General features: G+C 69.7%; 57 protein-coding genes (1 of these 57 running past the window's edge). 7 read left to right on the top strand and 50 right to left on the bottom strand.

The window, feature by feature from the left end:
- Positions 1 to 29: 29 nt before the first annotated feature.
- Positions 30 to 953 (bottom strand): NADP-dependent oxidoreductase, encoded by a 924-nt coding sequence (locus ACZ60M_RS01015; protein WP_465413383.1) that lies wholly within the window; start codon positions 951 to 953, stop codon positions 30 to 32.
- A 102-nt stretch (positions 954 to 1055) separates the two neighbouring features.
- On the opposite strand from ACZ60M_RS01015, the gene ACZ60M_RS01010 reads away from it, so the two are divergent.
- Both ACZ60M_RS01010 and ACZ60M_RS01005 read left to right on the top strand, forming a co-directional pair.
- Entirely contained in the window at positions 1056 to 1538 is a 483-nt protein-coding gene (locus ACZ60M_RS01010; protein WP_465413381.1) for a MarR family winged helix-turn-helix transcriptional regulator, read from the top strand.
- Positions 1522 to 2334, top strand: a complete 813-nt coding sequence (locus ACZ60M_RS01005) for an alpha/beta fold hydrolase (protein ID WP_465413379.1) — start codon at positions 1522 to 1524, stop codon at positions 2332 to 2334. The genes ACZ60M_RS01010 and ACZ60M_RS01005 overlap by 17 nt, the downstream gene beginning before the upstream one ends.
- Positions 2335 to 2602: 268 nt before the next feature.
- Here the strand turns inward: ACZ60M_RS01005 and secG are convergent, their stop codons facing one another.
- From secG to metF, 37 genes are all read right to left on the bottom strand, one after another.
- Positions 2603 to 2851, bottom strand: coding sequence for a preprotein translocase subunit SecG (secG, locus tag ACZ60M_RS01000; RefSeq protein WP_465413377.1), 249 nt, complete (start codon positions 2849 to 2851; stop codon positions 2603 to 2605).
- 221 nt (positions 2852 to 3072) lie between these two features.
- Positions 3073 to 3858: a triose-phosphate isomerase gene (gene tpiA / locus ACZ60M_RS00995; protein ID WP_465413375.1), complete on the bottom strand. Its 786-nt coding sequence runs from the start codon at positions 3856 to 3858 to the stop codon at positions 3073 to 3075.
- Positions 3859 to 5055, bottom strand: coding sequence for a phosphoglycerate kinase (locus tag ACZ60M_RS00990; protein ID WP_465413373.1), 1197 nt, complete (start codon positions 5053 to 5055; stop codon positions 3859 to 3861).
- Positions 5056 to 5062: 7 nt separating this feature from the next.
- A complete protein-coding gene (gene gap / locus ACZ60M_RS00985; RefSeq protein WP_465413371.1) occupies positions 5063 to 6058 on the bottom strand; it encodes a type I glyceraldehyde-3-phosphate dehydrogenase in 996 nt (331 codons plus the stop codon).
- Between the two features lie 283 nt (positions 6059 to 6341).
- On the bottom strand, positions 6342 to 7328 hold the full coding sequence (gene whiA, locus ACZ60M_RS00980; RefSeq protein WP_465413370.1) for a DNA-binding protein WhiA: 987 nt from the start codon (positions 7326 to 7328) through the stop codon (positions 6342 to 6344).
- 3 nt (positions 7329 to 7331) lie between these two features.
- Entirely contained in the window at positions 7332 to 8249 is a 918-nt protein-coding gene (locus ACZ60M_RS00975; RefSeq protein ID WP_465413368.1) for a gluconeogenesis factor YvcK family protein, read from the bottom strand.
- A gap of 112 nt (positions 8250 to 8361) precedes the next feature.
- Positions 8362 to 9261: an RNase adapter RapZ gene (rapZ, locus tag ACZ60M_RS00970; protein ID WP_465413366.1), complete on the bottom strand. Its 900-nt coding sequence runs from the start codon at positions 9259 to 9261 to the stop codon at positions 8362 to 8364.
- Positions 9262 to 9354: 93 nt separating this feature from the next.
- On the bottom strand, positions 9355 to 11238 hold the full coding sequence (gene uvrC / locus ACZ60M_RS00965) for an excinuclease ABC subunit UvrC (protein WP_465413364.1): 1884 nt from the start codon (positions 11236 to 11238) through the stop codon (positions 9355 to 9357).
- 37 nt (positions 11239 to 11275) lie between these two features.
- Positions 11276 to 12208 (bottom strand): serine protein kinase RIO, encoded by a 933-nt coding sequence (locus ACZ60M_RS00960; protein WP_465413362.1) that lies wholly within the window; start codon positions 12206 to 12208, stop codon positions 11276 to 11278.
- A gap of 222 nt (positions 12209 to 12430) precedes the next feature.
- Positions 12431 to 13216: an ABC transporter permease gene (locus tag ACZ60M_RS00955; RefSeq protein WP_465413360.1), complete on the bottom strand. Its 786-nt coding sequence runs from the start codon at positions 13214 to 13216 to the stop codon at positions 12431 to 12433.
- A gap of 1 nt (position 13217) precedes the next feature.
- A complete protein-coding gene (locus tag ACZ60M_RS00950) occupies positions 13218 to 14042 on the bottom strand; it encodes an ABC transporter permease (protein WP_465413358.1) in 825 nt (274 codons plus the stop codon).
- 87 nt (positions 14043 to 14129) lie between these two features.
- Positions 14130 to 14936 carry an ABC transporter permease gene (locus tag ACZ60M_RS00945; RefSeq protein WP_465413356.1) on the bottom strand — a complete coding sequence of 269 codons (807 nt, stop codon included), beginning with the start codon at positions 14934 to 14936 and terminating at the stop codon, positions 14130 to 14132.
- Positions 14926 to 15714: an ABC transporter permease gene (locus tag ACZ60M_RS00940; protein WP_465413354.1), complete on the bottom strand. Its 789-nt coding sequence runs from the start codon at positions 15712 to 15714 to the stop codon at positions 14926 to 14928. Before ACZ60M_RS00940 ends, ACZ60M_RS00945 begins: the two co-directional genes overlap by 11 nt.
- A complete protein-coding gene (locus ACZ60M_RS00935; protein WP_465413352.1) occupies positions 15714 to 16532 on the bottom strand; it encodes an ABC transporter permease in 819 nt (272 codons plus the stop codon). Before ACZ60M_RS00935 ends, ACZ60M_RS00940 begins: the two co-directional genes overlap by 1 nt.
- Positions 16525 to 17322, bottom strand: coding sequence for an ABC transporter permease (locus tag ACZ60M_RS00930; protein WP_465413351.1), 798 nt, complete (start codon positions 17320 to 17322; stop codon positions 16525 to 16527). The genes ACZ60M_RS00935 and ACZ60M_RS00930 overlap by 8 nt, the downstream gene beginning before the upstream one ends.
- Positions 17319 to 18317 carry an ABC transporter ATP-binding protein gene (locus tag ACZ60M_RS00925; protein ID WP_465413349.1) on the bottom strand — a complete coding sequence of 333 codons (999 nt, stop codon included), beginning with the start codon at positions 18315 to 18317 and terminating at the stop codon, positions 17319 to 17321. Before ACZ60M_RS00925 ends, ACZ60M_RS00930 begins: the two co-directional genes overlap by 4 nt.
- Before the next feature lie 51 nt (positions 18318 to 18368).
- Complete coding sequence (locus ACZ60M_RS00920) at positions 18369 to 19322, bottom strand: MFS transporter permease (RefSeq protein WP_465413347.1); 954 nt, start codon at positions 19320 to 19322, stop codon at positions 18369 to 18371.
- Positions 19319 to 19780, bottom strand: a complete 462-nt coding sequence (locus ACZ60M_RS00915) for a hypothetical protein (RefSeq protein ID WP_465413345.1) — start codon at positions 19778 to 19780, stop codon at positions 19319 to 19321. Before ACZ60M_RS00915 ends, ACZ60M_RS00920 begins: the two co-directional genes overlap by 4 nt.
- Positions 19781 to 19822: 42 nt before the next feature.
- Positions 19823 to 20737, bottom strand: coding sequence for an MFS transporter permease (locus tag ACZ60M_RS00910; protein ID WP_465413343.1), 915 nt, complete (start codon positions 20735 to 20737; stop codon positions 19823 to 19825).
- Positions 20734 to 21201, bottom strand: coding sequence for a hypothetical protein (locus tag ACZ60M_RS00905; protein WP_465413341.1), 468 nt, complete (start codon positions 21199 to 21201; stop codon positions 20734 to 20736). The genes ACZ60M_RS00910 and ACZ60M_RS00905 overlap by 4 nt, the downstream gene beginning before the upstream one ends.
- Before the next feature lie 45 nt (positions 21202 to 21246).
- Positions 21247 to 21636, bottom strand: a complete 390-nt coding sequence (locus ACZ60M_RS00900; RefSeq protein ID WP_465413339.1) for a thiol-disulfide oxidoreductase DCC family protein — start codon at positions 21634 to 21636, stop codon at positions 21247 to 21249.
- A gap of 19 nt (positions 21637 to 21655) precedes the next feature.
- Positions 21656 to 22474, bottom strand: coding sequence for a shikimate dehydrogenase (locus ACZ60M_RS00895; protein ID WP_465413337.1), 819 nt, complete (start codon positions 22472 to 22474; stop codon positions 21656 to 21658).
- Complete coding sequence (locus ACZ60M_RS00890) at positions 22474 to 23778, bottom strand: endolytic transglycosylase MltG (protein ID WP_465413335.1); 1305 nt, start codon at positions 23776 to 23778, stop codon at positions 22474 to 22476. The genes ACZ60M_RS00895 and ACZ60M_RS00890 overlap by 1 nt, the downstream gene beginning before the upstream one ends.
- Positions 23754 to 24230, bottom strand: a complete 477-nt coding sequence (ruvX, locus tag ACZ60M_RS00885) for a Holliday junction resolvase RuvX (protein WP_465413334.1) — start codon at positions 24228 to 24230, stop codon at positions 23754 to 23756. Before ruvX ends, ACZ60M_RS00890 begins: the two co-directional genes overlap by 25 nt.
- The gene (gene alaS, locus ACZ60M_RS00880) at positions 24231 to 26912 is read right to left on the bottom strand and encodes an alanine--tRNA ligase (protein ID WP_465413332.1); all 2682 of its coding nucleotides are present in this window, start codon (positions 26910 to 26912) and stop codon (positions 24231 to 24233) included.
- A gap of 23 nt (positions 26913 to 26935) precedes the next feature.
- A complete protein-coding gene (locus ACZ60M_RS00875; protein WP_465413330.1) occupies positions 26936 to 27223 on the bottom strand; it encodes a hypothetical protein in 288 nt (95 codons plus the stop codon).
- 33 nt (positions 27224 to 27256) lie between these two features.
- Entirely contained in the window at positions 27257 to 27772 is a 516-nt protein-coding gene (locus ACZ60M_RS00870; protein WP_465413329.1) for a DUF948 domain-containing protein, read from the bottom strand.
- Positions 27773 to 27973: 201 nt separating this feature from the next.
- Positions 27974 to 28534, bottom strand: coding sequence for a hypothetical protein (locus ACZ60M_RS00865; RefSeq protein ID WP_465413327.1), 561 nt, complete (start codon positions 28532 to 28534; stop codon positions 27974 to 27976).
- A complete protein-coding gene (locus ACZ60M_RS00860) occupies positions 28524 to 29903 on the bottom strand; it encodes a replication-associated recombination protein A (RefSeq protein ID WP_465413325.1) in 1380 nt (459 codons plus the stop codon). Before ACZ60M_RS00860 ends, ACZ60M_RS00865 begins: the two co-directional genes overlap by 11 nt.
- A gap of 132 nt (positions 29904 to 30035) precedes the next feature.
- On the bottom strand, positions 30036 to 30902 hold the full coding sequence (locus tag ACZ60M_RS00855) for a hypothetical protein (RefSeq protein ID WP_465413323.1): 867 nt from the start codon (positions 30900 to 30902) through the stop codon (positions 30036 to 30038).
- 147 nt (positions 30903 to 31049) lie between these two features.
- Positions 31050 to 33242 (bottom strand): immunoglobulin-like domain-containing protein, encoded by a 2193-nt coding sequence (locus tag ACZ60M_RS00850; RefSeq protein WP_465413321.1) that lies wholly within the window; start codon positions 33240 to 33242, stop codon positions 31050 to 31052.
- 210 nt (positions 33243 to 33452) lie between these two features.
- Complete coding sequence (locus tag ACZ60M_RS00845; protein WP_465413487.1) at positions 33453 to 34805, bottom strand: serine/threonine-protein kinase; 1353 nt, start codon at positions 34803 to 34805, stop codon at positions 33453 to 33455.
- 201 nt (positions 34806 to 35006) lie between these two features.
- The gene (aspS, locus tag ACZ60M_RS00840; RefSeq protein WP_465413320.1) at positions 35007 to 36794 is read right to left on the bottom strand and encodes an aspartate--tRNA ligase; all 1788 of its coding nucleotides are present in this window, start codon (positions 36792 to 36794) and stop codon (positions 35007 to 35009) included.
- A gap of 251 nt (positions 36795 to 37045) precedes the next feature.
- Positions 37046 to 37564: an SAV_6107 family HEPN domain-containing protein gene (locus ACZ60M_RS00835; RefSeq protein WP_465413318.1), complete on the bottom strand. Its 519-nt coding sequence runs from the start codon at positions 37562 to 37564 to the stop codon at positions 37046 to 37048.
- 256 nt (positions 37565 to 37820) lie between these two features.
- Positions 37821 to 38201, bottom strand: a complete 381-nt coding sequence (locus ACZ60M_RS00830) for a tetratricopeptide repeat protein (protein ID WP_465413316.1) — start codon at positions 38199 to 38201, stop codon at positions 37821 to 37823.
- Between the two features lie 57 nt (positions 38202 to 38258).
- The gene (locus ACZ60M_RS00825) at positions 38259 to 38867 is read right to left on the bottom strand and encodes a hypothetical protein (RefSeq protein WP_465413314.1); all 609 of its coding nucleotides are present in this window, start codon (positions 38865 to 38867) and stop codon (positions 38259 to 38261) included.
- A 121-nt stretch (positions 38868 to 38988) separates the two neighbouring features.
- Positions 38989 to 39894 (bottom strand): methylenetetrahydrofolate reductase [NAD(P)H], encoded by a 906-nt coding sequence (metF, locus tag ACZ60M_RS00820; RefSeq protein WP_465413312.1) that lies wholly within the window; start codon positions 39892 to 39894, stop codon positions 38989 to 38991.
- An 84-nt stretch (positions 39895 to 39978) separates the two neighbouring features.
- Here metF and ACZ60M_RS00815 point away from each other — a divergent pair, with 84 nt between their 5' ends.
- The gene (locus ACZ60M_RS00815) at positions 39979 to 41043 is read left to right on the top strand and encodes a polyprenyl synthetase family protein (RefSeq protein WP_465413310.1); all 1065 of its coding nucleotides are present in this window, start codon (positions 39979 to 39981) and stop codon (positions 41041 to 41043) included.
- A gap of 148 nt (positions 41044 to 41191) precedes the next feature.
- Complete coding sequence (locus tag ACZ60M_RS00810; protein ID WP_465413308.1) at positions 41192 to 41878, top strand: hypothetical protein; 687 nt, start codon at positions 41192 to 41194, stop codon at positions 41876 to 41878.
- A 9-nt stretch (positions 41879 to 41887) separates the two neighbouring features.
- On the opposite strand, the gene ACZ60M_RS00805 is transcribed toward ACZ60M_RS00810, so the two are convergent.
- The 8 genes from ACZ60M_RS00805 to ACZ60M_RS00770 form a co-directional block, all read right to left on the bottom strand.
- Positions 41888 to 43060, bottom strand: coding sequence for a PrsW family intramembrane metalloprotease (locus ACZ60M_RS00805; RefSeq protein ID WP_465413307.1), 1173 nt, complete (start codon positions 43058 to 43060; stop codon positions 41888 to 41890).
- Positions 43057 to 43650 carry a hypothetical protein gene (locus tag ACZ60M_RS00800; protein ID WP_465413305.1) on the bottom strand — a complete coding sequence of 198 codons (594 nt, stop codon included), beginning with the start codon at positions 43648 to 43650 and terminating at the stop codon, positions 43057 to 43059. The genes ACZ60M_RS00805 and ACZ60M_RS00800 overlap by 4 nt, the downstream gene beginning before the upstream one ends.
- 112 nt (positions 43651 to 43762) lie before the next feature.
- The gene (locus ACZ60M_RS00795; RefSeq protein ID WP_465413303.1) at positions 43763 to 44860 is read right to left on the bottom strand and encodes a branched-chain amino acid aminotransferase; all 1098 of its coding nucleotides are present in this window, start codon (positions 44858 to 44860) and stop codon (positions 43763 to 43765) included.
- Positions 44861 to 45042: 182 nt separating this feature from the next.
- Positions 45043 to 46080 (bottom strand): 3-isopropylmalate dehydrogenase, encoded by a 1038-nt coding sequence (locus ACZ60M_RS00790; RefSeq protein WP_465413302.1) that lies wholly within the window; start codon positions 46078 to 46080, stop codon positions 45043 to 45045.
- 204 nt (positions 46081 to 46284) lie between these two features.
- On the bottom strand, positions 46285 to 47883 hold the full coding sequence (serA, locus tag ACZ60M_RS00785; protein WP_465413300.1) for a phosphoglycerate dehydrogenase: 1599 nt from the start codon (positions 47881 to 47883) through the stop codon (positions 46285 to 46287).
- Positions 47884 to 48182: 299 nt separating this feature from the next.
- Positions 48183 to 48719, bottom strand: a complete 537-nt coding sequence (locus ACZ60M_RS00780) for a regulatory protein RecX (protein WP_465413298.1) — start codon at positions 48717 to 48719, stop codon at positions 48183 to 48185.
- Positions 48694 to 49746, bottom strand: a complete 1053-nt coding sequence (gene recA / locus ACZ60M_RS00775; protein WP_465413296.1) for a recombinase RecA — start codon at positions 49744 to 49746, stop codon at positions 48694 to 48696. Before recA ends, ACZ60M_RS00780 begins: the two co-directional genes overlap by 26 nt.
- 151 nt (positions 49747 to 49897) lie before the next feature.
- Positions 49898 to 50101 carry a DUF3046 domain-containing protein gene (locus ACZ60M_RS00770; RefSeq protein WP_465413294.1) on the bottom strand — a complete coding sequence of 68 codons (204 nt, stop codon included), beginning with the start codon at positions 50099 to 50101 and terminating at the stop codon, positions 49898 to 49900.
- A 112-nt stretch (positions 50102 to 50213) separates the two neighbouring features.
- On the opposite strand from ACZ60M_RS00770, the gene ACZ60M_RS00765 reads away from it, so the two are divergent.
- On the top strand, positions 50214 to 50786 hold the full coding sequence (locus ACZ60M_RS00765) for a TetR/AcrR family transcriptional regulator (RefSeq protein ID WP_465413293.1): 573 nt from the start codon (positions 50214 to 50216) through the stop codon (positions 50784 to 50786).
- A gap of 202 nt (positions 50787 to 50988) precedes the next feature.
- The gene (locus tag ACZ60M_RS00760) at positions 50989 to 51444 is read left to right on the top strand and encodes a DoxX family protein (RefSeq protein WP_465413291.1); all 456 of its coding nucleotides are present in this window, start codon (positions 50989 to 50991) and stop codon (positions 51442 to 51444) included.
- Between the two features lie 59 nt (positions 51445 to 51503).
- On the opposite strand, the gene ACZ60M_RS00755 is transcribed toward ACZ60M_RS00760, so the two are convergent.
- Positions 51504 to 52388 (bottom strand): transketolase family protein, encoded by an 885-nt coding sequence (locus ACZ60M_RS00755; RefSeq protein WP_465413485.1) that lies wholly within the window; start codon positions 52386 to 52388, stop codon positions 51504 to 51506.
- A 57-nt stretch (positions 52389 to 52445) separates the two neighbouring features.
- Entirely contained in the window at positions 52446 to 53075 is a 630-nt protein-coding gene (locus ACZ60M_RS00750; RefSeq protein WP_465413483.1) for a transketolase, read from the bottom strand.
- A gap of 104 nt (positions 53076 to 53179) precedes the next feature.
- Here ACZ60M_RS00750 and soxR point away from each other — a divergent pair, with 104 nt between their 5' ends.
- Positions 53180 to 53635: a redox-sensitive transcriptional activator SoxR gene (soxR, locus tag ACZ60M_RS00745; protein WP_465413290.1), complete on the top strand. Its 456-nt coding sequence runs from the start codon at positions 53180 to 53182 to the stop codon at positions 53633 to 53635.
- Between the two features lie 6 nt (positions 53636 to 53641).
- Here the strand turns inward: soxR and ACZ60M_RS00740 are convergent, their stop codons facing one another.
- Together ACZ60M_RS00740 and ACZ60M_RS00735 are read right to left on the bottom strand one after the other, a co-directional pair.
- The gene (locus ACZ60M_RS00740; protein WP_465413288.1) at positions 53642 to 55735 is read right to left on the bottom strand and encodes an Hsp70 family protein; all 2094 of its coding nucleotides are present in this window, start codon (positions 55733 to 55735) and stop codon (positions 53642 to 53644) included.
- A gap of 310 nt (positions 55736 to 56045) precedes the next feature.
- Positions 56046 to 56786, bottom strand: partial view of a DEAD/DEAH box helicase gene (locus tag ACZ60M_RS00735; protein WP_465413286.1) — the end only. The gene runs 1443 nt beyond the window's last position; 741 of the gene's 2184 nt are visible here — the last part of the coding sequence; its start codon lies beyond the right edge, outside the window; its stop codon occupies positions 56046 to 56048.

The following is a 56786-nucleotide window of genomic DNA, read 5'->3' as shown; positions in this document are numbered from 1 at the left end:
GCACGGCCCCTTAACGACTCGCTCCGTCCCTAGGAGATCCGCAGGACGATCTTGCCCCGGGTCCGCCCGGTCTGGCTCGCCCGCCACGCGTCGGCGGCCCGGTCCAGCGGATACGTCTCCGAGATCGGCACGGTCAGCTCGCGGTTCTCGATCAGCCCCGCCAGGTGGTCGAGGTCTTTCGGCGTCACGTTCATGAACACGTAGTGCCCGCCCGCCTCGCGCACTCCGGGGTCCACAACAGACACCACACGCGTCGGATCGGTCCCCGCCTCGATCGACACGTCCACCGCGTCCCCGCCCACGGCGTCGATCGCCGCATCGGGGCCCTCGGGCACGAGCCGCTTCAGGCGCTCCAGCAGCCCCGGACCGTACTCGACCGGCTCGGCCCCGAACGCGAGCAGGTAGTCGTGGTTGCGGGCGCTGGCGGTCCCGATGACGCGCGCGCCGCGGGCCTTGGCGATCTGCACGGCGATAGTGCCGACGCCGCCCGCGGCGGCGTGCACGAGGACCGTGTCGCCCTCCTTGGCCTGCACGGCATCGAGCGCCTGGATCGCGGTCACGCCGACGAGCGAGAGGCCGCCCGCGGAGTCCCAGTCGAGGTTCGCGGGCTTGCGCGCGATCATCCACGGCTCGGCCACGGTGTACTCGGCGTACGTCCCCCACTTGGCGACCGGGCGGCGCACGTACCCGAACACCTCGTCGCCGACCTCGAACCCCTCGACCTCCGGCCCGACCTCGGCCACGACCCCGGCCGCGTCCCACCCGGGGATGAGCGGGAACTCCCCCGGGATCATCGAGTCGAGGTAACCGGCCGCGAGCTTCCAGTCGACCGGGTTGACCGAGGTCGCCTTGAGGTTGACCAGCACCTCCCCCGGCGCGCACTGCGGCCTCGGGACCTCGGCGACTTCGAGCTCATCCGCCCCGCCGTAGCGGGACAACACCACTGCCTTCATGAAGGCATCCCATCACGATTCGCCTGCCGCGACGGCGGGAACGGGCCTACCCGGCGGACCGCGGACTACCGCGCGGCCCGAGAACATGTCAATATTGTTGACATGTTCTCTGACGAGCGCGACATCGCGCTGTTCTTCGGCGGCTGGCGCGGCTTCGTCGACGGCGCCGACTCCCTGCTGGCCTCCCACGGCCTGGGCCGAGTGCACCACCGGGTCCTCTACATCGTCGTGCGCAGGCCCGGCATCGGCGTCGGTGCGCTGGCCCGCGGCCTGGGCGTCTCCCGGCAGGCGCTGCACCGGCCCCTCTCCGAACTGCGCCGCCGCGACCTGGTCCGCTCGGTCCCGGCGGCGCACAGCGCACGCGAACGCGCCCTCGCGGCGACACCCGAAGGCGAGGAACTCGAACGCGCCGCGACCGGTCCCCAACTCGCCCACCTCGAGCGGGTGTTCGCCGCGGCGGGCCCCGAAGCGGTGCAGGGATGGCGCCGGATCATGCACGACCTCGCCGCGGCCGCCCTCGAAGCAGCCCCCGACGGTGTCCGCACACTCCTCGATCCGGAGGATCACGATGCTCGACAGGCTTGACCTGCTCAGCGGCCGCACCGGCTACCGCGCCGACGGACCGCCCGACGCGCCCGTCGTCGTCTTCATACCCGGAGCCACCTTGCCGATGTTCGTATGGGACGAACTCTCAAAACACTTGGTGCCCAGCGGTTTCCGCACGATCAGATACGACCTCCTCGGCCGCGGCGACTCCGCCTCGCCCAGGACCCGGTACGACGCGGACCTGTTCGACCGGCAGCTCACCGAGCTCTTGGACGCGCTCGGCGAGCACCGGCCGGTCCACCTGGTCTCGCTGGCCTTCGGCGCCCTGATCGCGGCCGGGTTCGCCGAACGCCACCCGGAACGGGTGCGGTCCCTGACCTACATGGCCCCCGACGGATTCGGCGTCCAGCTCTCGCCCGCCGCCCGGCTCCTGCTGCGTCCGGTGATCGGCGAGATCCTGATGGGCCTCGCGGGCTCCCGCATCCTGCTGGCACGACTCGACGACTACTCCGACCGAAGCGAAGTCGTGGAGCGGCTGCGCGCACGGTTCCGGCCGCATGTCGGCGCACCGGGCTTCCAGCGCGCGGTGCTCTCCTCGGTCCGGAACATGCCGGTCCATGACGCCGCGACGCTCTACCGCCGCAACCGCGCCGTCCCGACCCTGGTCCTCTGGGGCCGCGACGACCGGGTCACTCCGCTGCCGCAGCCGGAGGTCCTGACCGCAGCGATGCCTGACGCACAGGTACGGGTCATCGACGGCATGGGCCATCTCCCGCAGACGGAGCAGCCCGCCGAGACCGCCCGAACGCTGCGGGAGTTCTGGAGCGGGATTTAGTACACGAAAGCGCGGGGGGGGGGGGGGGGGGGGGGGGGGGGGGGGGGGGGGGGGGGGGGGGGGGGGGGGGGGGGGGGGGGGGGGGGGGGGGTGGGGGGGTGTTGTTGTGTGGGTCGGGTTGGTGGTGGGGGTTTTTTTGTTTGTTGTCTTCCTCTCCATCTTCGTTGGTTGGGGGGGTCCCCCCCCCCCCCCCCCCCCCCCCCCCCACCCCCCCCCCCCCCCCCCCCCCCCCCCCCCCCCCCCCCCCCCGCGGGAAGTCTTGTGCCGCTTAGACGAGCGTGCGCAGGAGGAGACCGAAGGCCACGATGCAGGCGAACCAGATGACGCCCACGCCGATCGTGATGCGGGTGAGGTTCTTCTCCGCGACCGAGGAGCCGGAGGCCACCGAGGACATGCCGCCGCCGAACATGCTCGACAGACCGCCGCCCTTGCCCTTGTGCAGCAGCACCATGAGGATCAGGACCGCGCTCGACAGGAGCAGCAGGATCATCAGGGTGTAACTCAGAACCGTCATCATCGGTGATCGGGTGTCCTCTCAGCAATTGCAGCCCGTTATGGGGCGCGGGCCACCGTCGAGTCTAGCGGTGGAGCCTCAATACCAACTCTTGGGGTTTGCATTTTGCAATCCCAAATCTTGAATTGCAACTCCGCCTGCGCATGAACGCAAAGGAGCCGCCGCACAACGCTGTGCGGCGGCCCTGCATGAAACCGGCGGCGCTTGCGCGCCGCCGGGGAAAACTACGCTCCGACGTGTTCCGGGAAGCGCACGATCTTGGCGAACTCTTCAGCGTCGAGGCTCGCGCCGCCCACGAGGGCGCCGTCGATGTCGGGCTTGGCCATGATCTGGGCGACGTTCGAGGACTTCACCGAACCGCCGTAGAGGATGCGAACCCGCTCCGCCACAGCGCCGAACTTCTCGCCCAGCGCCTGGCGCAGCGCACCGATGACCTCCTGGGCGTCCTCGGCGGAGGCCGTGCGGCCCGTACCGATGGCCCAGACGGGCTCGTAGGCCACGACGACCTTGGCGAGCTCTTCCTCGTTGAGGCCGTCGACCGCCGCGATGAGCTGGCTGACGGAGTGCGCGATGTGGTTGCCCGCCTCGCGCACGTCCAGGGCCTCGCCGACGCAGAGGATCGGGCTGATGCCGTTGTTGAGGGCCTGGCGGACCTTCGCGGCCACCAGCTCGTCGCCCTCTTCGTGGTACTGGCGGCGCTCGGAGTGGCCGACGGCCACGTACGAGCAGCCCAGCTTCGCGAGCATCGAGCCGGCGATCTCGCCGGTGTAGGCACCGGACGGGTGCGCCGACAGGTCCTGGGCGCCGAAGCCGATGGTGAGCTTGTCGCCGTCGACGAGCGTCTGCACGCTGCGGATGTCGACGAACGGCGGCAGGACGACGGTCTCGACCGCTTCGAGCTGCTCGCGGGTGAGGCTGAAGGCCAGCTTCTGCACCAGTGCGATCGCTTCGAGGTGGTTGAGGTTCATCTTCCAGTTGCCGGCGATGAGCGGCTTGCGGGTCTCAGTCATCTATTTCTCCAGTGCGTCCAGGCCGGGCAGGGTCTTGCCCTCGAGGTATTCGAGGGAAGCGCCGCCGCCGGTCGAGATGTGCCCGAAGCCGTCCTCGGGCAGGCCGAGGGTGCGGACCGCGGCGGCGGAGTCGCCGCCGCCGACCACCGAGAACGCCTCGGAGTCCACCAGCGCCTGCGCCACCGTGCGGGTGCCCGCGGCGTAGTCGGGGAACTCGAAGACGCCCATGGGGCCGTTCCAGAACACGGTCTTGGCTCCGGCGATCCGGTCCGCGAAGAGCTTCGCGGACTCGGGGCCGATGTCGAGGCCCATGCGGTCGGCCGGGATCGCGTCCACGCCCACGGTGAGCGGCTCGGCGTCGGCGGCGAACTCGGCGGCCGTGGTCGTGTCGACCGGCAGCAGCAGTTCGACGCCGAGCTTCGCGGCGCGCTCGAGGTAGGACTTGCAGACGTCGATCTGGTCCTTCTCCAGCAGCGACGAACCGACCTCGAAGCCCTGGGCCGCGAGGAACGTGAACATCATGCCGCCGCCGACGATGAGCGTGTCGACCTTGTCGAGCAGGTTGTCGATGACCGCGAGCTTGTCGGAGACCTTCGCGCCGCCGAGGATGACCACGTACGGCTGCTCGGGCTTGCCGGTGAGCTTCGAGAGGACCTCGACCTCTTTGGCGATGAGCCAGCCCGCGTAGTGCGGGAGCAGCTGCGCGACGTCGTACACGGAGGCGTGCTTGCGGTGCACGGCGCCGAAGGCGTCGTCCACGTACACGTCGCCGAACGCGGCCAGCTGGCCGGCGAACTCGGCCCGCTGGGTGTCGTCCTTGCTGGTCTCGCCCTTGTTGAAGCGCAGGTTCTCCAGCAGGAGGACGTCGCCGTCGCCCTGGGCGACGGCCTTGGTCTCGGCGTCCGACCCGACGGTGTCGGTAGCGAACGCGACCTCGCGGCCGAGGACCTCGCCGAGGCGCTGGGCCACGGGGGCCAGCGAGAAGGCGGGGTCGGGCTCGCCCTTGGGGCGGCCCAGGTGCGAGCACACCACGACGCGGGCGCCGGCGTCGGCCAGCGCCTTCACCGTGGGCGCGACGGCGCGGATGCGGCCGTCGTCGGTGATGTTCTTCCCGTCGAGAGGCACGTTGAGGTCGGCGCGTACCAGTACGCGCCGACCCGTGACGCCCTCCTGCAGGAGTTCGTCGAGCGTCTGCATCAGACTGCTAGCCGACCAGCTTGACGAGGTCGACGAGGCGGTTGGAGAAGCCCCACTCGTTGTCGTACCAGCCGAAGACCTTGACCTGGTTGTCGATGACCTTGGTCAGGAGGCCGTCGATGATGCACGAGTGCGGGTCGGTCTCGATGTCCTTGGAGACGATCGGGTCCTCGGTGTAGTACAGGATGCCCTTGAGCGGGCCCTCGGCGGCGGCCTTGAGCGCGGCGTTGACCTCTTCGGCCGTCACGTTGCGCGACGCCTCGAAGGTGAGGTCGGTGATCGAGCCGGTCGGGACCGGGACGCGCAGCGAGTAGCCGTCGAGCTTGCCGTTGAGCTCCGGCAGCACCACGCCGACGGCCTTGGCGGCGCCGGTGGTGGTGGGGACGACGTTGAGGGCGGCGGCGCGGGCGCGGCGCGGGTCCGAGTGCGGGCCGTCCTGCAGCATCTGGTCCTGGGTGTAGGCGTGGATCGTGGTCATCAGACCCTTTTCGATGCCCACGGACTCGTTCAGGACCTTGGCCATCGGGGCCAGGCAGTTGGTGGTGCACGAGGCGTTCGAGATGATGTTGTGCTTCTCGGCGTCGTACTTGTCGTGGTTGACGCCCATCACGATGGTGATGTCCTCGTTCTTCGCCGGAGCGGAGATGATGACCTTCTTGGCGCCGCCTTCGAGGTGGGCCGAGGCCTTCGTGCCGTCGGTGAAGAAGCCGGTGGACTCGATGACGACGTCCGCGCCGACCTCGCCCCAGGGGAGGTTCTTCGGGTCGCGCTCGGAGAACGCCTTGATGGTCTTGCCGTTGACGGTGAGCTCGCCGTCGCCGATCTTGACCTCGTACGGCAGGCGGCCGAGGATCGAGTCGTACTTGAGCAGGTTGGCGATGGTGTTGAGGTCGCCAAGGTCGTTGAAGGCGACGATTTCGATGTCGGCACCAGAGGCGAGAACCGCCCGGAAGAAGTTGCGCCCAATGCGGCCGAAGCCGTTGACGCCCACACGGATGGTCACGTGGCCATCTCCTCGCTTGAACAGGATCGAATATCTGACTGAGACCGGGAGCGGTCTCGTACGCGATCCGTTCAGCCGAATAGCGACGGTGGAACGAATCGCTGTTCGGCCTCGTCGCCGAGCACTTCTTGACCCTACCGCTGCGGTTCCTGAACCTGTCGCGGCCGGTTCCCCCCGATCATGTCACACCCGGAACAGGGGTGTGACATCGCGGTTAAGCGTAGCCGTTGCGTGGCCGCCCGTGCGGGTTTCCGCGCCGGGCGCCGGGCGGGTCGCGCGCGGGTTACGCGACGAGCATTTCCTCTTCGGCCACAACGTCGTCGGGGCCGGGAACGCCGTGCTCCTGGGCCCGTTTGGTGGCCATGTTGATGAGGCGGCGGATGCGCCCGGCGATGGCGTCCTTCGTCAGAGGCGGGTCCGCGAGGGTGCCGAGTTCCTCGAGCGAGGCCTGGCGGTGGTCGAGGCGCAGGCGCCCGGCGGAGGCCAGGTGCTCGGGGACGTCCTCGCCGAGGACTTCGAGGGCGCGGGTGACCTTCGCGGCGGCCGCGACGGCGGCGCGCGCGGAGCGGCGCAGGTTCGCGTCGTCGAAGTTGGCGAGGCGGTTGGCGGTGGCGCGCACTTCGCGGCGGACGCGCCTTTCCTCCCAGGTCAGGACCGAGGAGTGGGCGCCGAGGCGGGTGAGCAGTTCGCCGATGGCGTCGCCGTCGCGGATGACGACGCGGTCGACGCCGCGCACGTCCCGGGACTTGGCGGCGATGCCGAGGCGGCGGGCCGCGCCGACGAGCGCGAGGGCCGACTCGGGGCCGGGGCAGGTGACTTCGAGGGAGGACGAGCGGCCGGGCTCGGTGAGGGAGCCGCGGGCGAGGAAGGCCCCGCGCCAAGCGGCCTCGGCGCAGCACGGATAGGCGCCGACGACGTGGTTGGGCAGGCCCCGGACGGGGTAGCCGCGCTGGTCGGTGAGGCCGATCTGCTTGGAGAAGGCCTGGCCGTCGGCGATGACGCGCAGCAGGTAGTGGTTGTTGCGGCGCAGCCCGGCGGCCACGAGGACGTGGACCTCGGACTCGTAGTTGTACAGCTTGTCGATCATGCGCTTGGCGCGGCGGGCGACGTTCCCGGCGTCGACCTCGGCCTCGACGAGGACGTTGCCCTGGCCGACGAGGTGGAGGCCTCCGGCGAAGCGGAACAGCGCGCCCAGTTCGGCGCGCTGGCAGCAGGACTTCGTCACCTCGATGCGACTGAGTTCGTCCTTGACCTCCGAGGTCATCGCCATTCGTTAACCACCATCTTCGACCAGCAGGTTTCCCAATACGGCAGCCAGCGCGGCGACATCGTGCGTCACGCCGTCGGAGGCGAGGTCCGCCGCCACCAGCTGGGCCTCCAACGATTGTGCCGCACTGTTCAACGATCCGGGATCGGCGAGGGTTCGGGTGTCGCCTGAGACGACGTAGTGAAACCGGACACCTTCGGCGTATCGGCGCAGCGTGTCGACGTGACCGGCGAGGGTGAGGCCGTCGGTTTCCTTCTCTTCGGAGAGGTTGAGCACCACGACCTTCCTCGCTTTGGAGGCGGCGATGGCCTCGCGGAGGTCGGGCAGGAGCAGGTGCGGGATGACGGAGGTGTACCAGGAGCCGGGGCCGAAGACGTGCCAGTCGGCGTCGGCGACGGCCTGGAGGGTCGCGGGGCAGGCGGTGGCTCCGGCGGGGAGGAGGCGCACGTCCTTGACGCTGCCGTCGGCGACGGCGATGTCGTGCTGGCCGACGATCGTGCGGGTGCCGGTGCCCTCGATCAGGTCCGCTTCGATGTCGAGCGGGGTGGTGGACATGGGGAGGACGCGGGCGCGGGAGCCCAGGAGGCTCCCGGCGAAGTCGAGGGCGTCGACGGGGTTCGCGTGGAGTTCGAGGAGGCCGGTGAGGACGACGTTGCCGACGGGGTGGCCGGTGAGGAAGTCCTCGCCGCCGAAGCGGTGGGAGAACAGCCGGGCGGTCTCGGACTTATCCGGGTCGGCGGTGGCGACGAGCGCCTTGCGCAGGTCGCCGGGGGGTAGGACCGGGCGGGTGGCGCGGATGTCGCCGGTGGAGCCGCCGTCGTCGGCCACGGTGACCACGGCGGTGAGGTCGAGGTCGAGCCTGGTGAGGGCGCGGAGCGAGGCGGACAGGCCCCGCCCGCCGCCGAACGCGACGACTCTGGTCATGCACTCACCTCGGAGATACGGCCCTCGGGGGCGGGGCGGCCGGTGCGGAGGAGAGGTGCGCTTGGGGGACCCGCGGGCGCGGCGGCCCGGTCGGGTCCCTCGGGCGCTTCGGTCACTCGTTGCCCCGGTCGCGGTGGTGGGTGTTGGCGGGGAACCCGGCGGCGCTGAGGCGCTTCGCCAGTGACTCGGCGATGGCGACGGAGCGGTGCTTGCCGCCCGTGCAGCCGATGGCGATCGTCATGTAGCGCTTGCCTTCCCGTTCGAACCCTTGGGTGGTGCCGAGCAGCAGGGACGCGTAGGCGGCGACGAACTCCTCGGCGCCGTCCTGGCCGAGGACGTAGTCGGCGACGTCCTGGTCGATCCCGGTGTGCTCGCGCAGGGTGGGAACCCAGTACGGGTTGGGAAGGAATCTTACGTCGGCCACGTAGTCCGCATCGCGCGGGATGCCGTACTTGAACCCGAATGACATGCAGGTGAACTGGAGTCCGGAGGCGGAGGGCGCGAGGAAGGCCTCCTCGACGCGGGACCGCAGCTGGTTCTCGTTCAGGTGCGTGGTGTCGAAGAGGGTGTCGGCCGAGCCGCGGGCCGGTTCGAGGATGCGGCGCTCGGCGGCGATCCCGTCGGCGAGCATGCCGTCGCCCTGGAGCGGGTGGGCGCGGCGGACCTTCTCGAAGCGGCGGATGATGATGTCGTCGTCGGCGTCGACGAACACGAGGTGCGGTTTGAAGCCGCCCTTGCGGAGGTCCTCGATAACGCCGACGAGGTCGGTCATGAACGCGCGCGAGCGCACGTCGAGGACCATCGCGGTGCGCCGCACTTCTTCGCCTCCGGCCGCGGCCAGCTCGGCGGCCTGGCCGACGAGCGATTCGGGCAGGTTGTCGATGACGTAGTAGCCGACGTTCTCCAGTGCCCGTGCCACCGTCGAGCGGCCGCCGCCGGAGATCCCGGTGACGATCACGAGGTCCAATTCGCCGCGGTCGGTCGCGCCCGCTTGCACTGCTGCCACACCCATAAGTCCAGTATCCCCGAGTTCGTTCCTGCCGCCGTGGTGACACGGCTTCGACGTGCTTGCCGAACTGACAAGCGTATTACTACCTACCGCTTCTCAAGCCCCGTTGTCGTCGGGATTACGCAGATGTGTCTGCAAGGCCTCGGCCAGTTTCGGGCCGATGCCCGGAACCGCCTCCAGTTCGGACAGTTCGGCCTCGCGGATCTTCTTCACGGACCCGAACTGCTTGAGGAGGGCCTTGCGCTTGGACTCGCCGAGGCCGGGCACGCCGTCGAGGGCGGAGGTGATGAGGCTCTTGCGCCTCCTGGTGCGGTGCAGGGAGATCGCGAAGCGGTGGGCCTCGTCGCGGACGCGCTGCATCAGGTACAGCGCCTCGGAGGTGCGCGAGAGGATCACCGGGTACTCCTCGCCGGGCAGCCAGATCTCCTCGAGGCGCTTGGCGAGGCCGGCGAGGTTGATCGTGTCGATACCGAGCTCGGCGAAGACCGCTTCGGCGGCGGCGACCTGCGGCTGGCCTCCGTCGACGATGAGCAGCTGCGGCGGGTAGTGGAAGCCGCGCTTCGGCTCTTCGTCCTCCTCCTTGGGCGAACCGGCGGGCTGGTCGGCGAGTTTGGCGAGGCGGCGGCGCAGGGTCTCCTGGAGGCTCGCGAGGTCGTCCTTGCGCTCGCCTTTGATGACGAAGCGGCGGTACTCGCTCTTGCGCGGCAGGCCGTCCTCGAAGACGACCATCGACGCGACCACGTCCTCCCCTTGGGACTGCGAGACGTCGTAGCATTCGATCCGCAGCGGCGCCTCGGGCAGGTCGAGGGCGTCGGCGAGCTCTTCGAGGGCCTTGGAGCGGGCGGTGAGGTCCCCGGCGCGCTTGAGCTTGTGGCGCTGCAGGTTCTCGACCGCGTTCTTCTCGACGGTCTCGGCCAGCGCCCGCTTGTCGCCGCGCCTCGGAACGCGGACGTCTACTTTGGAGCCCCGGCGTTCGGAGAGGAGCTCGGCGAGCGCCACCGCGTCGTCGGGCAGCGCCGGGACGAGCACTTCGCGGGGCACGACCTCGTTCTGCTCGCCGTAGAACTGGAGGCAGAACTGCTCGACGATACCGGGCAGGTCGACCGGTTCGGGCTTGTCGATGACCCAGCCGCGCTGGCCCCTGATGCGGCCGCCGCGCACGTGGAAGACCTGGACGGCGGCCTGGAGCTCGTCGTCGGCGACGGCCATGACGTCGCAGTCGACGTCTTCGGCGAGGACGACGACCTGCTGCTCGAGGACCTTGTCCAGGGCGGCGAGGTCGTCGCGCAGGCGCGCGGCGCGCTCGAACTCGAGGGTCTCGGAGGCCTCCTGCATCTCCTTGAGGAGGCGGCGGCGCACGGGGGCGTGGTCGCCGGACATGAAGGCGCAGAAGCCGTTCACGAGTTCGCGGTAGTCCTCGGCGGAGATGCGGCCGACGCACGGCGCCGAGCACTTGCCGATGTCGGCGAGGAGGTTGGGGCGGCCGATCCGCTCGCAGCGCTTGAACTCCGAGTCCGAGCAGGTGCGGATCGGGAAGACCCGGGTGAGGAGGTCGAGGGTCTGGCGGATGGCCCACGCCGAGCCGAACGGCCCGAAGTAGCGCACGCCCTTGCGGCGGGCGCCGCGCATGACCTGGGCGCGCGGGAACTCCTCCCCCACGGTGACGGCGAGCCACGGGTAGGACTTGTCGTCCTTGAACATGACGTTGAAGCGCGGGTCGTACTCCTTGATCCAGGTCCACTCCAGCTGGAGGGCCTCGACCTCGGTGGCGACCACGGTCCACTCGACGCTGCGCGCCGTGTTGACCATGCGGCGGGTGCGCTCGTGCAGCCGCGTCTCGTCCGCGAAGTAGGAGTTCAGGCGGTTCCGGAGGTTCTTGGCCTTGCCGACGTAGATGACGCGCCGGTCGCGGTCCCGGAAGCGGTAGACGCCCGGCGCGGTCGGGATGGTGCCGGGGGCGGGACGGTAATCAACAGCCACACCACAAGGATATGACCCGCCCCCGACACTCCCGTGACTACGGCATGGCCGCCAAGGCCTTCAGCTCCGCCTGGAGCCCTTCGACCTCGTCGCGCTCGATGCCGCGCGCGGTGAACCACGAGCCCAGGTTCTCCACGTCCCTGGTGAGGAACTCGAAGCCGAGCGGGTTCGCGTACAGGTCCACGACCTGCGGGAGGTCGAGGACGACGAGCCGCCCTTCGTGGACGACCGTGTTGTACGGCGAGAGGTCGCCGTGGGCGAAGCCGAGCTCGGTCATGCGCCGCAGCGCCTCGGCGGCCTGCTCCCACAGGCTCTCGAGTTCGACGTCGTCGGGTTTGGTCTCGGCCAGCCGGGGCGCGGCGGTGCGGCCGTCCCCGATGAACTCCATGAGGAGTTCGCGGCCGAGGATCTGCACCGGGTACGGGACCGGCACGCCCGCGTTGTACATGGTCTTGAGCGCGTCGAACTCGGCGGCGGCCCAGCGCCCCGCGGCCTGCTCGAGGCCGAAGGTGGTGCGCTTGGCCATGGCGCGGGCGTCGCGCGAGCGCTTCGCGCCGCGTCCGGCCATGTAGTCCCCGGCCCGGTTGAACTGGGTGTGCTCGGCGCTGCGGTAGCGCTTCGACGCCATGATCACGGCCCGGTCGGTGCCCGGTACGGCGCGTTCGACGAGGAAGACGTCGGCTTCCTTGCCGGTCTTGAGGACGCCGAGCTCGTAGTCGACGGCGCCGTGGTCGGTGATGACCCACGCCGGGCGGGGCTCGGGGCCGCGCTGGAGCGGCTCGGAGTCCCACCAGATCGACCAGCGGTCGCCGGTCATCGGGCCGTCGTCCTGCGGCATCTCGTCGAAGACCGTGCGCATCTCTTCGAAGCGCTCTTGGTCTTCGGCGGAGAACACCTCGTCGTCGTCGAACTGGCGGCGACCGCGCTTGGTGGATTGGAAGGAATCAGAAAAATCAGACTTGCGTGCCAAGGTGGCGAGCTCCTGGAGGAAGGTCCGTCGCTCGCTGCGGAATCAGCGCGAGTCGACGGGAGGTGAACTGAGTTTCATGGCGCGGGCGAAGACAACGACAGCCATCAAAGTCACACCTCCATTCCTCAAGAGTCCCAAGGCGACACGCCTCGGGCAACAGATGCGAGTCTAACGGAGGCCATCGGAACCGCGCAACTGGTTTTTTCGATGGCCTCCGCCACATCAGTGGCCTGCGGATTCGTAGCGGGCGATGCCTGCTCGCGCGACCAGGACCGCGATCGCGAAGAGCACCAGCGCGACCACCGGCGGGACCGCGAGCCACCAGGCGGGGAGGTCGCCAGTGAGGATGCGCACCGGGACGTAGTTGACGAAGGCCAGCGGCACGACCCAGGTGAGCACGGTGCGCACGGCTTTGGGGTAGATGGTCAGCGGGAAGCGCGTGGCGGTCTCCTGGGTCTGGGCGGTCAGCCAGGCGAAGACCGGGGTGGGCCCCTTGAGCCAGAAGTTGGCGCAGTTCATGATCGTGATGACCGTGAGTTGCACGACGACGGCGCACATGAGCAGCAGGACCGCCGCCGGGATCATCGAAAGCGGAATGCCGGCGCCGCTCCAGCCGATGATGATCATGGTCGCGCCGGTGGTCAGGTTCGCGGCCGACTGCATGCCGATGGCGCTCGAGCCGATCTGCATCATCACCGGGGCCGGGCGGACGATCGCGTAGTCCAGTCCCCCGTCGACGATCTTGCGGCCGAGCGTCCACGCTCCGTCCCACCCGACCTCGGTCACCGAGTCGGTCAAGACCATGAAGCCGATGAGCAGGAGCATCTGCGGGAAGCCCCAGCCGTCGAGGGTGGTGACCTGCGCGAAGATCACCGCGATGAACGCGAGCTGGGCGGCCTGCTGGATCAGCGCGACCGAGATCATCGTCCAGAAGTCGGCCGGGTACTCGGTGATGGAGCGGAACTGCGCCGTGATGAGGCGCGCGTAGAGGGATGCCGTGTGCCGCATTTCAGCCTCCGTGGATGGTGACGGCCCGGACCGCGCGGCTCCACAGCCAGCGCCCGAGGAGCCAGAGGACGACGACCCAGGCGGCCTGGGCCGCGATGAGCCCCAGCGCGACCGGGGTGTCGACCCGGCCCAGGTAGATCTGGGACGGGGTGGTCGTGAAGTGCACGAACGGCAGGCACCAGGCGAAGGCCTGCAGGGGCCCCGGCATGACGGCCAAGGGCACCATCGCGCCCGAGAAGAACGCGACGACGGTCTGCCGCGCCCACATGATGCCGTGGTAGCTGCGGGTCCAGAAGCAGAGCATCGTGGACAGGTAGACGACGCTGAAGGCGATGGGCGCGATCAGTGCGACGCTGACGAGCGTGAGCAGCCCCGCAGCGGCAGAGGCGGGCGGCAGGGGCGTGAAGAAGACCAGGGCGATGAGCAGCCCGACCACCATGGTCGGGAGGGACCCGGCCAGGCCGCCGTAGAACTCGGCGGCCCGCGCGCGCTGGAAGTCGACGGGTTTGAGCAGGTCGATCGCGACGCTCCCGTCGAGGATGCGCTGGGCGGTGTCGGAGCCGCTGAAGATGAAGGTGGCCGTGACGAAGGCGATCACGTAGTAGGTGCGCATGGCGTCCCAGTCGTAACCGGCGACCGAGCCCTGCTCGGTCAGGATGGTCCCCCACAGCGTGAGCGAGACCAGGAGTTCCCCGCCGCCGAGCGCGACGCCGAAGATCCAGTTCATGCGGTAGGCGAGGCGGCGTTTCAGGGCCACGACGGCAAGGGCGTAGTCGACGGAGAACGCGCTGGGGCGCGCGCGCAGCGGTGCGGCGGTCAAAAGCATCAGTCCCGGGGGTAGGGAGAAGAAGGGGAGGAGAGGACAGCTTGCCCTGCAAGGGCTTTCCGAGTCAAAGCCATTTCGGCTCTCGGATCAGTGGCCTGCGGAGTCGTAGGCCTTCAGGCCCGCCCGGAAGGTGAGGACGGCGAGGAGGGCGGTGGCGGCGGCCGCTATCGGCGGGGCGAGGAGCCAGAGGGGGTCGGTCTTGCCGGTGAGGATCTGGACGGGGATGAAGCTGGCGAACGCGAGCGGGAGGCCGAAGGTGAAGACGATGCGGACGGCGGCGGGGAAGATCGTGATCGGGTAGCGCATGGCCTCGTTCTGGAGCTCGGCGAGCATGAACGCGAGGACCGGGGTGCGGCCCTTCATCCAGAAGTTCGCGGCGTTCGCGATCGTGAGCAGCGAGGCCTGGATGACCGCCGCGCACACGAGCAGGAAGAGCGCCACGGGAATCGCGGCGGCGCTGATGCCGGCGCCGATCCAGCCGACGGTGATCATGACCAGGCCTACCGTGACGTCACCGAAGACCTGCATGCCGACGTGCTTCGATCCCACCTGGACCAGAACCGGTGCGGGCCTGGTGATCCGGTAGTCCATGTCGCCTTCGACGATCATCTTGCCGGTGTCCCAGATGCCGTCCCAGAACAGGGCGGTCGACCCCCACGAGGTGGCGAGGAAGCCCGCGAGGATCAGCATCTCGTGGTAGTCCCACCCGGCGATCGCGTTCACGTTCCCGAACAGGATGCTCAGGAACGCGAACAGCATGACCTGCCAGGACATCCCGGCGATCGCCATGACCCAGAAGTCCGCCGGGTATTCGGCGATGGAGCGGAGGTAGGCGCCGATCGAGCGGCGGTAGACGCCCGCGGTGTGACGGGCGTTCAGGGCGTCAGCCGCCATGGATGGTCACCTTCTTGACGAGCTGGCGCCAGATCAGGCGCGCGAGCACCCACAGGCCGACGGTCCAGGCCGCCTCGGCGGCGATGAGGCCGAGGGCCCCGGCGGTGTCGACGCGGCCGAGGTAGATCGACGCGGGCGTGGTGGTGAAGTGGACGAACGGCATCGCCCAGGCGAGGCCCTGGAGCCAGCCGGGCATGAGCGCGAGCGGGATCATCATGCCGGAGAAGAACGCGACCATGCTGTCCTTGGCCCACTGGATGCCGAGGAACCGCTGGGTCGCGAAGCAGCACAGCACCGCGAGGTAGCTGATGCAGAACGCGAGCGGGAAGATGAACAGCATGCTGCACACCGTGAGCACGGCCGCGAGCGGCGAGGCCGGGCCCGCGGGCCGGAAGACGACGACCGCGATCACGGTGCCCAGGACGGCGGCCGGGACGGAGGCGAGCATGCCGCCGATGTACTCGGCCGCGCGCGCCCGCTGGAAGTCGACGGGCTTGGTCAGGTCGATCGCGACCAGGCCGTCGAGGATGCGGTTGGCCATGTCCCATTCCGCGCCCGCCCAGGCGAGGGTCGTGGTCAGGAAGCCGATGACGAGGTAGGCCTTCATCGCCTGCCAGTCGTAGCCGCCGACCTCGCCGTCGCCGATGAGGTGGTTCCAGACCGCCAGGCCCGACAGCAGCGCCCACCCTCCGAAGAGGACCGAAAACAGCCAGGTGCTCTTGTAGGCGAGCTTGCGTTTGAGCGCGATCGTCGCGAACGCCACGTCGACGCTGGACATCAGTGCCCCGCCGAGTCGTAGGCGCGCAGGCCGAGCCGGTAGACGCCCGTGGCCAGGAGGACCGAGCCGATCACGGCCGCGGGAACCCCGGCGAGCCACCACGCGGACATGTGCCCGGTCACGACCGCCACCGGCACGAAGTTGATGAACGCCACCGGGACCAGGAACATCGAGACGAACCGCACGGCGATAGGGAAGATCCCCAGCGGCATCTTCATCGCGTTGCCCTGCAGCTCGATCATCAGGAACGCGAAGATCGACGCCTGGCCCTTGATCCAGAAGTTCACCGCGCACAGCGCCGTCACCAGCGCCGACTGGATGACCGCGGCGCAGGCCACGGCGAGGACGCCGATCGGCACCGCGGCGAGGCCGATCCCGGCGCCGATCCAGCCGTACACGAACATCGCGGACCCGAAGACGACCTCGCCGATCGACTGCATCCCGATGTGGGAGCTGCCGACCTGGATGATCACGGGCGCGGGCCGGGTGATCCGGTAGTCGATGTCGCCCTTGATGACCATCGACCCGGTGCTCCACGCGCCGTCCCAGAACAGCGCGTTGCATCCGCCCGCGACGCTGAGCAGGCCCGAGAGCATCAGCATCTCGTGGTAGCCCCAGCCTTGGACGTCGGGCACGTTGGCGAAGAGGACGGCCAGGAACGCGAACTGGAGGATGTTCCAGACCGCCCCGGCCGTGGCCATGACCCACAGGTCGGCCGGGTACTCCGCGATCGCGCGGATCTGCGCGAACCAGGTGCGCCAGTAGATGGCGAACACGTGCCGCGCGGGCACCGCGCGCTCGAACGTCAGGTCAGCCACCGTGCACCGTCACTCGCTTCACCGCGGTCCGGAATACCAGCCAGCCGAGCACCCAGAGGCCCACGGCCCAGGCGGCCTCGGCCGCGAGCAGGCCCAGGGCGCCCGCGGTGTCGACGCGCCCCAGGTAGATCGCCGACGGCGTGGTCGTGAAGTGCGGGAACGGCAGGGCCCACGCGATGCCCTGGAGCCAGCCGGGCATGAACGCCAGCGGGATCATGAGCCCCGAGAAGAAGCTGAGTAGCGCCTCCCGCAGCCACATGATGCCGAGGTAGCGCTTCGTCCAGAAGCACACCAGGGTCGAGAGGTACGTGAGGCCGAACGCCAGCGGGAACATCAGAATGAAGCTCACGACGGTCAGGAGCCCGGCGACCGGCGACACCGGGCCCGGCGGCTCGAAGAGGAGCCACGCGGCGACGACGCCCATCAGGGCGGTCGGGGCCGTCGAGATCATCGAGCCGATGTACTCGGCCGCCCGGGCCCGCTGGAAGTCGACGGGCTTGGTCAGGTCGACCGCGATGTGGCCGTCCAGGATGCGGTCGGCCATGGTCCAGTCGGCGGCGCCGAAGACCATGGTCGCGGCCACGAACCCGATGATCGTGTAGGCCCGCATCGAGTCCCAGTCGTAGCCCGAGAGCGTGCCGGAGCCGATGAGGTTCTGCCACATGACCATCGCGATGAGCATGGAGCCGCCGCCGATGGCGAGGCCGAAGAACCAGTGGGACTTGTACGCGAGTCTTCGCTTGAACGCGATGACCACGAGCGCGCGGTCTACGGCGAGACTGTGGCTCACTTGGTGAGCTCTCCCGCGTACAGGCGGCGGATGACGTCCTCGATGCTCGGCTCGGAGAGGGACAGGTCCCTCGGGGAGAGCTGCGCGGTAAGGGAACCGAGCACTTCAGCGGTGGTGAAGCGATTCGACTCGTACGTCACGACGACCTCGCTGGCCGCTTCGCCCGCGGCCCACTCGTAGTCGGGGAACCTCTCGGCGAGCGCGGGCACATCGGCCGCCCCTTCGAGGTACAGGTTCACGGCCTTCGTCGTGATGTAGTGGGCCTTCAGCCGCTCGATCGACCCGTCGTAGGCGATGGCGCCCTTGTCGATCACGACGATCCGCTCGCACACCTCCTCGATGTCGGCGAGGTCGTGGCTGGTGAGCAGCAGCGTCGTGCCGTCGTTGACGAGCTCGCGCAGGAACGCGCGCAGGCGGTCCTTCACCGAGATGTCGAGGCCGATCGTCGGCTCGTCCAGGTAGACCATCTTCGGGTCGTGGATGAGCGCGCACGCCAGGTCGGCGCGCATCCGCTGGCCGAGCGAGAGCGTGCGGGCCAGCGCGGGCATGAACTCGCCGAGGTCGAGCAGCTCGTCGAACTTCGCGATGCGGGCCTTGTAGTCGGCGTCGGAGACGCCGTACATGTGCTTGAGGAGCTTCAGGGACTCCTCGACGGGCAGGTCCCACCACAGCTGGGTGCGCTGGCCGAAGAGGACGCCGATGTCGTGGGCGTTGGCGATGCGCTCGGTGTGCGGGTCGCGGCCCATCACGCGGATGGTGCCCTCGGAGGGGCGCAGGATGCCGGTGAGGAGCTTGACCGTGGTGGACTTGCCCGCGCCGTTGGGTCCGACGTAGGCCACCGATTCGCCCGGTTCGATGGAGAGGTCGATCCCGTCGACCGCGGTGTAGTTCTTGAACTTGCGCTGCATCAGGTGTTTGACGGCGCCCTTGAACCCCGGGTCCTTGTCAGGCCTGCGGAAGGTCTTGGTGAGGGATTGGGCTTCGAGAATCGGCATGCCTCCACCGTATGGAAATCCGGTGGGAGCGGGCCACTCGTTTTCCGCGCGTCAGGACGCCGGCGCGGTCTCCTCGGCGGTGGTTTCGGGTTGCTTCTGGACCGGAATGCCGTTGCGGGCCTGGAGTTTCCGCCTGATCCGTCCGGGCAGTTTCGGGGCGTTGCGAAGTAGCTCACGCGGGTTGATGCGTTCCAGCGGAAGGAAACAGGCCATAGCGACCATATGGGGCAGGAAGCTGATCTCGACGGCGAGGAACACCGTCAGGTGGAACAGGTAGAAGAACGCGACGATGCCGTACTTGAGGCGTTTGGCGGCGACGAACATGACCACGGGGCTGAGCAGTTCGAACGCGACCATCCCCCACTGGGAGAGGCGCAGCATCCACGGGAATTCGAGGAGCCAGGTGGAGTACTCGGTGCCGCGCCGGATGATCGCCCAGGTCATGGTCGCGGAGTTGACCCATCCCCAGCCGCCGTAGCGGATCTTGGCCCAGGCCGCGAAGAAGTAGGTGCAGACCACGCCGATCTGGACGAGGTTGAAGCCCCACCCGACGTGCTCGGAGAGGTTCCGGCGGTCGCCCCAGCGGGCTTTGGGCATGGTGGGCAGGAGGAACAGGAGGATGAGGAAGCCGAACTTGCCGTGGTCGACCTTCCCGTAGGACATCGCGATGATCATCCACTCGAAGTACGCGACGGCCACGATCCAGCCGAACAGGCGCGGGGCCTTGTTGCACATCATCGGGATCGAGGCGGCGAGGAGGACGACGAGGGTGCCGACGACGATCCAGTAGTCCGGGACGGGGAAGACCGGGAGGACCCGGGCGATGAACAGCGGCTGGTAGAGCTCGCCGGGGACGTGGCGGTGGCCGATGATCCACGGCATGTACCACCACCAGTCGACCCAGATGAACGCTCCGGCGAGGAAGCGCATCGCGGCCACGCGGCCGAGCGCGACGGGCTGGAAGAACCAGCCGGTGGCCTTCTGTGCGAGGGGCAGCGGCGTCACGCGTCGGCTCCTTCGCGGGTGTAGGTGGCCTCGACGATCTCGGTGACCTCGCCGGTCTGGTGGCCGTCTTCGAGCCGGTAGCGCCGTTCGATGATCTCGACGGTGACGATCTCGGGCTTGTCGGGGTTGGTGTTCTCGTAGGCCTGTGCGATGTACTCCAGCAGCGAGGGGTCTTCGACGAAGCGGCTCTTCTGGCCTTCGAGCTCGGCGCGGCGGAAGCCGGTGGCGGCCTCGGTGAGGCTGAAGCGCTCGCCCTCCTCGTTGACGGCTTCAACGCGGGTCGACCCGGCCCAGCCGTCGAGCTCCTTGGAGAACGAGTACATCTTGAAGGGCGCGAAGGGGAAGAAGTCGTCCGCGCCCCAGAAGGTGGTGGCGGTGACCAGGGCGAGCACGGTCATGGTGATCGCGACTCGCACGGCCCGCCCGCGGGGGCGGACCTTCACGTACTGGGTACCCACCGCAAGAGTATGGCACGGGTGTGCCACAGGAGACTCGCCCGCTCAGCCGGTCGCGGTCAGCTCCGGGTCGGGCTCACCGCGGTCGCGCTGCGCAGTCTCCTTGCGGCCCTTGAGCCTCGCGCGGGCGCGGCGGGCGAGGTCCTTCGGGTCGATGCGCTCCAGCGGCAGGAAGCAGGCCATGGCGAACAGGTGCGGCAGGAAGCTGATGGTGAGCGCGGCGAAGATCGCGACATGGAAGGCGTAGAAGAACGCGACGATCGAGTACTGGATCTTCTTCCACGGGTACACGAAGAGCACGATCGGGGTGAGCAGCTCGAACGCGATCATGCCCCACTGCGCGAAGGTGAGCAGCTGCGGGAAGTCCAGGAGCCAGTCGGAGAAGACGGTTCCGCGCCGGATGATCGCCCACGTGAAGACCCCGGAGTTGGCCCATTCGAGGCCGCCGTAGCGGAACTTCGACCAGGTGGAGAGGAAGTACGTGCACACGACCGCGATCTGGACGAGGTTGAAGCCCCAGCCGACGCGTTCGGATACGTGCTCGCGGTCGCCCCAGCGGGCCTCGGGCATCATGCACAGCACGAGCAGGAGCGCCATGAAGCCGAAGCTCGCGTGGTCGACCTTGCCGTACGAGTTGTAGATGAGCATCCACTCGAAGTAGGCGATGAACAGGATCCACCCGAACAGGCGCGGGCGGTACCCGAACATGACGGGCAGTGCGGCCGCGAGCATCACGACGAGGGTGCCGGTGACGATCCAGTAGTTCGGGGCCGGGATCGGCAGGATGCGGCCGATGAGCAGCGGCTGGTACAGGTCCTCGGGGAGGAAGCGGTGCTGGATGATGAACGGCTTGTAGGCCCACCATTCGATCCAGACGAAGAGCCCGGCGAGGAACCGCATCGCGGCGACCCGGCCGAGGGCCACGGGCGTGAAGAAGAAGCCGTTCACGTAGCGGGTCACTGCGCTTGCGTCCCTTCGGTCCAGGAGACGGCGATCTCGATCCGCTCGGCGCCGGTGCGTTCGCCGTCGACGAGCTCGTAGTGGACGATGCGCACTTCGGCGGCGACGATCTCCGGGCTGTCGGGGTGGGCGTCCTCGTAGGCCTCGGCGACCAGCGCGAGGAGTTCGGGGTCCTCGCGGAAGCGGCTCAGCTGGCCTTCGAGCTCGGCGCGGCGGAACCCGGTGTCGTTGTCGCCGATCGGGAAGCTCTGGCCGGTGGCGTCGGTGAGGATGAGGCTGGTGCTGTTGGCCCAGCCGTCGGGGTCGTGCGCGTGCGAGTACATCTTGAACGGCGAGAACGGGAAGAGGTCGTCCGTGCCCCACAGCGAGGTCAACCCGAGCGCGAGGGTCATCGCGAGGGTCGCCGCGATGCGCACGAGCTTCCCTCGGCGGGTCAGGGGCGGTTCAGCGACGTCTTTCGGCACCGGGCGAGTATGCCACAGCGCACATGATGCCGTTGCGAGGGAACGTCAGTGCCCGGCGAGGCGGTCCCGTTCGGCCTGCGGCAGCGAGCATGCGGCGGTGCCGCCGGGCAGCTTGTGGCGGTTGCGGGAGATGAGCCGGTAGACCGGCCAGGCGAGCCACGAGACGGGCTTGAGCGAGAGCGCCCAGCCGATGGGCTTCCAGTACCACTGGGCGCGGCGCAGCAGCACCGCGATCGCGTCCGGTCCGGCCCGCTTGAGGTCGGGCTCGATCCAGATCACGGCGGCCTCGGCCTCGTCCTGAGTGACCCCGAGCGCGTCGAGGTCGGACCACTGCCAGGGGGTGACCTTGGCGTCGTTGCGGACGTGCTTCTCCAGGAACTGGGCAGACGTGGTGCAGAACGCGCAGTCCCCGTCGTACAGGAAGGTGGTGTCCATACCGGTCTCGATTCAGGAGCTAGGTGGTCTGCCTCGACGGTACCGCCCCGTAGAGGGCCTCGCGCATCGCCGTGACGGGGGCCTCGTCGAGGCCGGTGAACTGGGTCCACTGCCGCACGGCCTGCGCGAGCAGGAGCGCGAGCCCGTCGAGGACCTGCACGCCCTGGCGCTCGGCTTCGGCCGCGAGCGGCGTCGGCCACGGGTCGTAGAGGATGTCGAACAGGACCGCGCCGGACTTCCACTTCGGGCGCAGCGTGTCCGTGACGCCCTTGGGGACGGTGGCGATCACCAGGTCGGCCTCGCCGACATGCACGGCCTCCTCCCAGCTGCGGGCCTGCAGCCGGAGCCCGAGCGCCGAAGCGACCGGTTCGAGCTCGTTGATGGCTTCGCGGCGGCGGGCGTAGACCTGCACGCTGCCCGCGCCGAGCGCCTGGGCGGCGGCGAGTGCGGCCCGGGCCGAACCGCCCGCGCCGAGTACTGCGACCTCCTCGGCGGACGCCAGGCCGACCTCGGCCAGCGCGTCCACGATCCCGGGCGCGTCGGTGTTGTCCGCGAGACGGCGGCCGCCGCGCAGCACGAGGGTGTTGGCCGCGCCGATCGCCTCGGCCACGGGCGTGGCCTCGTCGGCGACGGTGAGGGCGATCTCCTTGAGCGGCATGGTGAGCGAGAGCCCGGCCCAGGTCTCGTCGAGCGAGTCGACGAAGCGGGCGAGCGCGGGCTCGTCGCACTCGTGGCGCGTGTAGGTCCAGTCGCGGAGCCCGGCCGCGACGTACCCGGCGTTGTGGATCACCGGGGACAGCGAGTGCTCGATGGGCTTCCCGAGGACGGCCGCGCGCACTACTTGATCATCCCGTTCTCGGTGGCCGTGATGATGTTCTGGTCGTGCTCCTCGTAGGTCTCGGCGAACAGGGCGCTGCCGTCCTCGAACGCGGTCACGAAGAACAGGAAGTCGTTCGGCTCGGGGGCGGCCGCGGCCTCCAGTGCGGCGGCGCCGGGGTTGGAGATGGCGCTCGGCAGGTACCCGGCGTGGTCGGGGGCGCTGGGCGACCACGGGTTGTCGGGGTCGCGCATGACCGCGCCCCAGTCGATGTCCTCGCCGGAGGTGAGCGCGTCGTCGCCGCTGATGAGGCGGCCGTAGTTCCAGATCGCCTCGGACTCGAAGCAGTTGCAGTTGGTCTGCTCGTGCGAGTACGGGTTGATGTACAGCTTGTTGTACATGACCTGGGCGATCTTCGGGTCGTCCGAGGCGATGCCCGACTCGGACTGGACGATCGAGGCGATCTGCAGGGCCATCCAGGGCTGGATCTTGAACTCGCCGTTCGTGGGCGGGTAGAAGGTCTGGTTCTCCATCGCGCTCGGGTCGTAGTCCGGGTCGGGGTCGGGGATCGAGGCGAGCTTGTCGAGGAAGCCGATCTCCGCGATGGTCTCGTTGAAGCGCTTGACCATCTCGGAGAGCATGAACTCGGCGGTCATGGTCTCGTCGAACTCGTACGCGGACGGGAACAGGAAGCCCTCGACGGACTTGACCTGCCGGTCGCTGAAGCCCTCGAACCAGATCGGGTCGACGCCGAGCGCCTCGGGGTCTTGGGCGGCGGCCTCGAAGTCCTCGATCGGCACCCCGGTGTAAGCGGAGAGGATCTCGTACACCTCGAAGCTGCGCTTGCCTTCGGGGACCACGACGTGGTCGAGCGTGAGGTTGCCCGGGTCGATCATGAACGCCAGCGCGGACGCGGCGGACATCTCCTCTTCCATGGCGTAGGAGCCGGGCTGGATGGAGGTGCCGGAGTCCCCGTCGTCCTCGGAGGCGTTGAGGAACGCCTTCGCGGAGGCCACGACGCCCTCGGATTCGAGGTGGTCGGCGATGTCGGAGACCAGCCAGCCGCTCTCGACGGTGACGACGACCTGGTTGCCGTTGCCGTCGCCGGTGAAGTCCTCGGCGACGAAGTAGTCCTTGATGACGTTGTTGTACGCCCACCAGCCGCCGACGCCGATGATGGCGAACAGGGCCACGACCAGGGTCATCGCGATCAGGGACTTGCCGGAGTCCTTGCGCCGGTGGCTCCTGGGAGCATCCGTGCGCTCGTCCTCGGTCCGGAAATCGCCGAGCATCCTGTTCTCTACCTCCGCCGCTGGTCCAGCCATTGCTGGAGGATCTCCACCGCCGCCGCCTGATCGACGATGGAGCGCTTCCGGCTGCCGCGCACGCCGCCTTCATTGAGTCTGCGTGTCGCGACGGCGGTGGTCATGCGCTCATCGGTCAGGGTCACCGGTACTGGCGAGACGTGGTCGGCGAACCGTTCCACCCAGGCTCGGGTGTGGGCGGCTGCCGGCCCCTCCTCACCCGAAAGAGTAACGGGTAGGCCAACGACGATTTCGACAACCTCGTACTCGCGGACCGTTTCGGCGATTTCACGGATATCGCTCGGAATGTCCTCACCAGCGGTTTTGAGGTCGCGACGAACCGTCGCGACCGGAGTGGCGAGAATTCCGTCGGGGTCGCAGACGGCGACGCCGATGCGGGCCTTGCCGAGGTCGATGCCGAGACGGCGGCCCCGCGTCCAGGTGGACGCGGGGCCGTTCGCTGAGTCGTTCATCTACGCCGTGATCGCGCCGGTGACGGCCGCGAGCAGCTGCGCGGCCTGGTCGGCCGGGACGCCGCCGCCCTGGGCGACCTCGTCGTTGCCGCCGCCCTTGCCGGACAGCGCGGCCTTCACGAGCGCCTGCGCCGAGACGTGCTGCGCCTGCGCGGCCTTGTTCGCCGCGACGACGATGCTGGCCTTGCCGCCCGCGGTCGCGACGACCGCCGCGACGCCGGGCTGGTCCTCGGGCAGGTGCCCGCGGATCTGCATCGCGAGGTTGCGCACGTCGCCGCCCTTGGTGCCCTCGGGCGCCTGCACGGCCGCGACCTTGACGGCCCCGACCTGCTTCGCGTTCGCCGCGAACTCGGCGGCGCGACCGGAGACGGCCTTCGCCTGGAGCGTCGCGAGCTCGCGCTCGGCGTCCTTGGTGCGCTGCAGGATCGCGCGGACGCGCTCGAGCACGTCGCCGCGCTGGGCACCGATCTCCTCGGCGATCTGCGTGACGAGGTCGCGTTCGCGCGCCAGGTACTTGTAGGCCTCCATGCCGGTGGCGGCCTCGACGCGGCGCTGGCCGGAGCCGACCGAGGACTCGGCCGTCAGGACGAGCGGGCCGATCTGGGCCGAGCGCTCCACGTGGGTGCCGCCGCAGAGCTCGCGCGACCAGGGGCCGCCGATCTCGACGACGCGCACGGTCTCGTCGTAGGTCTCGCCGAACAGCGCGACCGCGCCGAAGTCCTTGGCCTCCGGGAGGGTCATGTACTGGACGGCGACCTGCAGGTCGTCGCGGACGGCGCGGTTGGAGACCTCTTCGATCTCGCTCCTCGTCTCGTCCGAGAGCTTCGCGCGCCACGAGAAGTCCAGGCGCAGGTAGCCGGGCCGGTTGAACGAACCGGACTGGAGCGCGGTCGGGCCGAGCACCTCGCGCAGGGCCGCGTGGACCACGTGCGTGCCCGAGTGCGCCTGGCGCGCACCGAGACGCCACTCCGCGTCGACCGAGGCCTCGACCTTGTCGTCGAGGACCAGTTCGCCTTCGAGGACGCGGACCTTGTGGACCACGAGCTTCTTGACCGGGCGCTGCACGTCGAGGACTTCGGCGAACAGGCTCGGGCCGACGAGCTTGCCGGCGTCGGCGTGCTGGCCGCCGGACTCGGCGTAGAACGGGGTCCGGTCGAGGACGACCTCGACGATGTCCCCGGCCTTCGCGAGCGGGACCGACTGGCCGTCCTTCAGGAGGCCGATGACGCGCGACTCGGTGTCGAGGGTCTCGTACGCCTTCCAGTCGGTGGGGCCCTGCTCCTGGAGGAGCTGCCAGTACGCGGACAGGTCCGCGTGGCCGGTCTTGCGGGCCGCCGCGTCCGCCTTCGCGCGCTGGCGCTGCTCGGTCATGAGCTGGCGGAAGCCTTCTTGGTCGACCGAGAGGCCCTGCTCCTCGGCCATCTCCAGGGTCAGGTCGATCGGGAAGCCGTACGTGTCGTGCAGCTCGAACGCCTTGGTCCCGGAGAGGGTCTTGCCGCCCTCGGACTTCGTCTCGGTGACGGCCGTGTCGAGGATCGTCGTGCCGTGCTTGAGGGTCTTGAGGAACGCCTCCTCTTCGCCGTACGCGTAGGACGAGATCCGCTCGAAGTCCGTCTTGAGCTCCGGGTACGCGGTGGACATGCGCTCCATAGCGACCGGCAGCAGCTCGGGCATGGCGGGCTTGTCGTAGCCGAGCAGGCGCACGGCGCGGATCGCGCGGCGCATGAGGCGGCGCAGCACGTAGCCGCGGCCCTCGTTGGAGGGCACGACGCCGTCGCCGATGAGCATCAGCGAGGAGCGGACGTGGTCGCCGATCACGCGGAAGCGGATGTCGTCCGGGTGGGACTCGGAGGCGGTGTGCGAGGTCGAGACGCCGTAGCGCTTGCCCGTCAGCTCCGAGGCCTTGTCGATGATCGGCCGGACCTGGTCGGTCTCGTACATGTTGTCGACGCCCTGGAGGAGCGCCGCCATGCGCTCCATGCCCATGCCGGTGTCGATGTTCTTCTTCGGCAGGTCGCCGGTGACCTCGTAGCCCTCCTTGGCGGGGCCGCCGCCGCGGAGGTTCTGCATGAACACGAGGTTCCAGAACTCGAGGTAGCGGTCCTCGTCGACCTCCGGGCCGCCCTCGGGGCCGTAGGCCGGGCCGCGGTCGTAGTACAGCTCCGAGCAGGGGCCGCACGGGCCGGGGATGCCCATCGACCACATGTTGTCGGCCTGGCCGCGGCGCACGATGCGGTCGAGCGGCAGCCCGATCTGCTTGTGCCAGATGTCGATCGCCTCGTCGTCGTCGAGGTAGACCGTGGCCCAGATCTTGTCGCCGTCCAGGCCCAGGCCGCCCTTGTCGACGTCGCCGGTGGTCAGGTCCCAGGCGAAGCGGATCGCCTGCTCCTTGAAGTAGTCCCCGAAGGAGAAGTTGCCGTTCATCTGGAAGAACGTGCCGTGGCGGGAGGTCTTGCCGACCTCGTCGATGTCGGGCGTGCGGATGCACTTCTGCACCGACGTGGCGCGGTTCCACTCGGGGGTCGCCTGGCCCAGGAAGTAGGGCACGAACGGGACCATGCCCGCGGGCACGAACAGCAGGTTCGGGTCCTCGAAGGCGGGCAGCGGTGCGCTGGGGACCACCGTATGGCCGTTGGACTCGAAGAACTTCAGAAACCGGCGTTGGATTTCAGCGGTCTCCATGGGGCACCTCCTTCAAGGTCTGGCTAGAACAGCCGACCCGGCACGGCCGGGTCGTCGTCGTCTTCGGTGAGCAGCGGCTGGATGTCCGCGCCGCGCTCGATCGCGTCGAAGAGCTCGGCCTCTTTGGCCTGTTTCGCCTCGGAGACATCGGCCCAGAACGCTTTGAACGATTCCTTCATTTCAGCACCGGCGCCGCTCACACGCTCGGCGACCCCGCCGGGAGTGACCGACTCCGCGGCCTTCGTGACCTTGCGGACCACGATCACGCCGACCGCGATGCCGATGCCTACCCAGATCATCCGTTTCAACACGGGAACTCCTCAACCAGATTTTCGACGAGGCGGCTATTCACCGGACTTGCCAGGCTTCGCCTGGCGCTTGGCCTGGCGCTTCGCTGACCTTTTCGACATGCGCGAGGCCTCGACCATGCGGCGCACCTGCTGCTCGTCGACCTCCTGGCCGCGCTTCTTCACGGCCGAGCGGAGCCCGAACCCGAACGCGGCGGCCTTCACCAGCGGCGAGCCCACGGCCGAGACGACCAGGCTCGTGATGTTGGCGACGTTCGACGAGATGTGCGCGGCGTTCCCGGTGATCGTGCCGACCTTCTCCAGCTCGCCCTCGACCTGCACGAGCGAGCCGTTGACGTTGTCGAGGGTCGTGTTGACGTTCCGCAGGATCGGACCGATCTCGTGGTCGACCTTGTCGAGCGTCTTGTTGACGCGGTTGAGGGTCGCGGTGGCCTTGTTGATGAGGCGGAAGGCGAGCATCACGCACAGGAGGAAGAAGCCGAGCCCGGCGAGCAGGACCCCCAGCTCCCAGACGCTCCCGGTCCATCCAGCCGCCACGGTCTCCTCAGGCACGGTCTCCCCCTGTCGCCATCCGGTGGGCCCCACCGGCATTGCATGTGTGGTTGCTCGGTCCTCTCAGACCTGAAAAGCGACCGCCGCGCGGTGCCGTCGGCGAAGCCGGGCTCACGCGCGAGTGCGGCGCGGTACCGACCTTACCTTGCGGGACCGGACATCCGGCGCAACGGGGCGGTCACTCCACAGTCCAGTCACCGGCTAGTCGTAGACGCGCTCCTCGGCCAGGCGCGGCAGGGCCGCCTGCGCGGCGACCACGGCCGTGACCTCGGCGCCCACGCACAGCTCGTAGCGGTCCCCGCAGTCGACCGGGACGACCCACAGCTCCAGGTACAGCTCGTCCCGCACGTAGCAGCCCTCCTCGCCGAGGCCGCCCACGCACTGCTCGGCGTCGGCCGGCATCCAGCCCGCGTTCAGCACCGCCTGCCAGTACTCGTTCGCCGTGTCGTCCACTGTGCCTTCAGAGGTCCAGGTGCGCATGCGGACCCGGCACTCCCCCAGGCACCAGCGGCTGCCGTAGGTCTCGTCGTGCACGCTCACCGCAGCCCAAGCGGGCACCGTCAGCTCGTCGACCGCCCGGCGCGTCGGGTCCACCGTGAACGCCCGGCCCAGCCACAGCACGGCCGCGACCAGGAGCACCGCGAGGACCGCGATGACCGCCACGGTCATCCGCAGCCGCTCGATGCGCGCGCCCGACCGCTCCAGGTCCGCCGCGATCCGGCTCGACAGGCGCCCGGCGCGGCGCGGCCCTTCAGCCGCCATCGGCAGGCCTGCGCACGATCCGCCGCAGCTTCTCCAGCCGCTCCCCGATCTCGGCCTCCAGGCCGTGCCGGGTCGGCCGGTAGTAGTCGGTCCCGGCGACCACATCGGGCGCGTACCGCTGCGGCACGACGCCGCGCGGGTCCGAATGCGGGTAGACGTAGGCCTTGCCGTGGCCCAGATCGCCGGCGCCCTTGTAGTGGGCGTCGCGCAGGTCCGGCGGGACCGGGCCGATCTTCCCTTGGCGCACATCGCGCATCGCCTCGTCGATCGCGGTGATGACCGCGTTCGACTTCGGGGCCGTCGCGAGGTGCGCTACGGCCTGCGCGAGGTTGATGCGGGCCTCCGGCAGGCCGATCCGCTCGACGGCGGTCGAAGCGGCGGTCGCGGACAGCAGCGCGGTCGGATCGGCCATGCCGACGTCCTCGGAGGCGAAGATGACGAGGCGGCGGGCGATGAACCGCGGGTCCTCCCCCGCGACGAGCATCCGCGCGAGGTAGTGCATCGCGGCATCCACATCGGAGCCGCGCAGGCTCTTGATGAACGCGCTGGCGACGTCGTAGTGGCCGTCGCCGTCCCGGTCGTAGCGGACCGCGGCGGTGTCGATGGCGGCCTCGACGATCGCGACGGTGATCTCCGGTTCGCCGTCGGCAGTGAGCGCGGCGGCTTCCAAGGCGGTCAACGCTTTACGCGCATCACCGGCGGCCGTGCGGACGAGGTGGTCGCGGGCCTCCTTCTCCAGGGTCACCGCGCCGCCCAGGCCGCGCTCGTCCTCGACGGCGCGGTCCACGAGCTCGCCGATATCGGTGGCGTCGAGCTCCCTGAGCGTCAGGAGCACGCAGCGGCTCACGAGCGGCGCGACCACGGAGAAGTAGGGGTTCTCAGTGGTGGCCGCCAGGAGCGTGATGGTGCGGTCCTCGACGGCGCCGAGCAGGGAGTCCTGCTGGGTCTTGGTGAAGCGGTGCACCTCGTCGATGAACAGGATCGTCTGGGGGCCGCCCGTGCGGCGGATGCGGCGGGCCTCGTCGATCGCGGCGCGCACGTCCTTCACACCGGAATTGAGCGCCGACATGGCGCGGAAGCGCCGGTCACCGGACTGCGCGACCAGGTGCGCGATCGTGGTCTTGCCCGAACCCGGTGGGCCCCAGAGGATCACCGAGAGCGGCTGGCGGCCCTCGACGACCTGGCGCAGCGGCGAACCGGCCCCGAGCAGGTGGTCCTGGCCCACGAGCTCGTCGAGCACGCGCGGGCGCATGCGCACCGCCAGCGGCTCGTCCCCCGAGGCCGAACCGGTGCCCAGAATGCCGCTGGTGCTGACGGCAGAGCCCTGCGGCTCGGGCGGCGCGTTGTCGAACAAACCTGGAGCGTCCATATCGCGATCAGCGTAAGCCATCGGCATGAGCACTCCGCAGATCAGCGTCCGAACCGGGAGGTTCCACACCAAGTGGGCAAACGAAACGGCCGCCGCACCGGGAAGGTGCGGCGGCCGGAGTGCTTGCGGGGCTTACATGCCGCCCATCGAGGAGGCGAACTCCTCGAAGTCGTGCAGGTTCGTCGACTCGGGGGCCTTGATGTCGTAGGAGCCGCCGATCTCGACGATCTCGCTGGTCATCTCCATGACCATGCCCTCGATCTCGGGCATCGACATGGTCATGGTCTTGAGCAGGCCGTCCTCGTCGAGGGTCACGGTCACCTTGGTGCCGTCGACCATCGCGGCCGCGTCGGCGCCGGTGGTGCCGGACAGGGCCGACATCGCCTCGGAGTCGCCCGCGAGCGTGCCGGAGTAGACGCCGTCGCCGGTCTCCTCGACATCAGTGAGCTCGGTCAGGATCATCTCGGTCTGGTCCGCGAGGTCCATGCCGCCGTACATGGCGTAGGCCTCGGCCATCGCGTCGTCGGAGGTGAGGTCCATGGTGAACCAGGCGTCCTCGCCGTAGCTCTCGGCCATGGCGTCGAACATGCCGCCGGTCATCTGCATGTACATCGTGTTGTCGACGACGACGGTCTCGGTGTGCATGTCGCCGAACATGGCCGCCATCTCCGGCGGGACCTCCTCGCCGGAGGCCTCCATCATGGCGCTCATGAAGATGTCGGCGCTGGCCTGGGAGTTCTCGCCCTCGTAGGAGCCGGTCATCGCCATGAACTCGGCGCCGTCGATGGTCATGGAGGCTTCCATCGCGTACGAGTCGGCGTTCAGGTTCTCGACGGAGGCGAGGATGGCGTCCTGCGGGCTGAGCGCGGCGGCGGCGCCGGGGTCGGCCTGGCCGGTCTCGTCGGAGGGCTGCTCGTCGGCGCCGCACGCGGACAGGCCGAGCGCGATGGCCGGGACGGCCAGCGCGCCGATGAGACGGGTCGCGGTACGCGAAGACATGGGTGCTCCTGGGTTTCGGGGAGATCTGAGTTCCGGTTCCGAGCATAAGGGACGGCTTCCACACCCGCAGGCCTGAAAGCCGCCCTCTGCTCATGCGCGGGGGCACCTAGGCAGGTGCCGTCACAGGGCGGCACCCTGGCGGGTGCATTACCAGGCCTCTTGCAGCCGTTCGTACTCAGCGGCAGTGATCGGCAGCACCGTGCCGTGGCGCGGACTCGACGGCAGGTCGTAGTCGGCGACGGGGGTCCACTCACCTGAGGCGAGGTCGGTGGTCTCGAACGGGACGTAGCCTCGGCCGCCGAACTCGTCGATGAACAGGTACCACTTGTCTTCGGTGTTCGACTTGAAGACGAGCGGGCCCTCACCGGCGCTGATGGCGCCGGAGCCGATGCAGTCGGCGAGGAACTGCCATTCGGCGTCGGCCGCGAGGGAGGTCGCGGTCTCGGCGAGGATGAACTTGCCGCACGGCGTGGAGGCGGAGTTCGAGCGCTCGTCCTTGGTGAAGCGGTAGTAGGTGCCGTCGGACTCGATCATCGTGGAGTCGATGGTGGAGTAGCCCTGGTCGACCCAGACCTGCGCTTCGCTGAAGTGCACGAAATCGCGGGTCGTCGCATACATCATCCTGTGGTAGAAGCCCTCGGAGTGGTCGTCGGTGGTGAAGAGCGGGGACGCCCAGTAGACGACGTAGGCGTTCTGCGCGGGGTCCCAGTAGGCCTCGGGGGCCCAGGTGGCGCCGGCGTTCTCGGGCGAGACCTCGACGAGGCGGCCTTCGGACCAGTTCACGAGGTCGTCGCTCTCCCACACCATGATCGAGAGGCTGCCGTGGCGCTGGGCGCGGTTCCAGTCGCCGTTGCCGTTGATCTTGAGGTCGGTGGCGATGAGGAAGAACCGGTCGCCTTCGGGCGAGCGGATGAGGAACGGGTCGCGCACGCCCTGCTCGCCCTGGTCGGACGTGAGGATCGGCTGAGCGTCATTGAGTTCGGTGAAGGTGAGCGGGTCGTTGCCGTCGCTGAGGGCGCCGTAGACCTGCTCGCCGGTGGGGGTGCCTTCGCCGGTGAAGTAGGTGAAGAAGTAGCCGGTGTAGTCGGCTTCGGCGGGGAGCGGCGGGACGGTGGCGATGAAGGTCAGCTTCTCCTTCTCGCCGCCGCGTTCGACGGTGGCCTTGAGCCTGACGGTGTAGGTCTCGCCGCCGGGTTCGGCGCGGTGCACGAGGCCGTCGTTGGCGATGACGGCGCGGTTGTCGGACTTCCAGGTGATCTTGGAGCCGTTGGCGCCTTCGGTGGGCAGGTAGATCGAGGAGCGGACGTCGTCGAGGTTCGGGATCGAGACGGCGGCGGCGTCGAGGGCGACGGCTTCGGTGTCGTCGTATTCGGCGAGGATGGTCGCCGTGAAGTCGCGTTGTTCTTGCACGGAACCGAGGATAACGGTTGCCGTGAGCGTGACCGTGGCGTCGTCGGCGTCCATGGCCGGGCGGGTGACCGTGCCGTCGGCGGCGATGACCCCAGGTTCGCTTGAGGCCCAGGTGATCTGGGAGCCGTTCGCGCCTCTGGTCGGGAGGTCGAGATCGCCGGTCACGGCGCTCGTGTCGCCGAGGTCGAGCGCGGCGGCGTCCTCGGCGGCCTTCTCGGCGCTGATGTGGGCGGCCTGCTCGCCGATCTCGGCGCCGGTGAGCGCGCCGTCGTAGATCTTGAAGTCGGCGAAGCTGCCGTTGAAGTAGCGGTCGCCGCTGTAGAGGGAGCGGCCGAGGTAGTTGGCGGTGGTGGCGCCGGAGCCGATGTCGCCGGGGGTGGTGGTGACGCCCTCGTTGCGGGCGACCTCCTGGCCGTTCAGATAGAGGACGGCGGTGCCTTCGGCGAGCGTGTAGGCGAGGTGGTTCCAGGTGCCGCGCGCGAGGTTCTGGCCGGTCGAGGCGTTCTGCTCGCAGGTCCAGTGGCAGGTCGAGATCGAGGTCCGGTAGCCGTTGCCGGTGGTGAAGAGATAGCCGTTGCCCCAGGAGCCGCTGGAGTTGCCGAGGCCGTAGATGAAGTACGGGCTGGCCTGCTCGGGCTCGATGTAGACCTCGGCCGTCACGGTGATCGCGTCGAGTCCGGCGAGGAGGTTGTCGGGCAGGTCGACGTAGTCGTCGACGCCGTCGAGCTTGAGGCCGTCGTCGTTCCAAGTGCCGCCGACGAGGGTGCCGTCGCGGCCGTGGCCGGAGGCGTCGGCGACGACGGCGCCGCTCGTCTCGTCGAACTGGTACCAGAGCAGGGGGCCGTCGGCGGGCGCGCCGACCGCCGCCGAGGCCGGAAGCACCACTGCCGCAATGGCGGTGAGCGCACCGATGAATCGCTTAGACGTCACTGTCCAACCAATCTTCATTTGAGCGATCACGCAGGCGGGGACCGTGGTGATCGGTAACCAACAGGGCTGCGGCCAGCTTATTCCGACCATCGACATAAGCGAACGTGCGAATGTCACGATTCTCGATCGATTCCGAGGGAACGGCGGGTCGGTGATCGGGAACGCGAAAGGCCCCGGGCAGCGCCCGGGGCCTCGCTGCCGTTGCAGCCGTTAGTTCGCCGGATCGCTGCCGGCTTCACTGGTCGGCTCCGCCGGAGTCGTGGGCTCTGCTGCGGAGGTCGTCGGGTCCGGAGAACTCGGCTCCTCAGAGCTCGGCTCCTCGCTGCTCGGCTCCTCCGAAGGCGTCTCGCTGGGCGTCTCTGAGGTCTCCTCGGCAGTGGACGGCTGCCAGTTGTCGTCATCGTCGTCGTCTTCGGAGCTCTCCTCCGCCGTCGAAGGCTCGGCCTCCGAACTCGGCTCGGCTGACGACGACGGCTCAGGAGTCAGGATCTGGCCGTCCGGATTGTTGTTCGCGTTGTTGATCCAGATGATCAGTCCGATGACGACCAGGACGGCGACCACGGCAGCGGTGATGATCCACGGTGTGACGTTGCCATTGTCCTCCTGCTGCGCCATCTGCCCGGTGGGCTGCTCGGCGGTGTTCCCGCCAGCGCCCGCACCGACACCGGCGCCCAGGAGCGCGGTCTGGTCGGAGCCGAAGTACTGGGTCTGCTGGCCGTCGGGCGGCGTGGTGGGCGCGACGGGGATGCCGCCGGTGACGACGCGGCCTTCCCTGGCGGAGCGGGCCATCTCGGCGGCCGAGGTGTAGCGGGCGCGCGGGTCCTTCTGGAGGGACTGCAGCACGACCTGGGCGACCCCGGCCGGAATCTCCCGCGAGAGCGGCGGCGGGGCCTGGGTCATGTGGCCGTTCATGACCGCGACGGGCGTGTCGGAGACGAACGGCGGGCGGCCCATGAGCGCTTCGTAGGCGACGATGCCGAGCGAGTAGAGGTCGCTCGCGCCGGTCAGTTCCGCGCCGTTGAGCTGTTCGGGAGACGCGTACGCGAGCGTTCCCATGACGGTCCCGGTCTCGGTCAGGCCGGAGGCGCCGCGGGCGGCGGAGATGCCGAAGTCGACGATCTTGGCCGCGCCGGTCTCCTCGTCCACGAGGAGGTTGGCGGGCTTGATGTCGCGGTGGATGATGTCGTGGCGGTGGGCGGTCTCCAGCGCGTCCGCGGCGGCGGCGACGATCTGCATGACCTCGGCGGGCGGCAGCGGCCCGCGGTCGCGGAGGATCTCGGCGAGCGAGCGGCCGCGCACGAGTTCCATGATGAGGTAGGAGACTTCGCCGTCGTCGTTGGTCTCTTCGCCGTAGTCGTAGAGCGCGACGATGCCCGGGGACTGCAGTGCCGCTACGGCTCTGGCCTCAAGCTGGAAACGGGTGCGGAACTTGTCGTTACTGGACAGTCCAGCGTGGAGGATCTTGATTGCCACGGTGCGGCCGAGCCGGGTGTCGGTGCCTTTCCAGACCTCCCCCATGCCACCTGCGGCTAGCCGCTCATCCAGTCGATAGCGACCCGCCACCAAGGTCCCGCTCTGCACGTCGAACCCGCTCCTCTTACTCCTGCATCGGACGGATGTTACATATAGCAGCCGTCAATGCGCCGCGGTCGCCGCCTTCACGGACTCCTGCCAGTCGGAATTGGCTGAGGGGCAACCGGGCACGCCTGAACGAAACGGCGGCCCGGGCCGTAGGCCCGGGCCGCCCACTACGACATCGTAGGGCTAACCGGCAACCGGTTCGGTACCCGCTTCCTCTTCAGGCACGAAGTCGATGCCCGCTTCAGCGCGCTGCTGGGGGGTGATCGTGGTGGGAGCCGAGGTCAGCGGGTCCATGCCGCCGCCGGCCTTGGGGAACGCGATCACATCTCGGATCGAATCGGACTTCGCCAGCAGCATGCAGACGCGGTCCCAGCCGAGGGCGATGCCGCCGTGCGGCGGGGCGCCGTACTTGAGGCCCTCGAGGAGGAACCCGAACTGCTCCTTGGCTTCCTCGTGGGTGAGGCCGAGCACGTCGAAGACGCGGCTCTGGACCTTCGCGTCGTGGATACGGATCGAACCGCCGCCGAGCTCGTTGCCGTTGCAGACGATGTCGTACGCGTAGGTGAGCGCGTTCGCCGGGTCGGACTCGAACTTGTCGACCCACTCGGGGTTCGGCGAGGTGAACGGGTGGTGGATCGCGGTCCAGCCGCCGGTCTCGGTGGCCTCGAACATCGGCGCGTCGATGACCCAGCAGAACGCCCAGGCGTCGGGGTCGATGAGGCCGGTGCGCTTGCCCAGCTCGAGGCGGGCCGCGCCGAGCAGCTCCTGGGCCTCGCGGCGGTCGGTCGAGGCCGCGAAGAACACGGCGTCACCGGCCTTGGCGCCGACGGCGTCGGCGAGCCCGGCCAGGTGCTCCTCGGAGAGGTTCTTGGCGACGGGGCCCTTCGGCTCGCCGGTCTCGGCGTTGAAGGTGATGTAGGCGAGGCCCTTGGCGCCGCGCGCCTTGGCCCAGTCCTGCCAGCCGTCGAGCTCCTTGCGGGTCTGCGAGGCGCCGCCGGGCATAACGACCGCGCCGACGTAGCCGCCGGCGTCGATCGCGCCCGCGAAGACGCGGAACTCGGTGCCGCGCAGGTAGTCGGTGAGTTCGACCAGTTCCTGGCCGAAGCGCAGGTCGGGCTTGTCCGAGCCGTAGCGGTCCATGGCGTCGTGCCAGGTCATGCGCGGGATCGGCAGCTGGATCTGGTGGTCGGCGAGCTCGGCCCAGAGGGCCTGCACGACGCGCTCGCCCAGGTCGATGACGTCGTCCTGGTCGACGAAGGAGGCCTCGATGTCGAGCTGCGTGAACTCGGGCTGGCGGTCGGCGCGGAAGTCCTCGTCGCGGTAGCAGCGCGCGATCTGGAAGTACTTCTCGAAACCGCCGACCATGAGGAGCTGCTTGAACAGCTGCGGCGACTGCGGCAGGGCGTACCAGGTGCCGGGCTGGAGGCGCACGGGCACGAGGAAGTCGCGGGCGCCCTCGGGGGTCGAGCGGGTCAGCGTCGGGGTCTCGATCTCGACGTAGCCGTCCTCGACCAGGAGGCTGCGGGCGATGTGGTTCGCCCTGGAGCGCAGGCGGATCGCGTTGTTGGGGCCGGTGCGGCGCAGGTCCAGGTAGCGGTGGCGCAGGCGGATGTCCTCGGAGACGTCCACGTGCTCGTCGATCTGGAACGGCAGCGGCGCGGCCTCGGAGAGCACTTCGAGGACGGTCGCGGTGACCTCGATCTGGCCGGTGGGCAGGTCGGGGTTCTCGTTGCCTTCGGGGCGGCGCGCGACGGTGCCGGTGATCGAGACGCAGTACTCGTTGCGGAGCTTCTGGGCGGCCTCGGCGGCCTCGGAGTCGCGGAAGACGACCTGGACGACGCCAGAAGCGTCGCGAAGATCCACGAACTCCACCCCGCCGTGATCGCGGCGACGCGCCACCCATCCGGCGAGGGTGACTTGCTGGTCGACGTCAGCGGCACTCAGCGTGCCGGCGAGGTGTGTCCGATACACGGGTTCAAAACTCCTCGAAGGAAACGGTTGGTCGATTGACCGGCGGATCCGGTACGCGGCCGCGGGCCTCGCCCGGAACGCCTCGCCGCGGCCCGCGTCGCGGGCCGGGGACGATGACATTCTCTCGAGAACCCGGTGCCAGCAGCAATCGTATAACCGCCCGTGCCGCAGCGAATCGCCCGTGCCGCCCGCCACGGCGGGCGTCACGCAGGTCACGGCGCGGGGCGACCCGCGACCGCGCTGCGGCGCGCTCAGCGCGCCAATGCGCTGAATCCGAGGAGCCGCACCACCACGTCGAGGAAGCGGCGGGCGTCGGCGACGATCGCGTCCGCCTCCTCGGGGGTGACGATGTCGGGGATGCCGGCCTGCGCGAGGACCCGTTTGCGGGCGGTGCGGGCGAAGTGCGACGCCCACTCCTCCAGCTCCGGGGCCACGCCCCGCAGCAGCTCCCAGGTGCTCGACGGGCGGCCGGGCCGCCGCCTGCCCGTGGCGTCGCCCGCGCGCACGGCGAGCACGGCCACGGCCACCCGGAGGGCGGCCAGGTGCGCTTCCGCGTAGCGCTCGCCGGGACGGGTCCGTTCCGCCGCGTCGTCCAAGTCGACGCGGGCGGTGGCGAGGAGCTGGAGCGGGGAGCGGTTGGGGAGCTGATCGGCGGGGATGCGCAGGCGCGAGTTCTGCACGGTGCCCGCCTGCACCAGTCGGGGGCCGCCCGCGCCGCGGGCTCCCGCGGGCGAGGCGGATCGGGTAGTGGCGGGTCGAGAAGCTGCCATGACGTGGGCCTCCAAAACCTGTTCGAACTTGCGTTCGAGAAATATGGAACCACAGGGGTCCGACATTGCCAACCCCCATCGTCGCCCGAAATCAGCGAATCGCTACTGACTGTCGCGCATCCGACAGCACAGTCATTGCACGGCAACAGAAAAGGGCCGTGAACCTGACGGCTCACGACCCCTGATCCTCACCTGAGGCACACCGGGTGTTCGAAAAACGCGGGGCGCCTGCGCTTCGCGGCCCGCGTCCTGCGGGCTACTCGGCGATCTGGTCGATCATGCGGAGGTGGCCGCGCGCCTCGTCGGCGCGGCCGAGCCGCTGCAGGGTGCGGCCGAGGAGCAGCCGGGCGTAGAAGTCCGCCGGGTTGGCCTCGACCATCTTCTCGGACAGCTCGAGCGCCTTGTTCAGCTGCGCCGACTTGAAGTAGGCGCGGGCGGCGGTGAGCATGACGTCCGGGTGGTCCGGGTGGTCGCGCAGCAGGGGCGCGAGGAACTGCAGGGCCCCGAGCGGGTCCTTCAGGGCGAGCATCTCCTCGGCGTCGCGCAGCCGCCGGGTCTCTTCAGGGACCTGGCGCGGCCGCGAGCTGACGTCGATGAAAGCGGCGATCTGGTCGTCGGTGATGTCGTCGTAGCGCATGGACTCAACAACACGAGCGCTCCGCGGAACATTCCCGGCGTTGAGTCGCCGCGCTGCTCAGTCGTTGCGCAGTGCCGTCGACACCACGATCACCAGCTGCAGCAGCCCCAGCGCCGCCAGCAGCATCCAGGCCGTCACCGCGATCGTGATAGCGCCGCCGATCCACTGCTGATACTGCCCGCCGCCCGCGACGGCGATCACGCCCGCCGCGCCGAAGCCGAGCGCGACGACGAGTTCGCGGACCGACCGCTCCCCCATCGTCGTCATGCCGAGGTCCCGCAGGCCCACCTGCCGGGCCCGGTTGCGGGTGAGCACGTACATCCAGCACAGCGCGCCGGTGACGGTGACGCTCCAGCCGGGCGCGCCGAGGAACCACAGCGAGATGAGCCAGGCCCCCTCGGAGAGGCGCGCGGCGAGCGGCTCGAACACCAGGACGCGGCGCGTCAGGCTCGTCGAGCGCGCCGCCAGGAGCGCGTACGAGGAGTCGGCCAGCGCGGTGATCGCGATGAGCGGCAGCGAGACGAGGATGACGGGTCCGCCGAGGAGGACGCAGGCGGGGATGAGGAGGCTGGCGAAGAGGCCGACGCCGACGACGGCGCCGGGCTGGAACCGGGTGGAGAGGATGACCCTGCCTACAAGGGAGTCGGCGGGCACTCGGGTGCGCATGGATGTTGTTGTAGCAGACGGCATCAACCGCGCATTCGCAGCATCGAACATAGAAGAGGACTCTACGTGTCTGTACGGTGACCGCAATCCCTCGATCGGGTAGCCGACACTCGTCCTTCTCCTACGGGCGGAGGTTCTGCCAGACGCGGCGGGTGGAGCGGGAGTGGTTCAAGGTGGTGAAGTGCAGCCCGGGGGCGCCTTCGGCGAGGAGCCGGGCGCCCATGTCGGAGGCGACTTCGACGCCGATGTCGCGGATGGCGTCGCGGTCGTCCCCGCAGGCGCGCAGGCGCGCGGCGAGGGGTTCGGGGAAGCTCATGCCGGTGAGTACGGCGAACCGCTCGATCTGCTTGATGTTCGTGACGGGCATGATGCCCGGGACGATCGGGATGTCGCAGCCCGCGGCGGCGACGGCGTCGCGCAGGCGCAGGTAGTCCTCGACGTCGTAGAAGATCTGGGTGATCGCGAAGTCGGCCCCGGCGCGGCACTTGTCGACGAAGTGGCGCACGCCGGTGTCCCAGTCGACGTCGCGCGGGTGGCCTTCGGGGAAGGCGGCGACGCCGACGCTGAAGTCGCCGGACTCTTTGATGAGTTCGACGAGTTCGCGGGCGTGGAGGACGCCTTCGGAGTGCTGGACCCAGTCGGCGCGCGGGTCGCCCGGCGGGTCGCCGCGCACGGCGAGGATGTTGCGGACGCCGACGTTGGCGAAGTGGCCGATGAGGTTGCGCAGCTCGGCGATGGAGTGGTTCACGGCCGTGCAGTGGGCCATGGTCAGGAGGGTCGTCTCGGAGTTGATCCGGTCGGTGGTCTCGACGGTCTTCTGCCTGGTCGAGCCGCCTGCGCCGTAGGTGACGGAGACGTAGTCGGCGTTGAGGCCCTCGAGGGCGCGGATGGTGCGCCACAGGACGGTGTCGGCGTTCTCGTCGCGGGGCGGGAACATCTCGAACGAGAACTTCGGCATACCCGAGCGCAGCAGATCGCCGATCTTGGCGGTCTTCTGCGGCATCACGCTGGGCACTCCGAGAGTCATGCCTGCAAATGTAACGGCACGGGTACACGTGTGCTGACCTGCACTGGCGACCACCCAATAGTTGGGACAGAGCGGCGACGACCTATGGTTCGACCCGTGGAGCTCAACGACCGCATCGACGCCGCCCTGACCGTGTTCCTGGACCGGCAGGCCGCCGTGATCTGCGGGATCGACGACAGCCTCGGGGCGTACGCGGACGCGGTGCGCGATTTCGTGCTCATGGGCGGGAAGCGGCTGCGTCCGGCGTTCGCGTACTGGGGTGCGCGCGGCGCGGGGCTCGAGGACTCTCCAGAGCTTGTGGCCTGCGTGGCGTCGCTGGAGCTCTTGCAGGCGTCGGCGCTGATGCATGACGACCTCATCGACGGTTCGGATACGCGCCGGGGCATGCCCTCGATCCACAAGCGGTTCGCGGCGCTGCACGAGGCCGAGGGCTGGTCGGGCCGGCCCGGCGGGTTCGGGGCGGCGGCGGCGATCCTGCTCGGCGACCTGTGCCTGGCGTGGTCGGACGAGCTGTTCTGCTCGGCGGGGATGCCCTTCAAGGCGGTCGCGGCGGCGCGGGGCGATTTCGACCTGATGCGCACCGAGGTGAGCGCCGGGCAGTACCTGGATGTGCTGTCGGAGGTGCGCCGGGACGTCTCGGAGGCGACGGCGGCGAAGGTGGCGCGGTACAAGTCCGCGAAGTACACGATCGAGCGGCCCATGCTCATCGGCGCTTCTCTGGCGGGCGCCCCGGAGCGGGTGCGGGCGCACTACTCGGCGATCGGGCTGCCGCTGGGCGAGGCGTTCCAGCTGCGCGACGACGTGCTGGGCGTGTTCGGCGACCCGGCGCAGACCGGCAAGCCCGCCGGGGACGACCTGCGGGAGGGCAAGCACACGTTCCTCATCGCGCGGGCTTCGGCGGCCGCGGACGCGGCGCAGCGGGCGGCCCTGGACGCGGGGCTGGGCGACCCGGACCTGGACGAGGCCGGGGTGCAGCGGCTGCGGGCGGTCCTGATGGACACGGGGGCACTGGCCGACACGGAGGAGCGGATCTCCTCGCTTGCGGCGGAAGCCGAAGCGGCGCTTGAGGACTCGCGCCCGGACGTGGACCCGGCGGCGCTGCAGGTGTTCGCGGGCCTGCTGGTCAAGGCCGTGAAGCGGGACTTCTGAGTTCCGTCCACGTTGGACTTAGGATTTTCGGCCCGTCCCCATTCACCCGAATGGGCCGAATGACACCCGCACGGGTGACCCAACGGTTACCACTCGCGCCCTCGCTCGTTGATCCGAGTGAATGACACGAAACGGACGGTGGGAAACAGTGGGACTCTTCGGCGCCATCGGGCGCGAGACCAGGGGCGCGTTCCGCTCCCTCGGTTACGACCTGCGCCAGTCGCGGCGCTTCCGGCGGGCCGGTGCGATCGCGGTGGTGGCGGTCGCGGGCGGCATGATCGCGACAGGGGCGCTGCTGCGCGAGCCCGTGCCGGGCCTGCAGGACCTCGCCGACGAGGGCGCGGACATCACCGAGGGCTGGTTCGGCCTGGGCGCGGACACGACGGGCCAGGACGCGGAGGCCTCAGAGGAGGCGACCTCGCACCCGCCCGCCGCTGGCGGCGGCGCCGCCGACCCGGAGGTCGCCGAGGACACGCCGTCGAGCGATCCGCGGAGCAAGAACCCCGGCAACGCACCGGGACTCGTGCCGGTCGGCGGGGAGACCTCCGACCCGGTCGAGGAGGGCGGCGAGCAGTCGCCTACGCCCACACAGGAACCCACCGAGGAACCGACGGAGGAGCCGACCACGGACGCGCCGACCGAGGAGCCCACCGAGGAGGAGCCGACCACCGGGGAACCGACGACGGAAGAGCCGACGCCGAGCGCGTCGCTGCCGACGACCGACGGCCCGACCGCGTCCCCGGACCCGACCGGGGAACCGACGACCGAGGCCTCCGCGGAGCAGGCGCCGCGCGGCTCGACCGCGCCGATCCCCCGCAAGGGCCGCATCGGCTGACCTGCAGCGTTACGTCGCTTTCGCCTCGGCCAGTTCGGCTCTGATAGCGGCGATGTTGCGCTTGACGGCGGCCACGTCGGGCCCCTCTTCGACCGCCTCGCCCCGGCGCTGGTCGCGGGCCACGAGCGTCGCCAGGTTCACCAGCTCCCGGTGCAGCTGCCCGAGCAGGTGCGAGGCCTGCTTGCCCCAGCGGCGGTGCGCGTGCTTGCGGGCCCGGCGCCTGCTGCGCAGCGACCGCATCTCGGTGAGGTCCTCCGTGGTGACCACATGTTCGTCCTGATCGGACATGGTGGTGACGAACCAGTGCCATTCCGCGCGGGCCGCGAAATGGTAGAGCACGAAGAACAGCCCCAAAAGGAACAGGCCCTTGCCGTAGCTCAACGGGATCGCCAGCGCGGGCGGCATGCTCGCCGGGATCGGCAGGTTCCAGAAGCCGTGCATCCCCAGCGCCAGCGCGTACAGCCCGATCGCGACGCCGAGCCGGGTGCTGAAGCGGCGGCGCGTCTGCGTCACGAAGAACGCGATGCCGAGCCCGGCCGTCCCCGTGTACAGCGGATGCGACCAGGGCCCGGCGATGAGGACGCGCGAGAAGGTCGCACTCAGCGCGCCTGCAACATCGGAGTTGGGGTTGAGCAGCGCGAAGTTGACCGCGTAGGTGAGGTTCTCGACCACCTGGAAGCCCAGTCCGACGAGCGCGCCGTAGATGAGCCCGTCGATGGAGCGGTCGAAGTGCTCGCGCACGATGAGGACGAGCAGGACCACGCCGAGGGCCTTGAGCCACTCCTCGTTCACGGGCCCGACGATGGGCGGCCCCCAGGTGCGGGCCCACTGCGCGTCGAAGAACTCGGCCAGGACCACGAGCGCGGCGTTGTTGGCGAGGATCGCGAAGGCCACGGCCGCGAGGCCGCCCCAGCACATCGCGGCGGCCCGCACCGTCGGCGGTTCGCGCTCGAACAGGTCGAGGCGGGCGAGGATGTCGAGGAAGAAGAACGCGAGGACCGCGTTGATGCCGATGGAGATCCACAGCGCGGTCGCGATGTCGCCGTAGTCGGGCGAGAGGACCCGGCCGAGTTCGAGCAGGCCGTAGACGAGGCAGGCGACGAACAGCCAGTAGGCGGGGCGCCGGAGCCGGATGAACGCGCCCTGGCTCTCGACGACGACGCGCTCGGTGCGGACGTTCACTTGCCCTCCAGCTCGAACGTGGCGATGAACGGGTCGGGGTCGACGGTGGCGCTGGCCGGGTCGTCGCCGGGGGCGATGAGGATGAGGATCGCGGCCGCGCCGCCGTCCTTGCCGACCACGGTGATCGAACCGGCGGTGTCGGGTCCGACGAGGTCGGCGCGGTGCCCGGACAGGCCCGAGGCGGCGTTCGTGTACGGGCGCTCGTTGAGGTAGGCGAGGTCGCTCGCGGCGGTGACCGGCTCGGCGCGGCGGGCGAGGAGGTTCGCGAGGTTCTGGACGTCGGTGTCGACTTCGACGGTGGCCGCGAGGCCGCCGTGGCGGAAGTTCTGGCGCTGGTCGGCCATGTGGACGCCCGGGGAGGTCCAGCCCGCGCCGGGGAGCTTGAAGTCGAGGCTCGCGGCCGGGACGGGGAAGGACTGGAGGTAGAGGGTCTCGCCGGTGTCGATCTCCTGCACCGAGTCGCCGAGGGACCGTTCGATGCCGATCCAGAACACCAGCGGCAGCGCGATGGCGACCGCGGCGACCACGGCGTGCCAGGTGCGGCCGCGTTCGATCCCGAACCGGTTCAGACGGATGGTGACGTCGCCCAAAGTCCCCTCCCCGAGCCTTGACACGCGTGGATATCAAGGTACGGGAAGGGGACCGGGAATGGTCCCGGTTTCCGCGACCCGGGGCGCGAACACCCCTGCCGCGGAAGGGAGCTCAGGCGACCTTGGTGGTCCAGTCGTGGGTGTCCTCGGCGCGGCCGTGCTGCAGGTCGAGGATGGTCTGGCGCAGCTGCATCGTGAACTTCCCGGCCTCGCCGCCGTTGACCTGGAACTCGCCGCTGCGGCCCTTGACGGTGCCGACCGGGGTGATCACGGCGGCGGTGCCGCACGCGAACGCCTCGGAGAGCGCGCCGGAGTTCGCGTCGTCCCGCCAGCGGGCGAGCGAGTAGTCGGTCTCGCGGACCTCCCAGCCGGCCTCGGTGGCGAGCGTGAAGATCGCGTCGCGGGTGATGCCGGGGAGGATCGTGCCGAGCTTCGGCGTGTACAGGACCCGCTCGTTCTCGTACACGAAGAACAGGTTCATGCCGCCGAGCTCGTCCACGTTCTCGTACTTGACGGCGTCGAGGAAGACCACCTGGTCGCAGCCGTGCTCCATGGCCTCGGCCTGCGGGAGCAGGCTCGCGGCGTAGTTGCCGCCGCACTTGGCGGCGCCGGTGCCGCCCGGTCCGGCGCGGTTGAACTCCTCGGAGACCCACAGGGTGAGCGGCTTGGGGCCGCCCTTGAAGTAGGCGGCCGCCGGGGAGGCGATGACCAGGTACGTGAACTCCTTGGCGGGGCGCACGCCGAGGAACGCCTCGGAGGCGAACATGTACGGGCGCAGGTAGAGGCTGGCCTCCTCCTGGCCGGGGACCCAGTCGCCGTCGACGGCCAGCAGCTCGCGGATCGAGGCGAGGAACCACTCCTCGGGCAGGTGCGGCATGGCCATGCGCTGCGCCGAGAGGTTGAGTCGGCGGGCGTTCGCCTCGGCGCGGAACAGGCCGATGCCGCCGTCGGGGTAGCGGTAGGCCTTGAGGCCCTCGAAGATCTCCTGAGCGTAGTGGAGGACCGCCGCCGCCGGGGAGAGCGTGAGGGGCCCGTAGGGCTTGACGGTGGCGCTGTGCCAGCCGCGGCCCTCGGTCCAGGTCATCTGGAACATGTGGTCGGTGAACACGGTGCCGAACACGGGGTTGGCGATGAGCGCGTCCCGCTCGGCGGCCGGGGTCGGGTTCGGGTGCGGCTCGTGCCGCAGGTCGGGAAGACCTTCGCTGGTCATTGGTTCTGTCCTTCAGTGCAAGTGGCTCGGGTGCGGTGCTGTATTTGGTCCTGATGCCTAACTTACCGCTCGTTCAGGTGGTCGGGCGGCGCGTGGCCCGGTCGGACTCCGACACGGAAAAACGCCCGGCGAGGCGCTCCTGTCGGAGCGCTGGCCCGCCGGGCGTCGAAGCTGCTTGGGTGTTAGCTGAGCTGTCCGGCGACGTCGGCGGCTACTCGGTCGCCTACCTCGCCGGTGCGGATCTTGGTGCCGGAGTCGCGTCCGGCGAGTTCGCGCTCCACCGCGGTGTTCACGGCGGCGGCCGCGTCGGGGCGGCTCAGGTGCTCCAAGAGGAGCGCGGTGGAGGAGATCGCGGCGACCGGGTCGGCGATGCCCTGGCCCGCGATGTCGGGGGCCGAGCCGTGCACGGGCTCGAACGTCGACGGGTGCGTGTGGTCGGGGTTGATCGAGCCGGTCGCGGCCAGGCCGATGCCGCCGGTCACCGCCGCGGCGATGTCGGTGAGGATGTCGCCGAACAGGTTGTCGGTGACGATCACGTCGAACGTGTGGGGTCGGTTCACCAGGAACATGGCGGCCGCGTCGACGTGCTGGTACTCGGTCGTGATGTCCGGGTACTCGGCGGCGACCTCGTCGAAGGTGCGCTTCCACAGCCCGCCCGCGTGCACGAGCACGTTGGTCTTGTGGACCAGGGTGAGGTGGCCTCGGCGGCGCTTGGCGCGCTCGAACGCGTCGCGGATGACCCGCTCGGTGCCGTAGCGCGTGTTCAGGGACTCCTCGGTCGCGATCTCCGCGGCCGAACCGGTGTGGAGGTTGCCTCCGGCGCCGGTGTACAGGCCCTCGGTGCCCTCGCGGACGACCACGAAGTCGATGTCGCCGGGCTTCACGTCGGCCAGCGGGGTCGGCGCGCCCGGGTAGAGGCGGCTGGGCCGCAGGTTCACGTACTGGTCGAACTCGAAGCGGAGCTTCAGCAGCAGGCCGCGCTCGAGGACCCCCGGCGGGACCGACGGGTCGCCGATGGCGCCCAGGAGGATCGCGTCGTGCTCGTCCAGTTCGGACAGGACGCTGTCGGGGAGGACCTCACCGGTGCGGTTGTAGAGGCGCGCGCCCAGGTCGTACTCGGTCGACTCGTAGCCGGGAAGGGCCACGGCGAGCACCTTCTGCGCCTCGGCGATGACCTCTTGCCCGATCCCGTCGCCCGGGATGACCGCGATCCTGCTCATGCTGCCTCTCTGGTTTCGTCCTCAGTCGCTGACGCGAACTGGTGCGCCGCTTCCGGTCTCGGACCGGCCGGTTTCGGTGACAGAAACGCGGAATGCGGGCGGATGCGTTCACCTTAACGCACCCGTCCCGCATTCCGACGAACGACTCTCAGCAGGTGGAACCGGGCCGGTGAACACCACTGCGGCGCACCGCCGACCGGCCCTTTAGTCCTGCAGGGTCACCGACTTCACGCCGCTCGCGCCGACCGACTCCTTGATGCGGCCCAGCAGCTCCGCAGGCACCGGCGCGTCGAGCGCCATCGCCATCACGGCCTCGCCGCCGGCGGCCTTGCGGGCCACCTGCATCGCGGCGATGTTGATGCCGAGGTCGCCGAGCGCGCCGCCGATGAGGCCGACGACGCCGGGGCGGTCGGTGTAGCGCAGGAACAGCAGCGAGCCGTCCAGGTCGATGTCGAGCTCGAACCCGTCGATCTCGGTCAGGCGCAGGCCGCCGTGCGGGCCGGGGCTGATCGTGCCCGAGACCGTGAGGCTCCGGCCGTCGACGAGCGCACCGCGCAGCGTCAGCAGCGTCTGGTACTCCGGCGACTCCTTCGAGGCGAAGAGGCCGACCTCGACACCGCGCTGGTCCGCCACGAGCGGCGCGTTCACGTACGTGACCGAGTCGGCCACGTCCACGAACAGGCCCTTGGTCGCCGCGAGCTGCAGCACCGTGACGTCGTGGTCGACGACGTCGCCGCGGACCTCCACCGTGAGCGACTGCACCGGCGCGCCGGTCAGGGCGTTGAACGTGCGGCCCAGGCGCTCGGCGAGCGGCAGCAGCGGGCGCACGTCCTCGTGGACGACACCCCCGGCCTGCACGTTCGCGGCGTCCGGTACGAACTCGCCCGAGAGGGCGAGACGGACGCTCTTGGCGACCGCGAGACCGGCGTTGTCCTGCGCCTCGCGGGTCGACGCGCCCAGGTGCGGGGCGGCGACCACGTTGTCGAGCGCGAACAGCGGCGAGTCCGTGCACGGCTCCTTGACGAACACGTCGAGACCGGCGGCGGCCACACGGCCGTCCTGCAGCGCGGCCGCGAGCGCCTCCTCGTCGATGAGCCCGCCGCGCGCGGCGTTGACGATCCGCACACCCGGCTTGACCTTGTTGAACGCGTCCTCGCCGAGGATGCCCACGGTCTCGGGGGTCTTCGGCAGGTGGATCGTGATGAAGTCCGAGGCCGCCAGCAGCGTGTCGAGGTCGACCAGCTTGACTCCGAGCTTCGCGGCAAGCGCGGGCTGCGCGTACGGGTCGTACGCGACGACATCCATGTCGAACGCCTGCATACGGGTCGTGACGAGCTGCCCGATCTTGCCGAAGCCGATCACGCCGAGGGTCTTGCCCTGGATCTCGACACCCGTGAACTTCTTGCGGTCCCAGCGGCCGGCGCGCAGCGAGGCGTCGGCACGGGCGATGTGGCGCGCGCTGGCGAGCAGCAGCGTGATGGCCTGCTCGGCGGCGGAGACGATGTTCGAGGTCGGCGCGTTGACGACCATGACGCCGCGCTCGGTGGCGGCGGGCAGGTCGACGTTGTCGAGGCCGACGCCCGCACGGGCGATGACCTTGAGCTTCGGCGCGTGCTCGAGAGCGGCGGCGTCGATGGTGGTGGCGGAGCGGACGATCACGGCATCGGCCTCGACCAGCGCGGCGTGGAGGGACTCCACGTTCGTACCGTCGATCTCCCGGACGTCGAAGTCGCCGGAGAGCACTTCGACCGCGGCGGGCGCGAGCTGGTCTGCAATGACCACGACGGGTTTCGGTTCGGTCATGGATACCTCGCAAAGGTAAGGAGAGACGGAGGACCGGGCGCGGCGCTGCGTCGTCGCGGCCAATCGTATGTCGAACGCGTTAACGACTCCTTACCGACCTGCCGCGTTCCGGATGATGGAACGCCAGGGCCCGGCCCGTGCGACACATCGCGACCATGAACGCGAGACCTCCTCGACTTCGCGAGCGCCCCCGTTTCGATGATGCCCGGCACCACCGACATGTCGTACCCTTGCGCCACACTGGAAATCGGGGGGCGCTATGGATGCCCGATTTGTGGGCAAGCGCCGCGAATGCGACCTCACTCGAAGTGGGCGTCCTCGTCGAGGAGTTCGGCCGCTTCGCTCTCCGCTTCTGCGAGGACCTGCTTCACCACCGGGATCGCCACGCCCGAGCCGTAGCCCTTGCGTGCGAGCATCCCGACGAGCTTGCGCAGCACGGCGTCATCGGGCTGGCCGGCGAGGGACCGGTAGCGGCGGCGGGCGAGCTCCAGCGCGGCCTCGCGTTCGTCGTCGTCGCTGACCTGCTCGACCGCGGCGTCCACGAAGTCGGGATCGACCCCTTTGCGGCGCAGCTCCCCCGCGAGGCTGCGCTTCGACAGGCCCCGGCTGCGGTGGCGCGACTCGACCCAGGCGCGGGCGAACACCGCGTCGTCGATGAGGCCGACCTCGGCGTACCGCTCCAGGATCTCGGTGACGATCTCCTCTTCGAAGCCCTTGCGGCGCATCGAGTCCCCGAGTTCGGTACGCGTGCGGGGCCGGCCCGACAGCAGGTTGAGACAGTACTGCCGGGCCGCCTCGGGGTCGTTCGGCTTAGAAGTCGACCGGAGGTTCTTCAATCTCGTCCTCGGCGGGTGCGTCAGCCGCGGCGGCGTCGACGCCGAGCTTCTCCTTGATCTTCTTCTCGATCTCCAGGGCGAGGTCCGGGTTCTCCTTGAGGTTCGTGCGGGCCTTCTCCTTGCCCTGGCCGAGCTGGTCGCCCTCGTACGTGTACCAGGCGCCCGACTTCTTCACGATGCCGTGCTCGACGCCCATGTCGATGAGCGAGCCCTCCTTGGACACGCCGTGCCCGTAGAGGATGTCGAACTCGGCCTGGCGGAACGGCGAGCCGACCTTGTTCTTGACGACCTTGACGCGGGTGCGGTTGCCGACGGCCTCGCCGCCGTCCTTCAGCGTCTCGATCCGGCGGATGTCCAGGCGCACCGAGGCGTAGAACTTGAGCGCTTTACCGCCGGCGGTGGTCTCGGGCGAGCCGAACATGACGCCGATCTTCTCGCGCAGCTGGTTGATGAAGATCATCGTGGTGCCCGTGGTGTTCAGGCCGCCGGTGATCTTGCGCAGGGCCTGGCTCATGAGCCGGGCCTGGAGGCCCACGTGCGAGTCGCCCATCTCGCCCTCGATCTCGGCGCGCGGCACGAGCGCGGCCACCGAGTCGATGACGATGAGGTCGACCGCGCCGGAGCGGACCAGCATGTCGGCGATCTCCAGGGCCTGCTCGCCGGTGTCCGGTTGGCTGACGAGGAGGTCGTCGACGTTGACGCCGAGCTTCTCGGCGTAGATCGGGTCGAGCGCGTGCTCGGCGTCGATCATCGCCGCGACCCCGCCCTCGGCCTGCACGTTCGCCATGGCGTGCAGGGCGATCGTGGTCTTACCGCTGGACTCGGGACCGTAGATCTCGATGATGCGGCCCTGCGGCAGGCCGCCGACGCCGAGCGCGACGTCGAGCGCGATCGAGCCGGTCGAGATGACCTTGACGTTCTGCTTGGGCTTCTCGCCCAGCCGCATGACCGAGCCTTTACCGAACTGCTTGTCAATTTGGGCCAAGGCGAGATCGAGCGCCTTGGACTTGTCCTGAGCGGAGTTCATTCCGCCTCCCCTGGTTCCTGTCTGCTTAGCCATACGAACACGGTAGTCGCCCCCACCGACAACCTAGGACAACGGCTTGTTCGAACAGGGCACATCTCGCAGAGATGAAGAAGGCTCGAGCTCGCAGGGCTAGGAGAACTCGGAACCGGCGTCAGCGCACGAGGCGGGACGGAATCCGCTCCGGCCAGGCGCGGCACACGGCCATCCACACGGCTTTGGCGTTCTCGCCGTCGGCGAGCGCCTGGTCGATGGTGCGGCCGCCGAGCTGGCCGATCGTGTTGTCGGAGGCGACCGACCGGGCGTACGCGGCGCCGAAGGTCTCGTTCATCCGGTCCCAGAAATCGCTCAGCTTCATGCGCCGCTCCCCCGCTCCCCGCACCGACCGGTGCGCCGTGCCTGCCGTTCCACCCAGACAACGGTAGGCGACTCAGTGGGCCGGGGCCAAGCCCAGGTGGCAAGATTGCCGGGTGCCTCGCGTCAGCCAAGAACACCTCGACTCCCGCCGTCAGCAGATCCTCGACGGCGCCCGCTCGTGCTTCGCCAAGTTCGGGTACGAGGGAGCGACGGTGCGGCGGCTCGAGGAGGCGACGGGGCTCTCGCGCGGCGCGATCTTCCACCACTTCCGGGACAAGGACGCGCTGTTCCTGGCCGTGGCGTCGGTGGACGCGGCGGAGATGGCGGCGACCGTGGCCGAGCGGGGCCTGGTGGGCGTGATGCAGGACCTGACGACGGGCGCCGACAAGCCCGAGACCGCGGGCTGGCTCGGGACGCAGCTGGAAGTGGCGCGGCGGCTGCGCACGGACCCGGTGTTCGCCGAGGCCTGGGGGCAGCGGCGCGAGGCGATCGCGGAGGCGAGCCGGGAGCGGCTGGAGCACCAGCGCGAGATCGGGGTGCTGCGCACTGACGTCGACATCGAGGTCCTGGCCGGGTTCCTGCACCTGATGTACGACGGCCTGGTGCGGTATCTCGCGACGGGCCGCGACGACCTCGACATCACGCGGATCTTGAAGCTCGTGGAAGAGGCCGTGCGCCGCCACTGAGCGCACGGGCCCTTTCGGGCCGACTTGGACGACGACCGGAAAGGCGGGCATTGTGCCCGCCTTTCCGGCGTTTGTCACTGCGTCATTACAACGCAAATCACGCACAGTATTCCTAGGTAACGGTTATTTACACACACCATCACGGGTTGGTAGACTTCCCCTTTAGTTGAATCCTCAACCAATCCCCTTTGGGAGGAAATATATGGTCTCCAGACTCCAACCGATCGGCCTCCTCATCGGACGCGTCGTCCTCGGCGTCGTGTTCATCGCGCACGGCTGGCAGAAGTTCAACGAGAACGGCATGGAAGCGACCGCGCAGGGCTTCGAGGGCATGGGCATCCCGGCACCCACGCTGTCGGCCTACTTCACGGTGGGCGCCGAGCTCATCGGCGGCGTGCTGCTTATCTTGGGAGCGCTCCTACCTCTGGTGGGGCTCGCGCTCGCGGCCGTCATGCTCGGCGCGATGTTCTACGTGCACCTCGAAGGCGGCTTCTACTCCATGAACGGCGGGTACGAGTACGTGCTCATGCTCGCCGCCGCCTCCATCGCCATCGGCTTCTCCGGCGGCGGGGCCCTCGCCGTCGACTCGCTGTGGCTCAACAACGTGGGCGACAAGAAGAAAGACGAAGAGCCGGCACGGGCCGAAAGCATGGCTTAGCCTGCGCCCCAACTGAACACGGAGCCTCCGAGCATCGCCCGCTCGGAGGCTCCGCGCGTTCAGGCAAGGAACCGCCGCACGCGGCCCCGGATGCCCGCCGCGTCGAGTCCGTGCAGGCGCTCGTGCTCGGCCGCCGTGCCGTAGCGGCGCAGCTCCTCGCGGCCAACCCCGATCGACAGGAGCCGGTGCGGCCGGTCTTCGAAGGCCTTCGCGACCAGCCAGGCCGACGTGCCTTCCAGGTACGGCTCGACCATGACGACCGCGCCGCCGGTGTCGGCCGCCAGCTCCCGCAGGCCCACGGTGTCGAGCGGGCGCGGCGTGTTCGTGTACGCCACGGTCACGTCGAGATCATTCACCGCCTCCAGCACGTTGTCGAGCAGCGGGCCGACCACGACCACGGTGGCACGCTTGCCTTCGCGCAGCACCAGCAGCTCGCCGTCCGGGACGGCGTGCGGGTTCTCGTTGTGGCGCAATGAAAGACGCATGTAGACGCCGTCGTCGGCGGCCACCGCGCGGTCGAGCAGCGGCGCGACCTCGGCGGCGTGGCCGGGCACGAACACCTGCCAGCCCGGCAGCGTGTCGAACAGCGCCACGTCGCGCGGGCTGAAATGCGTGAAGCTGCCCTCCGCCCAGTCGTACGAAGCACCCACGCTCACCAGGACGCCGCTCGTGCCCTGGTGCTCGAAGTCGAGCTTCACCTGCTCGAACGCCCGCTCCACCAGGAACGGCGCGTACGTGTGCGCGACCGGCCGCAGCCCGGCCAGCGCCAGTCCCCCGGCGGTGCCGACGAGGAGCTGTTCGCGGATGCCCACGTTGATCACGCGGTCCGGGTGGGCCTTCATGGCGTCGGTGAACATCTCGGTCGAGATGTCGGCGAGGACCACGGCGAGGCGCGGGTCGGCGTCGACGAGGTCGTTGAGGTGCGCGGCCCAGGCGTCGCGCATGGTCGTGGGCTGCAGGTCGTCGGTGAGCGGGTCGGCTCGGAACACCATCGGAGTCTCCTAGGGGCGGTAGGCGGCCACGGTGACGTGCGGCCGGTCGGGGTGGGCGGTGGTGAAGGAGCGGTACAGGGCCTCGTGGTCGCCCGCGTCCACAGTGGCGGCGCTCCAGCCGTTCACCTCGAAGCGGGAGGCGATGCCGCCGGGCCAGCCGTGCGAGGCGGAGCCGTTGTCGAGGACGACCGCGTTCAGGTTCGCGAGGCCGACGGCCCCGGCGTAGGCGATCGCCTCGTGGTTGGAGCCCTCGTCGAGCTCGGCGTCGCCGAGGAGGACGAACACGCGCGAGTCGGGGAAGCCGTTGGCGCGCAGGCCGTGTGCGGTGCCGACGCCGAGCGGCAGGCCGTGGCCGAGCGACCCGGAGGAGATCTCCGCGCCCGGTACGAGCGTGGCGTCGGGGTGGGAGCCGAGCGGCGATGCGAGGGCCGCGACGTCGTCGAGCCAGTCGGCCGGGAAGAAGCCCTTGGCGGCGAGGACCGCGTAGTAGGCGCTGGGGCCGTGGCCCTTCGACAGCAGGAACCGGTCGCGGGCCGGGTCGTCGGGGCGCTGCGGGTCGACGTTCAGGACGCGGTCGTAGAGGACCCAGATCGCATCGAGCGTGTAGGTCTTGACGACGGGATACCGCACATCGGTCACGGTGCGCTTGGCGAGCTCCCGGACCTGTTCCAAGGTGACGTTCACGCGAGAGATCATGTAACTTCAAGTCGACTTGAAGTAAAGACCGAAGTGAGCAGGGCCACATGACTTCGCATGATCCGGCGACGATGCTGACCATCGGCGACTTCGCCGCGCGCGCAGGCGTCGCGACCTCGGCGCTGCGCTACTACGAGACGCTCGGCCTCATCCACTCCGTGCGCACCGGCGGCAACCAGCGCCGCTACCGGCGCGCCGAGCTGCGCCGCGTCGCGTTCATCCGGGCCGCGAGGTCGATCGGCCTGTCGCTCGACGAGATCAAGGCGTCGCTCGACCGGCTGCCGGACGGGCGCATCCCCGACCGGGCCGACTGGCAGCGGCTCTCATCGGACTGGAGCCGCCGGATCGAGGAGCGGATCGCGCACCTGCGGAACCTCCAGGAGGAACTCGACGGGTGCATCGGCTGCGGCTGCCTCTCGATCAGCCGGTGCGCGATCTACAACCTGGCCGACAAGCTCGCCGAGGAAGGCGAAGGGCCGCGGCTCGGTTTCAGGGCCGGGTGAACGCGCTCAGCATTCGGCTAGGCCCCCGAGGGAGTTGAGGTCGTCGGGGTCGATCACGAGCCACACGAACGGCAGGTAGCCGCGGCCCTCACCGAGCTCGATTTCGACCATGACGCCGGAGGCGTCCTTGCCGGGGTGGTAGTCCCAGTAGCCCTGCTCCTCGGTGCCGCGCGGGTCGATGGTCTCGGCGGTCGCGTAGCAGGAGAGCTGGAACTGCTGCCCGACGTCGGCGTAGTCGATAGCCGCCGAATCGCCCGGGGTGCCGCGGATGCCGGGCCTGCCGCCCTGGTTCTGGCAGTAGATGCGCGTCTGCGGGCAGTCCCAGAAGGCGGTCCCGGTGACCGTGGTGGTGTCGTCGGCGCCGGTCAGCGGTTCGGTGTCCGTCTCGGGGCTGTAGATCGTGAAGGAGTAGTCGTCCGAGGCGTTGAGGCCTTCGACGGTGAACTCGGCGCAGGAGACGTCTTCGAGCACGCCCTGGTCGCTGGTCCCGGTGTACTCGACCCGGCAGCCGGTCGCGGCCGGGTCGGCGTCGGTGGTCACGGTGATCGACGAGGGCGTGGAGTCGAACGCGAGGATCGCGCCCGGCCAGAACGGCGGTGTCGAATCGCTCTCGGCCGCATCGCTTTCGGACTCGGCGCGGGAGGTGTCGCTCGTGCCCGACGGGTCCTCGCCGCCGGTCCCGTCGCCGCCGCCGAGGTTGAGGAGTTCGGTGAGGAGCACGCCTAGGACGAGGGCTGCGACCAGGCCGATCACGAACAGGGTGAATGGCCGCGGAGACCGCCGGGCGGGTTTGGGAGCGGTGGGAGCCTGCGGCGGCAGGGCCTGGCCGGGGCCAGGGACGGCAGGCGCGGCCTGCGTCGGGGTGTAGGCCGATGCGGCGGCCGCGACCTGGGCCGGGGCGTAGGTCGGCGTTGCCCCGGCCGCCGGGGTGTGCGGCGGTGACAGGAGCGGCGCCGCGGCCGGGGTGAACGGCGCGGTTGGCGGCGCCGCGACCGGGTTCGGAGGCGTCGGCGCAGAGGGGGCCGAGACCGCGCCTTCGCTGACGACGAGTTCAGGTTGCTCAATGAGAGTCGGGGCGACGCCGAGCTCCTGGTGGATCATCGTGGCGGCCAACGGCATCCGGCTCGCACCGCCGACCATGAACACGCCCGCGACCTGGTCGGGCGCGAGCCCGGCCTCGCGGATCACGGCCCGGGTGATCTCCACGGCCTGGGCGAGCAGGGGGCGGGCCAGGAGCTCGAGTTCGGCGCGGGTGAGGAGTTCCTCGACGGCGAAGCCGGGTACCGCGACCTCGGTGCTCGTGTGGCGCGAGAGGCGCTCTTTCGCTTCGCGCACTTCGTCGTAGAGCGTGAAGCGCTGGCGGAGCCGCTCGGCCCCGGCGTCGGGGTCGAGGAGCGCGGCCCACTGCTCGGCGCGTTCCTCGGACCCGGCGAAGCGGCCGCCGAGGTACTCGACGAGGGCCTGGTCGAGGTAGTGGCCGCCGATGCGGTCGGAGCCGTCGACGGCGAGCACGTCGAACCCGGTCTCGGTGCGGGACACGGCACTCGCGTCGAAGGTGCCCGCGCCGAGGTCGAAGACGACGAGGGTGCTGCCGGGCGCGAGCTCGTGGCCGAGGACCTCCGCGAAGTAGCGGGCGGCGGCGACGGGCTCGGGCAGGAGGACGGGGTTCACGGCCCCGGCGCTGACGGCGGCGTCGCCGACGACGTGGCGGCGGGCCGGGCCCCACCCGGCGGGGACGGTCACGGTCACGGACCGGGGCACGCCGGCCGCGGAGCCGCAGTCGGCGATCACCCGGCGCAGGACCGCCGCGACGGCCTCGCGGACGTGGATCTCCTTGTCGCCCAGGAGGATTGTGGAGGCGTCGAGGCGCAGTTTCGGGTTGCGCTCGTAGCGCTCAGGATGGCGGCGGCCTTCGCGGGCGGCGTCGCGTCCCACGAGGATTGATGACTCGTAGTCGAGGTATATCCCTGACGGCAGGAGCGGCGTGCCCTCGAAGAGCAGCTGGTGGCGGCGGCCGTCGGCGCGCAGGACGGTCGCGACCGTGTGGTGGGTGCCGAAGTCGATGCCGAGCGCGGCAGCCGTGCGGGGGGCGGAGTCCAATGCCGTGCTTTCTGGTGGGGCGGACCGGGACCGCCCCAGATTACTCGGAGGAGGCGACGGGCGGATCGGACGCTTTCGGCGGCAAGGCGATCGTGCCGCGGACGGGAGGCGGGGCCGTCGCGCGGCGGCGGGGTGCTGCCGCGCCGGACGACACTAGGGCGTGCCCCTTCCCACCCGCATCCACCTCCGACCACCGGTGTAAATACGACGACTCTCCCACACGGGTCCGACATTCCCCGGATATGCGAAGCGGCCCTGGGGATTTCCCCAGGGCCGCTTCATCAGTCAGTGCCGGTTGGCGCTGCGGTGCTTACCAGCGGTCGCGGCGTTCGCGGTCGCCTCGGAAGCCGCCGCGCTCGCCGCGGTCGTCGCCGCGGAAACCACCGCGGTTGCCACGGTCGTCGCTGCGGAAGCCGCCGCCGCCGCTGCGGTTGTCGCGGTCGCCGTAGCTGCGACGCTCGCCGCCGCCGCTGTAACCCCCGCTGCGGCTCTCGCCGCCACGGAAGCCGCCACCGCGGTTGTCGCGGTCGCCGTACGAACGACGCTCGCCGCCGCCGTAGCCGCCGCCCCGGTTGTCGCGGTCGCCGTAGCCGCCACGGCTTCCGCCGTCACGGTTGCCCTGGTAGCCGCCTTCACGGTTCCCCTGGTAGCCGCCGCCGGAGTTGCCGCCGCGGTACCCACCGCGGTCGCCGCCCTCGCGGTTGCCCCGGTAGCCGCCACCGCTGCCGCCTTCACGGTTCCCTCGGTAGCCGCCGCGGTCGCCGCCCTCGCGGTTGCCGCGGTAACCACCGCGGTCGCCGCCCTGGCCGCGGTAGCCGCCACCGCCGCGACGCTCGCCGCCACCGCGGTCGTCGCGCTCGCGGCGCGGGCCGCGGTCGTCACGGCGCTTGGACGGGCCTTCGATGATCTCGCGCTCGGCCTGCTCGCGCAGACGGGTCGCCTCGGCGCGCAGGCCCTCGGCGTCCTCCTTCATCCGCTCGATCTGGCGCTCGAGGCGCTTGACCTCTTCGTCGCTGCGGTTCGCCTGGTGCTCGGCCGACACCGCACGCAG

This window comes from Glycomyces sp. NPDC050141 (assembly GCF_055586545.1).
Note: the sequence above shows the minus strand (reverse complement) of the source record. Positions and strands in the feature narration are given on the sequence as shown.

Coding starts and splice junctions, on each gene's coding strand:
- ACZ60M_RS01010 (WP_465413381.1), top strand. CDS start 1,056: ATGTTCTCTGACGAGCGCGACATCGCGCTGTTCTTCGGCGGCTGGCGC.
- ACZ60M_RS00865 (WP_465413327.1), bottom strand. CDS start 28,534: ATGGCGGCTGAAGGGCCGCGCCGCGCCGGGCGCCTGTCGAGCCGGATC.
- ACZ60M_RS00890 (WP_465413335.1), bottom strand. CDS start 23,778: ATGGCTGGACCAGCGGCGGAGGTAGAGAACAGGATGCTCGGCGATTTC.
- ACZ60M_RS00825 (WP_465413314.1), bottom strand. CDS start 38,867: ATGCGCACCCGAGTGCCCGCCGACTCCCTTGTAGGCAGGGTCATCCTC.
- ACZ60M_RS00855 (WP_465413323.1), bottom strand. CDS start 30,902: ATGTCTTCGCGTACCGCGACCCGTCTCATCGGCGCGCTGGCCGTCCCG.
- ACZ60M_RS00950 (WP_465413358.1), bottom strand. CDS start 14,042: ATGCTTTTGACCGCCGCACCGCTGCGCGCGCGCCCCAGCGCGTTCTCC.
- ACZ60M_RS00900 (WP_465413339.1), bottom strand. CDS start 21,636: ATGGACACCACCTTCCTGTACGACGGGGACTGCGCGTTCTGCACCACG.
- ACZ60M_RS00835 (WP_465413318.1), bottom strand. CDS start 37,564: ATGGCAGCTTCTCGACCCGCCACTACCCGATCCGCCTCGCCCGCGGGA.
- soxR (WP_465413290.1), top strand. CDS start 53,180: ATGACTTCGCATGATCCGGCGACGATGCTGACCATCGGCGACTTCGCC.
- ACZ60M_RS01015 (WP_465413383.1), bottom strand. CDS start 953: ATGAAGGCAGTGGTGTTGTCCCGCTACGGCGGGGCGGATGAGCTCGAA.
- ruvX (WP_465413334.1), bottom strand. CDS start 24,230: ATGAACGACTCAGCGAACGGCCCCGCGTCCACCTGGACGCGGGGCCGC.
- ACZ60M_RS00925 (WP_465413349.1), bottom strand. CDS start 18,317: ATGCCGATTCTCGAAGCCCAATCCCTCACCAAGACCTTCCGCAGGCCT.
- tpiA (WP_465413375.1), bottom strand. CDS start 3,858: ATGACTGAGACCCGCAAGCCGCTCATCGCCGGCAACTGGAAGATGAAC.
- ACZ60M_RS00975 (WP_465413368.1), bottom strand. CDS start 8,249: ATGACCAGAGTCGTCGCGTTCGGCGGCGGGCGGGGCCTGTCCGCCTCG.
- ACZ60M_RS00795 (WP_465413303.1), bottom strand. CDS start 44,860: ATGACCAGCGAAGGTCTTCCCGACCTGCGGCACGAGCCGCACCCGAAC.
- ACZ60M_RS00760 (WP_465413291.1), top strand. CDS start 50,989: ATGGTCTCCAGACTCCAACCGATCGGCCTCCTCATCGGACGCGTCGTC.
- ACZ60M_RS00860 (WP_465413325.1), bottom strand. CDS start 29,903: ATGGACGCTCCAGGTTTGTTCGACAACGCGCCGCCCGAGCCGCAGGGC.
- ACZ60M_RS00940 (WP_465413354.1), bottom strand. CDS start 15,714: ATGTCCAGCGTCGACGTGGCGTTCGCGACGATCGCGCTCAAACGCAAG.
- whiA (WP_465413370.1), bottom strand. CDS start 7,328: ATGGCGATGACCTCGGAGGTCAAGGACGAACTCAGTCGCATCGAGGTG.
- ACZ60M_RS00770 (WP_465413294.1), bottom strand. CDS start 50,101: ATGAAGCTGAGCGATTTCTGGGACCGGATGAACGAGACCTTCGGCGCC.
- ACZ60M_RS01005 (WP_465413379.1), top strand. CDS start 1,522: ATGCTCGACAGGCTTGACCTGCTCAGCGGCCGCACCGGCTACCGCGCC.
- ACZ60M_RS00755 (WP_465413485.1), bottom strand. CDS start 52,388: ATGCGCGACGCCTGGGCCGCGCACCTCAACGACCTCGTCGACGCCGAC.
- serA (WP_465413300.1), bottom strand. CDS start 47,883: ATGACCGAACCGAAACCCGTCGTGGTCATTGCAGACCAGCTCGCGCCC.
- secG (WP_465413377.1), bottom strand. CDS start 2,851: ATGATGACGGTTCTGAGTTACACCCTGATGATCCTGCTGCTCCTGTCG.
- ACZ60M_RS00955 (WP_465413360.1), bottom strand. CDS start 13,216: ATGCGGCACACGGCATCCCTCTACGCGCGCCTCATCACGGCGCAGTTC.
- ACZ60M_RS00990 (WP_465413373.1), bottom strand. CDS start 5,055: ATGCAGACGCTCGACGAACTCCTGCAGGAGGGCGTCACGGGTCGGCGC.
- rapZ (WP_465413366.1), bottom strand. CDS start 9,261: ATGGGTGTGGCAGCAGTGCAAGCGGGCGCGACCGACCGCGGCGAATTG.
- ACZ60M_RS00945 (WP_465413356.1), bottom strand. CDS start 14,936: ATGGCGGCTGACGCCCTGAACGCCCGTCACACCGCGGGCGTCTACCGC.
- alaS (WP_465413332.1), bottom strand. CDS start 26,912: ATGGAGACCGCTGAAATCCAACGCCGGTTTCTGAAGTTCTTCGAGTCC.
- ACZ60M_RS00815 (WP_465413310.1), top strand. CDS start 39,979: ATGGTTCGACCCGTGGAGCTCAACGACCGCATCGACGCCGCCCTGACC.
- ACZ60M_RS00830 (WP_465413316.1), bottom strand. CDS start 38,201: ATGCGCTACGACGACATCACCGACGACCAGATCGCCGCTTTCATCGAC.
- metF (WP_465413312.1), bottom strand. CDS start 39,894: ATGACTCTCGGAGTGCCCAGCGTGATGCCGCAGAAGACCGCCAAGATC.
- recA (WP_465413296.1), bottom strand. CDS start 49,746: ATGAACTCCGCTCAGGACAAGTCCAAGGCGCTCGATCTCGCCTTGGCC.
- ACZ60M_RS00790 (WP_465413302.1), bottom strand. CDS start 46,080: ATGAGCAGGATCGCGGTCATCCCGGGCGACGGGATCGGGCAAGAGGTC.